Annotated in this window: 46 protein-coding genes (2 of these 46 running past the window's edge); 23 read left to right on the forward strand and 23 right to left on the reverse strand. The window is 66.0% G+C overall.

Going from position 1 to position 57,671, the window contains the following annotated elements:
• Nucleotides 1-459: the 3' end of an endolytic transglycosylase MltG gene (gene mltG, locus AC1MLZ_RS17745; RefSeq protein WP_480959633.1), read on the forward strand. The gene continues 510 nt to the left of window position 1, outside the view; 459 of the gene's 969 nt are visible here — the last part of the coding sequence; its start codon lies off the left edge, out of view; it ends in the stop codon at nucleotides 457-459.
• A 196-nt stretch (nucleotides 460-655) separates the two neighbouring features.
• Here the strand turns inward: mltG and eda are convergent, their stop codons facing one another.
• From eda to AC1MLZ_RS17785, 8 genes are all read right to left on the reverse strand, one after another.
• On the reverse strand, nucleotides 656-1,264 hold the full coding sequence (gene eda, locus AC1MLZ_RS17750) for a bifunctional 4-hydroxy-2-oxoglutarate aldolase/2-dehydro-3-deoxy-phosphogluconate aldolase (RefSeq protein WP_130324238.1): 609 nt from the start codon (nucleotides 1,262-1,264) through the stop codon (nucleotides 656-658).
• On the reverse strand, nucleotides 1,261-2,229 hold the full coding sequence (gene glk / locus AC1MLZ_RS17755; protein ID WP_480959634.1) for a glucokinase: 969 nt from the start codon (nucleotides 2,227-2,229) through the stop codon (nucleotides 1,261-1,263). Before glk ends, eda begins: the two co-directional genes overlap by 4 nt.
• 121 nt (nucleotides 2,230-2,350) lie before the next feature.
• Complete coding sequence (gene edd / locus AC1MLZ_RS17760) at nucleotides 2,351-4,171, reverse strand: phosphogluconate dehydratase (RefSeq protein WP_480959635.1); 1,821 nt, start codon at nucleotides 4,169-4,171, stop codon at nucleotides 2,351-2,353.
• On the reverse strand, nucleotides 4,168-4,872 hold the full coding sequence (gene pgl, locus AC1MLZ_RS17765) for a 6-phosphogluconolactonase (RefSeq protein ID WP_132739130.1): 705 nt from the start codon (nucleotides 4,870-4,872) through the stop codon (nucleotides 4,168-4,170). The genes edd and pgl overlap by 4 nt, the downstream gene beginning before the upstream one ends.
• Nucleotides 4,873-4,975: 103 nt before the next feature.
• The gene (gene zwf, locus AC1MLZ_RS17770; protein ID WP_480959636.1) at nucleotides 4,976-6,439 is read right to left on the reverse strand and encodes a glucose-6-phosphate dehydrogenase; all 1,464 of its coding nucleotides are present in this window, start codon (nucleotides 6,437-6,439) and stop codon (nucleotides 4,976-4,978) included.
• 24 nt (nucleotides 6,440-6,463) lie between these two features.
• A complete protein-coding gene (gene argC / locus AC1MLZ_RS17775) occupies nucleotides 6,464-7,387 on the reverse strand; it encodes an N-acetyl-gamma-glutamyl-phosphate reductase (protein WP_480959637.1) in 924 nt (307 codons plus the stop codon).
• Nucleotides 7,384-7,719, reverse strand: coding sequence for an SH3 domain-containing protein (locus AC1MLZ_RS17780; protein WP_480959638.1), 336 nt, complete (start codon nucleotides 7,717-7,719; stop codon nucleotides 7,384-7,386). Before AC1MLZ_RS17780 ends, argC begins: the two co-directional genes overlap by 4 nt.
• Nucleotides 7,720-7,741: 22 nt before the next feature.
• Nucleotides 7,742-8,086 carry a MarR family transcriptional regulator gene (locus AC1MLZ_RS17785; RefSeq protein ID WP_480961601.1) on the reverse strand — a complete coding sequence of 115 codons (345 nt, stop codon included), beginning with the start codon at nucleotides 8,084-8,086 and terminating at the stop codon, nucleotides 7,742-7,744.
• A gap of 246 nt (nucleotides 8,087-8,332) precedes the next feature.
• Between AC1MLZ_RS17785 and secG the strand changes: the two genes are divergently transcribed.
• The 10 genes from secG (at nucleotide 8,333) to AC1MLZ_RS17835 (ending at nucleotide 19,159) form a co-directional block, all read left to right on the forward strand.
• On the forward strand, nucleotides 8,333-8,731 hold the full coding sequence (gene secG / locus AC1MLZ_RS17790; RefSeq protein ID WP_480959639.1) for a preprotein translocase subunit SecG: 399 nt from the start codon (nucleotides 8,333-8,335) through the stop codon (nucleotides 8,729-8,731).
• An 84-nt stretch (nucleotides 8,732-8,815) separates the two neighbouring features.
• The gene (locus tag AC1MLZ_RS17795) at nucleotides 8,816-10,450 is read left to right on the forward strand and encodes a CTP synthase (protein WP_480959640.1); all 1,635 of its coding nucleotides are present in this window, start codon (nucleotides 8,816-8,818) and stop codon (nucleotides 10,448-10,450) included.
• A 231-nt stretch (nucleotides 10,451-10,681) separates the two neighbouring features.
• Nucleotides 10,682-13,144, forward strand: a complete 2,463-nt coding sequence (locus AC1MLZ_RS17800) for a TonB-dependent receptor (RefSeq protein WP_480959641.1) — start codon at nucleotides 10,682-10,684, stop codon at nucleotides 13,142-13,144.
• Nucleotides 13,145-13,351: 207 nt separating this feature from the next.
• Nucleotides 13,352-13,786: a hypothetical protein gene (locus AC1MLZ_RS17805; RefSeq protein WP_480959642.1), complete on the forward strand. Its 435-nt coding sequence runs from the start codon at nucleotides 13,352-13,354 to the stop codon at nucleotides 13,784-13,786.
• 48 nt (nucleotides 13,787-13,834) lie between these two features.
• A complete protein-coding gene (gene panB, locus AC1MLZ_RS17810; RefSeq protein ID WP_480959643.1) occupies nucleotides 13,835-14,695 on the forward strand; it encodes a 3-methyl-2-oxobutanoate hydroxymethyltransferase in 861 nt (286 codons plus the stop codon).
• A gap of 72 nt (nucleotides 14,696-14,767) precedes the next feature.
• Entirely contained in the window at nucleotides 14,768-15,508 is a 741-nt protein-coding gene (locus AC1MLZ_RS17815; RefSeq protein WP_480959644.1) for a tetratricopeptide repeat protein, read from the forward strand.
• The gene (locus AC1MLZ_RS17820; protein ID WP_480959645.1) at nucleotides 15,505-16,827 is read left to right on the forward strand and encodes an outer membrane protein assembly factor BamB family protein; all 1,323 of its coding nucleotides are present in this window, start codon (nucleotides 15,505-15,507) and stop codon (nucleotides 16,825-16,827) included. The genes AC1MLZ_RS17815 and AC1MLZ_RS17820 overlap by 4 nt, the downstream gene beginning before the upstream one ends.
• A gap of 193 nt (nucleotides 16,828-17,020) precedes the next feature.
• On the forward strand, nucleotides 17,021-18,409 hold the full coding sequence (gene der, locus AC1MLZ_RS17825; protein ID WP_480959646.1) for a ribosome biogenesis GTPase Der: 1,389 nt from the start codon (nucleotides 17,021-17,023) through the stop codon (nucleotides 18,407-18,409).
• Nucleotides 18,410-18,424: 15 nt separating this feature from the next.
• Nucleotides 18,425-18,634, forward strand: a complete 210-nt coding sequence (locus tag AC1MLZ_RS17830; protein WP_480959647.1) for a sulfurtransferase TusA family protein — start codon at nucleotides 18,425-18,427, stop codon at nucleotides 18,632-18,634.
• 105 nt (nucleotides 18,635-18,739) lie between these two features.
• Nucleotides 18,740-19,159, forward strand: a complete 420-nt coding sequence (locus AC1MLZ_RS17835) for an Hpt domain-containing protein (RefSeq protein ID WP_480959648.1) — start codon at nucleotides 18,740-18,742, stop codon at nucleotides 19,157-19,159.
• 134 nt (nucleotides 19,160-19,293) lie between these two features.
• On the opposite strand, the gene bfr is transcribed toward AC1MLZ_RS17835, so the two are convergent.
• From bfr to map, 6 genes are all read right to left on the reverse strand, one after another.
• On the reverse strand, nucleotides 19,294-19,809 hold the full coding sequence (gene bfr / locus AC1MLZ_RS17840) for a bacterioferritin (RefSeq protein ID WP_480959649.1): 516 nt from the start codon (nucleotides 19,807-19,809) through the stop codon (nucleotides 19,294-19,296).
• Between the two features lie 102 nt (nucleotides 19,810-19,911).
• Nucleotides 19,912-20,082 (reverse strand): (2Fe-2S)-binding protein, encoded by a 171-nt coding sequence (locus AC1MLZ_RS17845; protein WP_307084162.1) that lies wholly within the window; start codon nucleotides 20,080-20,082, stop codon nucleotides 19,912-19,914.
• An 81-nt stretch (nucleotides 20,083-20,163) separates the two neighbouring features.
• Complete coding sequence (locus tag AC1MLZ_RS17850) at nucleotides 20,164-21,414, reverse strand: DUF418 domain-containing protein (protein ID WP_480959650.1); 1,251 nt, start codon at nucleotides 21,412-21,414, stop codon at nucleotides 20,164-20,166.
• Nucleotides 21,415-22,279: 865 nt separating this feature from the next.
• On the reverse strand, nucleotides 22,280-24,508 hold the full coding sequence (gene purL, locus AC1MLZ_RS17855; RefSeq protein WP_480959651.1) for a phosphoribosylformylglycinamidine synthase subunit PurL: 2,229 nt from the start codon (nucleotides 24,506-24,508) through the stop codon (nucleotides 22,280-22,282).
• Between the two features lie 171 nt (nucleotides 24,509-24,679).
• A complete protein-coding gene (locus AC1MLZ_RS17860; RefSeq protein WP_480959652.1) occupies nucleotides 24,680-25,348 on the reverse strand; it encodes a GNAT family N-acetyltransferase in 669 nt (222 codons plus the stop codon).
• Nucleotides 25,349-25,364: 16 nt separating this feature from the next.
• Nucleotides 25,365-26,192, reverse strand: a complete 828-nt coding sequence (gene map, locus AC1MLZ_RS17865) for a type I methionyl aminopeptidase (protein WP_480959653.1) — start codon at nucleotides 26,190-26,192, stop codon at nucleotides 25,365-25,367.
• 50 nt (nucleotides 26,193-26,242) lie between these two features.
• Between map and AC1MLZ_RS17870 the strand changes: the two genes are divergently transcribed.
• A complete protein-coding gene (locus AC1MLZ_RS17870) occupies nucleotides 26,243-27,001 on the forward strand; it encodes a competence/damage-inducible protein A (protein ID WP_480959654.1) in 759 nt (252 codons plus the stop codon).
• Nucleotides 27,002-27,140: 139 nt separating this feature from the next.
• Here AC1MLZ_RS17870 and AC1MLZ_RS17875 read toward each other — a convergent pair whose 3' ends face one another.
• Entirely contained in the window at nucleotides 27,141-27,554 is a 414-nt protein-coding gene (locus AC1MLZ_RS17875) for an HIRAN domain-containing protein (RefSeq protein WP_480959655.1), read from the reverse strand.
• Between the two features lie 203 nt (nucleotides 27,555-27,757).
• Between AC1MLZ_RS17875 and AC1MLZ_RS17880 the strand changes: the two genes are divergently transcribed.
• The gene (locus tag AC1MLZ_RS17880) at nucleotides 27,758-29,803 is read left to right on the forward strand and encodes a M13 family metallopeptidase (protein ID WP_480959656.1); all 2,046 of its coding nucleotides are present in this window, start codon (nucleotides 27,758-27,760) and stop codon (nucleotides 29,801-29,803) included.
• A gap of 219 nt (nucleotides 29,804-30,022) precedes the next feature.
• On the opposite strand, the gene AC1MLZ_RS17885 is transcribed toward AC1MLZ_RS17880, so the two are convergent.
• Complete coding sequence (locus tag AC1MLZ_RS17885) at nucleotides 30,023-30,307, reverse strand: hypothetical protein (protein ID WP_480959657.1); 285 nt, start codon at nucleotides 30,305-30,307, stop codon at nucleotides 30,023-30,025.
• 249 nt (nucleotides 30,308-30,556) lie between these two features.
• Here AC1MLZ_RS17885 and AC1MLZ_RS17890 point away from each other — a divergent pair, with 249 nt between their 5' ends.
• Nucleotides 30,557-31,453 (forward strand): DMT family transporter, encoded by an 897-nt coding sequence (locus AC1MLZ_RS17890; protein WP_480959658.1) that lies wholly within the window; start codon nucleotides 30,557-30,559, stop codon nucleotides 31,451-31,453.
• Nucleotides 31,454-31,651: 198 nt separating this feature from the next.
• Here the strand turns inward: AC1MLZ_RS17890 and AC1MLZ_RS17895 are convergent, their stop codons facing one another.
• The gene (locus AC1MLZ_RS17895) at nucleotides 31,652-31,990 is read right to left on the reverse strand and encodes a hypothetical protein (protein ID WP_480959659.1); all 339 of its coding nucleotides are present in this window, start codon (nucleotides 31,988-31,990) and stop codon (nucleotides 31,652-31,654) included.
• A 320-nt stretch (nucleotides 31,991-32,310) separates the two neighbouring features.
• Between AC1MLZ_RS17895 and AC1MLZ_RS17900 the strand changes: the two genes are divergently transcribed.
• Both AC1MLZ_RS17900 and AC1MLZ_RS17905 read left to right on the forward strand, forming a co-directional pair.
• Complete coding sequence (locus AC1MLZ_RS17900) at nucleotides 32,311-34,593, forward strand: TonB-dependent receptor (protein ID WP_480959660.1); 2,283 nt, start codon at nucleotides 32,311-32,313, stop codon at nucleotides 34,591-34,593.
• A gap of 42 nt (nucleotides 34,594-34,635) precedes the next feature.
• Complete coding sequence (locus AC1MLZ_RS17905; protein WP_480959661.1) at nucleotides 34,636-34,779, forward strand: hypothetical protein; 144 nt, start codon at nucleotides 34,636-34,638, stop codon at nucleotides 34,777-34,779.
• 127 nt (nucleotides 34,780-34,906) lie between these two features.
• On the opposite strand, the gene nagE is transcribed toward AC1MLZ_RS17905, so the two are convergent.
• The 6 genes from nagE to AC1MLZ_RS17935 all read right to left on the reverse strand — a co-directional run bounded on the left by nagE (nucleotide 34,907) and on the right by AC1MLZ_RS17935 (nucleotide 43,064).
• A complete protein-coding gene (nagE, locus tag AC1MLZ_RS17910) occupies nucleotides 34,907-36,622 on the reverse strand; it encodes an N-acetylglucosamine-specific PTS transporter subunit IIBC (protein ID WP_480959662.1) in 1,716 nt (571 codons plus the stop codon).
• A complete protein-coding gene (gene ptsP, locus AC1MLZ_RS17915; RefSeq protein ID WP_480959663.1) occupies nucleotides 36,619-39,216 on the reverse strand; it encodes a phosphoenolpyruvate--protein phosphotransferase in 2,598 nt (865 codons plus the stop codon). The genes nagE and ptsP overlap by 4 nt, the downstream gene beginning before the upstream one ends.
• Before the next feature lie 4 nt (nucleotides 39,217-39,220).
• Nucleotides 39,221-40,372, reverse strand: a complete 1,152-nt coding sequence (gene nagA, locus AC1MLZ_RS17920; RefSeq protein WP_480959664.1) for an N-acetylglucosamine-6-phosphate deacetylase — start codon at nucleotides 40,370-40,372, stop codon at nucleotides 39,221-39,223.
• A complete protein-coding gene (locus AC1MLZ_RS17925) occupies nucleotides 40,369-41,376 on the reverse strand; it encodes an SIS domain-containing protein (RefSeq protein ID WP_480961602.1) in 1,008 nt (335 codons plus the stop codon). The genes nagA and AC1MLZ_RS17925 overlap by 4 nt, the downstream gene beginning before the upstream one ends.
• Nucleotides 41,377-41,476: 100 nt before the next feature.
• Nucleotides 41,477-42,214: a GntR family transcriptional regulator gene (locus tag AC1MLZ_RS17930; protein WP_480959665.1), complete on the reverse strand. Its 738-nt coding sequence runs from the start codon at nucleotides 42,212-42,214 to the stop codon at nucleotides 41,477-41,479.
• A gap of 85 nt (nucleotides 42,215-42,299) precedes the next feature.
• Complete coding sequence (locus AC1MLZ_RS17935) at nucleotides 42,300-43,064, reverse strand: copper homeostasis protein CutC (RefSeq protein WP_480959666.1); 765 nt, start codon at nucleotides 43,062-43,064, stop codon at nucleotides 42,300-42,302.
• A gap of 380 nt (nucleotides 43,065-43,444) precedes the next feature.
• On the opposite strand from AC1MLZ_RS17935, the gene AC1MLZ_RS17940 reads away from it, so the two are divergent.
• The 7 genes from AC1MLZ_RS17940 to AC1MLZ_RS17970 all read left to right on the forward strand — a co-directional run.
• Nucleotides 43,445-46,276, forward strand: a complete 2,832-nt coding sequence (locus tag AC1MLZ_RS17940; RefSeq protein WP_480959667.1) for a TonB-dependent receptor — start codon at nucleotides 43,445-43,447, stop codon at nucleotides 46,274-46,276.
• Nucleotides 46,277-46,334: 58 nt separating this feature from the next.
• Nucleotides 46,335-48,521, forward strand: a complete 2,187-nt coding sequence (locus AC1MLZ_RS17945) for a glycoside hydrolase family 2 protein (protein ID WP_480959668.1) — start codon at nucleotides 46,335-46,337, stop codon at nucleotides 48,519-48,521.
• On the forward strand, nucleotides 48,518-50,806 hold the full coding sequence (locus AC1MLZ_RS17950) for a beta-N-acetylhexosaminidase (RefSeq protein ID WP_480959669.1): 2,289 nt from the start codon (nucleotides 48,518-48,520) through the stop codon (nucleotides 50,804-50,806). The genes AC1MLZ_RS17945 and AC1MLZ_RS17950 overlap by 4 nt, the downstream gene beginning before the upstream one ends.
• Entirely contained in the window at nucleotides 50,806-53,415 is a 2,610-nt protein-coding gene (locus AC1MLZ_RS17955; protein WP_480959670.1) for a beta-mannosidase, read from the forward strand. The genes AC1MLZ_RS17950 and AC1MLZ_RS17955 overlap by 1 nt, the downstream gene beginning before the upstream one ends.
• Nucleotides 53,416-53,516: 101 nt before the next feature.
• Complete coding sequence (locus tag AC1MLZ_RS17960; protein ID WP_480959671.1) at nucleotides 53,517-56,102, forward strand: glycoside hydrolase family 3 protein; 2,586 nt, start codon at nucleotides 53,517-53,519, stop codon at nucleotides 56,100-56,102.
• A complete protein-coding gene (locus AC1MLZ_RS17965; RefSeq protein ID WP_480959672.1) occupies nucleotides 56,099-57,532 on the forward strand; it encodes a glycoside hydrolase family 125 protein in 1,434 nt (477 codons plus the stop codon). The genes AC1MLZ_RS17960 and AC1MLZ_RS17965 overlap by 4 nt, the downstream gene beginning before the upstream one ends.
• A protein-coding gene (locus AC1MLZ_RS17970; protein WP_480959673.1) for a GH92 family glycosyl hydrolase crosses the window boundary here: on the forward strand, nucleotides 57,529-57,671 show its beginning. 2,170 nt of this gene lie beyond the right edge of the window; 143 of the gene's 2,313 nt are visible here — the first part of the coding sequence; the start codon lies at nucleotides 57,529-57,531; its stop codon lies beyond the right edge, outside the window. The genes AC1MLZ_RS17965 and AC1MLZ_RS17970 overlap by 4 nt, the downstream gene beginning before the upstream one ends.

Raw genomic sequence — 57,671 nt, forward strand, 5'->3', positions numbered from 1 at the left:
AAGGCTTGGGCGGCGCGCAAACCCGGTATCGCGGTGAGCACGCCCGAACAGGCGATCATCCTCGCCTCGATCGTCGAGAAAGAAACCGGCAAGCCGTCCGAGCGCCGCACCGTCGCCGCGGTCTACGGCAACCGCCTCCGGGGCGGCATACCCCTCCAGGCCGACCCAACCGTGATCTACCCGATCACCAAGGGCCGCCCGCTAGGCCGCCGCATCCTGCGGTCGGAACTGCACGCAAAGAACGGTTACAACACCTATGCGAGCCCCGGCCTGCCGGTCGGACCGATCGCCAACCCGGGCCGCGCCTCGATCGACGCGGTGCTGGACCCGGCCCAGACCAAGGCGCTGTATTTCGTCGCGGACGGCACCGGAGGCCACGTGTTCGCGAATACGCTGGCCGAACACAACGCCAACGTGAAGAAATGGTACGCGATCCGCAAAGCCCGCGGCGAGATGTAATCGTCAGCTTGAATCTCGGTTCGGCGCATTCAGGCCTGGGGCGCCAAAGCCACTCCGTCACCCCGGACTAGTTCCGGGGTCCACGGTTCCGCACAACCAATTCTATCGATTTTGCGGCACCGTGGATGCCGGAACGCGCCCGGCATGACGGGGTGGGTGGAACGGGCCGCCTAACCGGTGGGCCGTCCTCTTCGCGTCATCCCCGCAGAGCGTTCGCCGCCCGAGCCTTGATCTCGATCTCCGCCATCGTGCCGCCGGTCACCCAGCTGCCCCCCACGCAGAGCACCGGCTTGAACGCCAGCCACTCGGGCGCGCTCGCCTCGGTAATTCCGCCGGTCGGGCAGAAGCTGCACTGATAGAACGGTGCCGCGAGAGCCTTAAGCGCCTTCAATCCACCATTCGCCTCGGCCGGAAAGAACTTGAAATGCGTCAGCCCGAGGTCGAGCCCGGTCATGATGTCGGCCGCGTTGGCGATCCCCGGCAGGAACGGAATGCCGCTCTCGATGATCGGCATGGCGAGGCGTTCGGTCAGCCCCGGCGAGACGATGAACTCGGCCCCCGCATCGCGGACCTGTGCAAACTGCTGCGTGTTGACGACGGTGCCCGCACCGACGATCGCGCCCGGCACCTTCTTCATCTCGGCGATGGCCTCAAGCGCGGCGCCCGTGCGCAACGTCACTTCGAGCACGCGCAGACCACCGGCGACGAGCGCCTCGGCAAGCGGGCGGGCGAGCGCCGCGTCTTCGATCACCAGTACCGGGATGACGGCGCTGGTCTGCATGATGTCTGCGATAGTGACGGTCATTGGGTGTGTTCCTGTGCGAAGGCCGCCGCGGCGCCGAACAGGCCGGGCTGGGGATGGGTGATGAGCTTGACGGGCATCGCCGCCATCATGCCCTGGAAGCGACCCTTGGAGACGAACCGCTGGTCGAAGCCCGAGCGGATCAGGCGGTCCTTGATACGGAAGCCGAGCCCGCCCGCGATCACGACCGCCTTGGCGCCCTGTGCAAGCGCGAGATCGCCCGCGACCGCGCCGAGCGCGAGGCAGAACCGGTCGAGCGCAGCCAGCGCGATCGAATCGGTGCCGTCGATCGCCTCGGTCCAGATCGTCTTGTCGTCATGGCTCGGCACCGCGCGACCTTCCAAAGCGGCGAGCGTCTCGTAGATCGCGACGATGCCCGGCCCCGCGACGACCCGCTCGGCCGAGACGCGCGTGAACGTCTTGCGCAACCGCTTCAGCAGAGCGTCCTCGATCCCGTCGAGCGGCGCGAAGTCCATGTGCCCCCCCTCGGTCTCGAGCACCTGATACCCGTTCTTGCGCCGCAGCAACTGCGCGACGCCGAGCCCAGTGCCGGGGCCGCAGATCGTCGTAATGCCTTCGGAGGGCAGCGGCGTATCGGGCCCGCACAGGTGTATGAAGTCGCTGCTCGGCACTTGCGCGACGGCATGGCCGACCGCGCCGAAATCGTTGACGACCACCCACTGGTCGGCCTTCAGGCGCTCGGTGATCAGCGACTTGCGGATGATCCAGGGGTTGTTGGTAAGCCTGATGACGTCGTTCGCGACCGGCGACGCAACCGCGATCGCCAGCGCACGGGGTAGGGGACGGCCGAGCCCCGCCTCGAACGCCTGGTACGCGGTCTGGAGCGAAGCGTGGTCCGCGGTCTTCAGCGTCACCGGTTCGCCAAGCGACACGACGCGGCCGTTCTCGACCTCGGCGATCGCAAAGCGGGCGTGCGTTCCGCCGATATCTGCCGCTACGATTTCCATGCTAGGTTTCCTCTCCCACCCGTCATGCCGGGCTTGTTCCGGCATCCACGGTGCCGCGAATTCTACTGCCGATGCCTATGCGGAACGGTGGACCCCGGAACAAGTCCGGGGTGACGGGGCGTTAAAGCCCAGCCCCAGCCAGCATAGCCGATGCGCCCTTTTCTGCCTCGTCCGCCAGCCCGCGAAACATGCCGAACAACTCGCGGCCCATGCCGCTCACCGGTGGCGGAACCGCGACCATCTCGCGAGTCGCCCACACATCCGCATCGACCAGCGCTTCCAGCCTGCCGTTGACCGCGTCCACCCGGATCATGTCGCCATCGCGGATCAACCCGATCGCGCCATCGAGCAGCGCCTCGGGCGAGCAATGGATCGCGCAAGGCACTTTCCCGCTCGCACCCGACATCCGCCCATCGGTGACCAGCGCCACCTTGAATCCACGATTCTGCAACACCCCAAGCGGAGGGGTCAGCTTGTGCAACTCCGGCATGCCATTGGCCCGCGGCCCCTGGAAACGCACGACCACGACGACGTCCTTCTCCAGTTCGCCACGTTTGAACGCCTCGATCACGTCGAGCTGATCGTCGAACACCATCGCCGGGGCCTCGACGATCCAGCGCTCGCGCTCAACAGCGGACACCTTGATGCACGCACGGCCGATATTGCCCGCGAGGATCCGCATCCCGCCATCCGGCGAGAACGGCGCAGTGGCAGGGCGGAGGATCGTCTCGTCGCCGCTGTCCGGCGTATCGCGCCAGCCGAGTGTGTCGCCTTCGACGACCGCGGTCTTCGCGTACGCCGACAGGTCCTCGCCGCCGATCGTCATGATATCGCCGTGCAACAACCCTTCGCCGAGCAGTTCGCGGATCACATAGGGCATGCCCCCCGCCGCCTCGAACGCGTTCACGTCGGCCGAGCCGTTGGGATACACGCGCGCGATCAGCGGGACCGCGCAGGAAAGACGGTCGAAATCCTCCCAGTCGATGATGATCCCCGCCGCGCGAGCAATCGCCGGCACGTGGAGCAGATGGTTGGTCGAGCCACCGGTCGCGAGCAAACCGACCGCGGCGTTCACGATCGCCTTCTCGTCGACGCAATGCCCGAGCGGCCGATACGAATCGCCCCGCGCGCCGATCCTCGCCAACCGGTGCACCGCTGCCCGCGTCAGTTCCTGGCGTAGCTTGGTGCCCGGATTAACGAACGCCGCGCCCGGCATGTGGAGGCCCATGACCTCCATCATCATCTGGTTGGTGTTCGCCGTGCCGTAGAAGGTGCACGTGCCCTTCGAATGATAGGCACCGATCTCGGCTTCCAGCAGTTCCTCGCGCGCGACCAGTCCCTCCGCAAACTTCTCGCGGACCGCCGCCTTGGCCTTGTTGGGAAGGCCGGTCGGCATCGGACCGCCGGGAATCAGCACCATCGGCAAATGCCCGAACCGCAGCGCGCCCATCAGCAGGCCGGGCACGATCTTGTCGCAGATGCCGAGTAGCGCCGCACCCTCGAATGTCCCGTGCGACAAGGCAATCGCCGTGCTCAACGCGATCGTGTCGCGGCTGAACAGCGACAATTCCATGCCCGGATAGCCCTGCGTCACGCCGTCGCACATCGCCGGTACGCCGCCTGCGACCTGTGCGGTCGCGCCAACCTCGCGAGCCCAAACCTTCATCAGCTCCGGGTATCGATAGTAGACGGCGTGTGCGGAAAGCATGTCGTTATACGCGGTGACGATGCCGATGTTCATGCCGGCATCGGCCTTCATCGCGTCGCGGTCCTCCTCGGTCCCGGCATAGGCGTGTGCGAGATTCGCGCAGCCCAGTCCGGGGCGCCGGACCTGCGCCGCCGCCTCGCGCTCGATCAGCGCGAGGTAGGCGGCGCGGCTGTCGCGAGACCGTTCGATGATCCGGTCGGTAACTGCGGAGACGACGGCGTTCAGCACGGTCACGGCGCCCAGTGCACGTCGACCGGCAGCTCGACCTCGGCCAGCACGCGGCCGATCGGGTAGGACGACGACGGCCCCTGTTCGATCGCCTGCTCGAGAACCTTCTTCTTTGCGTCGCCGGTGATCATGATCATCAGCGCCTTGGACGAAGCGATCGCCGCAGCCGACAACGTCACACGCGCCAGCGGCGCCTCGGGCGGCAGCGGGTCGGGCATCACGCCGAGCGCACGGCGTTCCTTGGGACCGCTCAGCGCCTCGTCGTAATCGGGACCGGGGAAGATCGACGCGGTATGCCCGTCGCCGCCCATGCCGAGCAGGCAGAAGTCGAGCGGCCAGTGCAGGTCCTGCATCAGCGCATCCGCCGAGCGGCCCGCCGCCTTGTAGTCCGACATCGCCTCGGGAACGATCGGCTTTACGCGCGCGCCCTTGGGCAGGAAGATCTTCGCCAGCGCGGTCACGTTCGACAACGGATCGCCGAGCTTCACGATACGCTCGTCGCCTGGGATGATCGTGACCTTCTTCCAGTCGAGCTTCGCCTGGGCGAGCTTCTCATATGCAGCGAACGGCGTCTTGCCGCCTGCCAGCGCGATCACCGCCGAGCCGCGCGCGTCGAGCGCGCTCTCGATGACGAACTGAATATCGCCCGCGACTGCGTTGGCGAGCTCGTCGGAATCCTCGTAATCCCACCATTCGATTTCGGTCATATATCAATCCATTCGTCATGCCGGACTTGTTCCGGCATCCACTTATCCAAATTCACCGCGCTCATGTTGCACGGTGGACCCCGGAACAAGCCCGGGGTGACGGTTAGTCGTCCTGCCAGGTCACCCCGTCACGCTCGGTCAGCGCGATCGCCGCAGACGGACCCCAGCTACCCGAGGCATAGCTTTTGGGCTTCATCCCGTTCGCCTTCCAGCCTTCGCGGATGGCGTCGATCCAGGTCCATTGCGCCTCGACCTCGTCACGGCGCACGAACAGCGTCTGGTCGCCCTCGATCAGGTCGAGCAGCAGCCGCTCATACGCGATCCGCCGACGCGAGCCCGCAAACTCCGCATCCATGCTCAGGTTCAGCGGCACTTCGCGCAGACGGACGCCCTCGCGATCGAGGCCCGGCTCCTTCGCCATCACCAGCAGCTGGATATATTCCTCCGGCTGCAGGCGGATGATCAGCATGTTGGGCTGTAGCAATCCACCACGCCCGGCGAACATCGAATGCGGCACCGCCTTGAACTGGATCGCGATCTCGCTGCGGCGGGTCGCCATGCGCTTGCCGGTGCGCAGGTAGAACGGCACGCCCTGCCAGCGCCAATTGTCGACATGCGCCTTGATCGCGACGAACGTCTCGGTCGTCGAAGGCTGGCCCAGCTCGTCGGAGTAGCTCTTGACGAACTTCCCCTTCACCGCGCCCTCGCCATACTGGCCAGTCACCGTGACGTGCGGCACCTCCTCGGGCTTGATGAGCCGCAACGATCGGAAAACCTTCGACTTCTCGTCGCGGACATCGGTGCCCTCGAAGCGCGCCGGCGGCTCCATCGCGATCAGCGCGAGAAGTTGCAGCATGTGGTTGGCGACCATGTCGCGCAGCGCACCCGCAGTCTCGTAATAGCCCGCGCGTTCCTCCAGCCCGACCGTCTCCGAGATTGTGATCTGGACGTTGTCGATCCCCTGCGCGTTCCAGACGGGCTCGAAGAACGAGTTGCCGAAGCGCAGCGCGAGGATGTTCTGGACGGTTTCCTTGCCGAGATAATGATCGATCCGGTAGGTCCGATCCTCTGGAAAAGCCTTCGCCACCGAGTCGTTGATCTCACGGCTCGTCTCCAGGTCGTAGCCAAGCGGCTTCTCAAGCCCGACCCGCACCGTCTCGCCGGCGAGACCGACCTTGTGCAGCCCCTCGATCGCGGCCTCGAACAGCGATGGCGCGGTCGACAGGTAGATCGCCAGACCTCCCGAGATATCGCCGATCTTGTCCGCCAGCGGCTGGAACGCGGCCGGGTCCGACAGGTCGGTCGCCTGATAGAAAAGCCGGTCGAGGAACGTCCCGAGCGCGCTCTCATCCTTGCGGTCTTCGGGCAGGAACTCGTCGAGCGCCTTCTTGGCGAACTTGCGGTAATCCTCGTCGTCATGCTCATGACGCGCGGCGCCGGTGATCGTCAGTTCCTCGGGCAGCAGACCGTCGGCGTGCAAGCCATAAAGCGACGGCAGCAGCATGCGCTGTGCGAGATCGCCGGTCGCGCCGAACAGGAGCAGCTTGGCTACGGGATTACGGTGCATGAAAGCTCCTGAAACTAGCCGGTTCTAAAAAACCAGGCCGGCGACCGGGTCGACCCCGGCCATGATGTTGAGGTTCTGGACCGCAGCGCCGCCGGCACCCTTGCCCAGATTGTCGAGCGTCGCGACCAGCCGTGCATGGCCGACCGCGTCGTTGCCGCAGACCCGCAGCGTCAGCCGGTCGGTCCCCGCATTCTCCTCGATATCGATCGAGCCGAGATCGCCGGGCGCTACCGAGACCAGCGTCGAGCCGTCGAACGCAGCGCGCAGGACGTCCTCGATCGCCGCGAGACTTGGGCGGCCGGGCAGGGCGTGGAGATGCAGCGGCACCTCGACGACCATGCCGCGATAGGCATTGGCCACTGCGGGCGCGAATATCGGCGCGTGGGTCAGGCCGGCATGCTGCGTCATCTCGGCAATGTGCTTGTGGGCAAGGCCGAGCGCGTAGGCGCGGAAGGCGGTCGTCGCGCCACCGGCCTCGAACTCGGCGATCATCGCCTTGCCGCCGCCCGAATAGCCCGAGGTCGCATTGATGCTCAGCGGCAGGTCGGCGGGGATCAGCCCAGCGGAGACCAGCGGCGCGACGAGCGCGAGGAAGCCGGTAGGATAACAGCCCGGGTTCGCGACCCGAGCGGCGCTCGCAATCTTTTCGGCCTGACCCGGCAGTTCGGGGAAGCCGTAGGTCCAGCCCGTAGCGACGCGGTGCGCGCTCGACGCGTCGATCACGCGGGTACGCGAATTGTCGATCAGGGCCACCGCCTCGCGTGCCGCGTCGTCGGGCAGGCAGAGGATGACGAAATCGGCATCGTTCAAGGCCTCGCGCCGTGCCGCCGGATCCTTGCGGCGATCCTCAGGCAGCAACGAGATCGAGATATCGCTCCGTCCGGCAAGCCGCTCGCGGATTTCGAGGCCGGTCGTGCCGACGGCGCCATCGATGAAGACGCTGGTCATGCCACGACGTCCGCTGGCAGATCGGCCGGCAAATCGAGCGCCGTAGCCTCGACATAGCCGACCAGGCCGCTTGGCCGCGCGACGCCCCATGCGGAAACGCCAGCAATCTCCAACACTTCGAAACTGTCGCCGGGGTTGAGGTCGACCATCGTATCGCTCGCTTCGTCTCGTCCACTGCGCAACAAAGCTGTGCGCGCGACGGCCCGTATCATCGGCACGGCATAGTGTGGAGCGAATACGTATTCGGCCAACCGAATGTCGGCGATATCGCGCCGAACCGCATGCGTGCGCGGGTCCAGATCCACCGAACGGCCCGTCAGCGAGAAACTCATGCGGGCCTTGTCGTCGAATGGCTCAAGCGTGAGCGGGGGTAAGGCCGTTTGAGCCGGCGCCAGCATCGTTGGGGGCGGGGCCGTCGCCGATGAATTGCCCGAACTCTTCAAGAAAATCTGCCCCTTCGGTCGTGCGCGCGACGAAGATGTTGCGCTTGTCGCTGTCGTCGCGTTGCCGGCGCAGATAGCCGAGGGCACCCAATCTGTTCAAGGCGCGCGTGACGACGGGCTTCGATACGTTCAGCGCACGGGCGAGGCCGCGCACCGTATGCGGCCCAGGTTTGAGATAAACCAGCAGGAGCAATGCCATCTGACGATTGGTCAGATCGGGTTCGCCCGAGCGGACATAATCCACCAGAGCGGTCATCCAGGTCGATAAGGTATTGGCTGCCATTGATGCCACAGCGTTGATCCGCCATCTGAATTTATATGCACGATACCCAGTCATGAGCGTCATTACGGGTTCATAACGCTGCCCGGACGCCATGTTTCCGTAGTTTTGCGATTGGCTTGCGATATGCGGAGCCAGCGCCGCGGTCGATCGCCCGGTTGATCGAAACCGCGACGTCGCCTATGTGCGCGCCTTCGCAAAAGTTCCGGGGTTTTCCGCGCAATGTTCGCCTTTCTGCTCGTCATCCACGCGATCATCGCGGCCGCCCTCGTCACGGTGATCCTCATGCAGCGCTCGGAAGGCGGCGGTCTGGGCATGGGCGGCAGTCCCTCGGGGCTGATGTCGGCACGCGGTGCTGCCGATTTCCTGACGCGTGCAACAGGCGTTCTCGGGACGATGTTCGTCTTGTTCTCGATCCTGCTCGCGGTGCTGGCGGCGAATCATCGCACCACCACGATCGACACCTCGCTCGCCCGCACTCCGGCGGCAGCAGCGTCTTCGGTTCCGACTGCTGCACCCAAGGGTGACGCAGCGCCGTTCGCCGGTGGCGGTGAAAACGCCGGCGTTCCCGCTGGTACCACGGCTCCGGCCGATAACGGCGCGGTCCCGCTAGCCAACTAAACACTCCATTCGCCGATTAATGCGCCCCGCGTGATCCGCGGGCGCTTGTCGTTCGTCCCCAACACACGCTACGAGACTCTTCCCATGGCTCGGTACATTTTCATAACCGGGGGCGTGGTTTCGTCGCTCGGTAAAGGTCTCATGGCGGCATCGCTTGCCGCTCTCCTCCAGGCACGCGGGTATACCGTCAGGATTCGGAAGTTCGATCCGTATCTGAACGTCGATCCCGGCACGATGTCGCCGTATCAGCACGGCGAGGTGTACGTCACCGACGACGGCGCCGAGACCGATCTCGACCTTGGCCATTACGAACGCTTCACCGGCGTTCCCTCGCGCCAGTCGGACAATGTCACCTCGGGCCGCATCTATCAGCAGATCATCACGCGCGAGCGTCGCGGTGATTATCTCGGCGCCACGGTGCAGGTCATCCCGCACGTCACCGACGCGATCAAGGCGTTCGCCCGTGCCGAGACCGACGGCATCGATTTCGTGCTCTGCGAGATCGGCGGCACTGTCGGCGATATCGAATCGCTGCCGTTCATCGAAGCGATTCGCCAGCTCAAGAACGAGGAAGGTCGCGGCAACGCGATCAGCATCCACGTCACGCTGGTGCCGTACATCGCCGCCGCCGGCGAACTGAAGACCAAGCCGACCCAGCATTCGGTCCGCGAACTGGCGGCCTTGGGCGTGCAACCCGACGTCCTCGTCTGCCGCTGTGAACACCCGCTGCCGCCGTCGGAGCGCGCCAAGATCGCGCTGTTCTGCAACGTCCCCGCCAGCGCGGTCATCCCAGCGCTCGACGCGAAAAGCATCTACGCGGTGCCGCTCCAGTATCACGGCGAAGGCCTCGACATCGAAGTGCTTCGCGCATTCGGGATCGAACCCGCCGAAGCGCCCGACCTGTCGCGCTGGGCCGAGATCATGGACCGGCTGACCAACCCTCAGGGCGAAGTCACGATCGGCGTGGTCGGCAAATATGTCGGCCTCCAAGACGCGTACAAGTCGCTCAACGAGGCACTGGTCCACGGCGGCATCGCAAATCGCGTGAAGGTCAACGTCCGCTGGATCGACGCCGAGCTGTTCGAGAACGCCGAGAGCGACATCGCCGGCCAGCTCGAACCCTGTGACGCGATCCTCGTCCCCGGCGCGTTCGGTGAGCGTGGCGCAGAGGGCAAGATTGCGTCCGTGAAGTTCGCGCGTGAGCGGAAGATCCCGTATTTCGGCATCTGCTTTGGCATGCAGATGGCCTGCGTCGAGGGCGCACGCCATCTCGCTGGTATCCCCAATGCCTCGTCGACCGAGTTCGGCCCGACCGACGAACCGGTGGTCGGCATGATCACCGAATGGATGGGCCGCGAAGGCCTCGAAACACGTGCCGCGGAAGGCGACATGGGCGGCACGATGCGGCTCGGCGCGTACGACGCGAAGCTCGACGGCAACAGCGTCGTGGCGTCGATCTATGGCGGCACCGACATCTCGGAACGCCATCGTCACCGCTACGAGGTCAACACGGGGTACAAGGAAGCCTTGGAGCAAGGCGGTCTTGTCTTCTCCGGCATGTCCCCGGATGGCACGTTGCCGGAAATTGTCGAACGCCCCGACCACCCTTGGTTCGTCGGTGTCCAGTTCCACCCCGAACTGAAGTCCAAGCCGTTCGATCCGCATCCCCTGTTCGCCAGCTTCATCCAAGCCGCGGTCAAGCAGAGCCGCCTGTTCTGACGGCCTACGTCATGCCGGGCTTGTTCCGGCATCCACCGTTCCGCGCAATCGAGAGACGTGAGTTTGCGGCGCCGTGGACCCCGGAACGAGCCCGGGGTGACGAAGTGGTTGGATGATGCTCCACTCTCGGGAGCACCAAACAAGCCGCGCTTTCCATCACCCAAGACATGCTCGCATTGAATGTCCCCCGGATTAGTAGAGTTTACGCTCGAAGTTCTGGGGGAATCAAGAATGTCGCTTACGCTCGCGCTGCTGCTCGCCGGTCATGCCGTTACGCCGACGGCCGTATCGGACCCAACGCCCCCCGTGGCGAAGCCGATCGCAGACGAGCCGAAAGCCGAACCCGACGCCGATCAGAATAGCGGCGATATCCTGGTCACCGCGCGCCGCCGTGCGGAGAACGTGCAGCAGGTGCCGGTCGCGATCTCGGTGACCAGCGGCAAGACGCTCGAGGCGCAGGGCATCTACAACATCAACCGGCTGACCCAGCTCCAGCCGACGTTGCAATTCTATTCGACCAACCCGCGCAACACTTTCATCAACATTCGCGGCATCGGTGCGCCGTTCGGGCTGACCAACGACGGGTTCGAGCAGGGCGTCGGCATCTATATCGACCAGGTCTATTACAATCGGATCGCGTCGGCGACGCTCGACTTCGTCGATGTCGGGCGGATCGAGACGCTGCGCGGACCGCAGGGAACGCTGTACGGCAAGAACACGACCGCCGGCGCGATCAATATAACGACACGCGCGCCCAGCTTCGATTTCGAGGGCAAGGCGGAGATTTCGCTCGGCAACTACGGCTTCAAGCAGGGCAAGGCCTCGGTATCCGGTCCGATCACCAGCAATCTCGCGGCGCGCATCAGCGTGTCGAACACCGATCGCCGGGGCACGATCTACAATGTCGCCACGAACCAGCACGTCAATTCGCAGGACAATCTCGGCATTCGCGGATCGCTTCTCTGGAAGCCGACCGATACCCTGAACATCACGCTGTCGGGCGATTACAATCTTCAGAACCCGATCTGCTGCGTGCAGACCTATGCGCGGGTCGGCACGACCCAGCGTGCGCTCAACCGGCAATATGCCGCCCTGATCGCCCGGTTTCCGGGGTACCGCGTTCCCAGCACCGATCCGTTCGACCGCGTGACCGATCTCGACGCCGATATCGCTGCGCGCAACGAACATGGCGGTGCGTCGGCGCGTGTCGAATGGGATCTTGGGCCCGGCACGCTGACCTCGGTCACCGCGTGGCGCTATTGGGACTGGGGTCCGAAGAACGATCGCGATTTCACCGGCCTGCCGATCTACACCAGGGTCAACAACCCGACCAAGCAGGACCAGTACACGCAGGAACTCCGCTATAATTACGAGGGCGACCGCCTCAATTTCGTGCTCGGCGGGTTCGCGTTTAACCAGAAGATCCGCACCAGCGGGGTCCAGGAGACGGGGACGGCCGCCAGCGCCTGGCTGCTCGCACCGAGCAGTGCGCTGTCGAACAATCCGGCCGTACTTAACGGCGTCATCGCGACCAACGACATCCGGCTCGACAACACGAGCCTGGCAGCATTCGGCAAGCTGAACTGGAAGCTGACCGATCGCTTCACCGTCTCGCCGGGGATCCGCGTCAACTACGACAAGAAGAGCGGCTATTACGATTCGGTGGTGGTCGGCACCGCCTCGAACGGCACGCGCCAGATCGTCAGCAACGATCCGACCAGCCCGTCCTACACCGATCCTTGGACCGCAGCGCAACGCGGTGTGCAGGCCTCGCAATTCTTCGAAGTGCCCTACAGCGCCTGGAACCTCTCCTACGATCTCAACCTCGCTTACGAGGTCGCACGCGATATCAACGCGTATGCGACCTATGCGAAGTCGTTCAAGACGGGCGGCGTCAACCTGAACGGCGTGCCGAGCCAGGCGAACGGGCTTCCGCAGCTCGACGTTGCCGTTATCGAGCCGGAGAAGGTCGACCACTTCGAACTTGGTCTGAAGACGCAGTTCTGGGATCGCCGCGCGACGTTCAATCTCTCGGCGTTCTGGACCGAGATCAAGGACTTCCAGGCGAGCGTCATCAGCAACGTCAGCGGCAGCAACGTCCTGCGCGGCTACCTCGCCAACGCCGACAAGGTTCGCACGCGGGGCATCGAGGGCGATTTCTCGGTCCGCCCGAGCGACCGGTTCAGCGCGTACGTCAGCGGCGCGTTCACCGATGCCAAGTTCGTGAAGTTCACCAACGCGCCTTGCCCGCCCGAACTCGCCGGCGGCGGTACGGGCACGGCGGTCGGTGCCCCCGCGACGCCCGGCGCGAACAGCCCAGCGAACTGCGACGTCTCGGACAGCAGGCTGCCCGGCGTGTCGAAATGGGCGTTTTCCTGGGGCGGCGAATATAATCTGCCCGCCCAGGTCTTCGGCCGCGATGGGCAGGCCTATGCCGGCTACGACGCGAACTATCGCTCGAAATTCTCGTCCAACGCCTCGCGGTCGATCTACACCGACGTCGATGGCTATTCGATCCAGAACTTCCGCGCAGGATTCCGCACCCAGACGTTCGACATCTTCGGCTGGGTACGTAACGCCTTCGATCAGGACTATTTCGAATCGCTTGCTGTGACGCCGGGCAATACCGGGCTGATCTCCGCGCAATTGGGTGACCCGCAGACTTGGGGCGGTACGATCAAGTTTTCGTTCTGAATGCGCTAACCGCACGTTCATGTGAAAAGTGCATAGTCCATGAGCCGAAGCCGGATGGAGATCGAAGTCGGAAGCTCCCGATCTCTTTCCGGTCCGGCACGTATGTCCGAGTGGATCGGCGCGCGGCTCCGTCATCTTGTCGCTCTCTATTGCCGGAACGTCGCCGTGAGCGCACGCTCGCAGACCTGAAGTTTCAGGGGAGGCGGCATGTTCTTCGTACGACAGGGGCCGTTATGGTTCAGGATGACGACGGGGTTCCTCGTTCTGTGGGGACTCGTCGGATGCTTCATGTGCGTGCAACAGCTCAGGCTCGGCGCCGACGCCATGGGGCAGGCAAGCGCTTATGACCGCGCGCTCCATGCCGCGTTGCCGGACTGGTACGATCCGCTGTTCGCGCTCGCGGTCCTCACTGGCCTGGTCGGCGCGATCCTGCTGTTCATGCGGCGCGCTACCGCCCGTCCGTTCCTGATCGCCTCGCTGGTCGCGACGATCGCGCAGTTCGGCTGGCTGTTCGCCTCGACCGACATCGTCGCGCACAAGGGCGCAAGCGAGACGCTCGGCTTGCCCTTCGTGATCGTCGCGGTCGCCGCATTCACGCTCTGGCTCGTCGGCCATGCGCGACAGAAGGGCTGGGCGGTTTGATGCGCGCGACACTGGGCGAGCACCGACGCGCACGCTACTAGCGTTCCCATGTCCACGACCTACACCCTCGACACCGCGACGAGTCGCGCCAATCCGACCCCTGCGCCGCTCAAGCGACTGACGATCCCCACGATCCGTCGCCAGAAGGGCAAGACACCACTCGTCATGCTCACCGCCTACACCGTGCGAACGGCGCAGTTGCTTGATCCGCACTGCGACATGCTGCTCGTCGGCGACAGCCTGGGGCAGGTGATCTACGGGCTGCCCTCGACCGTCCCCGTCACGCTGGAGATGATGGCGGCGCATGGCGCGGCGGTGGTACGCGGCAGCTATCACGCGGTGGTCGTGATCGACATGCCGTTCGGCAGCTACGAGGCCTCGCCCGAAAAGGCGTTCGAGAGCGCGGCGTGGTTGCTGAAACAGACCGGAGCCGCGGCGGTAAAGCTCGAAGGCGGCACCGCGATGGCGCCTACCGTCAAGTTCCTGACGGAGCGCGGCATCCCGGTGATGGGCCATGTCGGCCTCACCCCGCAGGCGGTCAACGTGCTCGGCGGCTACGGTGCCCGCGGTCGCACGCCAGAGGAAGCCGCCAAGATCGTCGCCGACGCACAGAGCATCGCCGAAGCTGGCGCGTTCTCGCTCGTGATCGAGGGCGTGGTCGAGCCGATCGCGATCGAGATCACCAACACCATCGCCTGTCCGACGATAGGCATCGGTGCATCGGCCCGGTGCGACGGCCAAGTGCTGGTAACCGAGGACATGCTGGGGATGTTCGACCGCACGGCCAAGTTCGTGAAGCGGTTCGCGGACATTGCCGACACGATCTCGTCCGCGACGCAGACCTATGCCGACGACGTCCGATCGCGCGCGTTTCCGGGCGTCGAGCAGGTCTACGCACCCAAGGATTGATCCGCTTCCGTTTCGGTTCCGGCGCGGCTAAGGTCCGCGCCGCCCACCCCCTCACTATTTCCGGAGTATTCCTTGGCCCTCCCGCCGAAAACCGATCAAGCATTCCTGCGTGAGGTCGACGAAGAACTGCGACGCGACCAGCTCGCCGGGTTCTGGACGAACTGGGGCATCTGGGTCGGGGTCGCTATTGTCGCGGCACTCGCCGCACTAGCCGGTTTCCTCTACTGGCAGCATCACAATGGCGAGGCTGCCGGCGTCGAGGGCGAGCAGCTGCAGGCTGCCTACGACTCGCTCGGCGCGAACAACGCCGCAGCTGCCGCGAAGCCGCTCGCCGAACTCGCCAAGTCGAACCGCGACGGCTACCGCGCGCTCGCGCTGTTCACGCAGGCCGACGTCCTTCTTCAGAAGGATGATCTGAAAGGCGCCGCCGCCAAGCTCGGCGCGATTGCGGCGGATACGTCGCTGGCAAAGCCGTTCCGCGATCTCGCGCTGGTCCGCCAGACCTCGGCCGAGTTCGACACGCTGAAGCCGCAGGTCGTCGTCGAGCGCCTCCGCCCGCTGGCGGTGCCCGGTGGCGCATGGCTCGGCAGCGCAGGCGAGATGGTCGCGATCTCCTATCTCCGCATGAACCAGCGCCAGCAGGCGGGCACGCTGTTCGGCCAGATCGCGCGTGATACCGGCGTGCCCGAGACGATCCGTCAACGCGCGGTTCAGATGGCTGGCGTATTGGGTGTGGACGCTGCTGCCAGCACTGGAGCTACTGCCAGGGTGATCACCCCGGCCGCATCTAACGAGGATACCAAGGCGCAATGATGAAGACATATCGGGTGACGGTCGCCGTCGCCGCGCTGGTTGCACTCAGCGGTTGCGGGATTTTCAAGGGTAGCGTGAAGAAGACGCCGACCGTCGGTGACCGTGTGTCTATCCTCGTTTCCGAAAACGAGGTCGAGACCGACAAGACGATCGCCGACGTCCAGGTCCTGCTGCCGGCGCCCGCGGTCAACGACGCCTGGGCCCAGCCGGGCGGCAACCCCGCCAAGTCGATGGGCCAGCTCGCGCTCGGCGAACAGCCCAAGCGCGCGTGGCAGGCTTCGATCAATGGCGGTTCGAATCGAGAGCGGCTCGGCGCTGCGCCGGTAGTCGCCGACAACAAGCTGTTCGTGACCGACGTCACCGCGACCATCCACGCGTTCGCCGCCGACACCGGCGCGGCGCTTTGGAGTGCCGGGATCACCGAAGGCAAGCTCAACAAGACGGTCCGTTTCGGCGGTGGCGTCAGCTATGACGATGGCAAGCTCTATGCCACGGACGGAGTCGGCGATGTCGTTGCGATGAACGCAGCCGACGGCGCGATCCTTTGGCGTGCCAAGCCGGGCGGACCGCTCCGCGGTTCGCCGACGGTCGCCAATGGCGCGGTGTACGTCCTTACGCAGGACAACCAGGTCTTCTCGCTCAACCAGGCCGACGGCAAGGTCCAGTGGGTCCAGTCGGGCACGCTCGAAACGCAGGGCGTGTTCGGCGTCGCGGCACCCGCGGTCAGCCAGGGCACCGTGGTCGCCGGCTTCTCGAGCGGTGAACTCAGCGCATACCGTTACGAGAACGGTCGTATCCTGTGGCAGGACGCGCTGTCGCGCACTTCGGTCACCACGTCGGTATCCAGCCTGTCGGACATCGACGCGGCCCCGGTCATCGACGGCGGTCGCGTCTATGCGGTCGGGCAGGGTGGTCGCATGGTCGCGCTCGAACTGTCGACCGGCCAGCGCCTCTGGGAGCAGAACTTCGCCGGCATCTCGACGCCGTGGATCGCGGGCGAATGGCTGTTCGTCATCACTGACGACGCGCGCCTCGTCTGCCTGTCGCGTTCGAACGGCAAGGCCCGCTGGATCGCCCAGCTGCCGCGCTTCCAGAACGAGAAGAAGCGTAGCAACGCGATCACGTGGTTCGGCCCGATCCTGGCCGGCAACCGGTTGATCCTGACCAACTCGCGCGGCGAGATCAATTTCGTCTCGCCGACCGACGGCACGGTGAGTTCGACGATCGAGACGAAAACGCCGTTCTCGCTGCCCCCGATCGTGGCGAACTCGACGCTCTACACGCTCGACCAGAAGGGCAAGGTCACCGCCTACAGGTGACGTCGACTCCCTCTCCCCGCCGGGGAGAGGGAAGGGGCCCGCCGCGCTTGCGGTGGGAAGGGTGAGGGGAGTGGGGCTCGGGACCCGGCCCAAACTCCCCCTCTCCCCTCCGTCGCCCGCGGCTCCTCCATCCCTCTCCCAGCGGGGCGAGGGACTAGGTGACGCCAGCGCGTTCCCGCGCTAAGGGCCTGCCATGTCCAAACTCCCTGTGGTCGCGATCGTCGGCCGCCCAAATGTCGGCAAGTCGACCCTGTTCAACCGCCTCGTCGGCAAGAAGCTCGCGCTGGTCGACGATCGCCCCGGCGTCACGCGTGACCGCCGCGAAGGCGACGCGTCGCTGATCGGCCTCGAATTCCGCATCATCGACACCGCCGGCTACGAAGATCACGATGCGCAGACGCTCCCAGGCCGGATGCGCCAGCAGACCGAGGCGGCCGTCGCGCAGGCCGACGTCGCGCTGTTCCTGTTCGACGCGCGCGCCGGCATCGTGCCGCTCGACGAAGAGATCGCCCGCTGGCTCCGCACCGCCGACGTCCCCGTCATCCTCGTCGCCAACAAGGCCGAAGGTCGCGCGGGCGAAGACGGCATCCTCGAATCGCTCTCGCTCGGCTTCGGCGACCCGGTCCAGCTCTCGGCCGAGCACGGCGAGGGCATGGGCGACCTGTTCGAAGGCCTGCTCCCGCTGCTCGAAGGCAAGGAAGAGCTGCCCGAGGAACAGCCCGACAACGAGTATGAAGGCCCGCTGAAGCTCGCGATCGTCGGCCGCCCGAACGCGGGCAAGTCGACGCTCGTCAACCGCATCCTCGGCGAAGACCGCATGATCACCGGCCCTGAAGCCGGAATCACGCGCGATTCGATCAGCGTCGACTACGACTGGCACCCGACCGGCGGCGAAGCGCGGAAAGTCCGCCTGATCGACACCGCCGGCATGCGCAAGCGCGCCAAGGTGCAGGATAAGCTCGAGAAGATGTCGGTCGAGGACGCGCTCCACGCAGTCGACTTCGCCGAGGTCGTCGTGCTGCTGCTCGACGCCACGCTGGGCCTCGAGGCGCAGGATCTCCGCATCGCCGACAAGGTTCTCCAGGAGGGCCGTGCGCTCGTCATCGCGCTCAACAAATGGGACGTCGCCGAGAGCGCCTCGTCGCTGTTCAACGGCGTCAAGCGCGCGCTCGAAGACGGCCTGTCCCAGGTCAAGGGCGTCACCGTGATGACCGTGTCCGGGGCGACCGGCAAGGGCATCGACCAGTTGCTGCAGGCCTGTTTCGATACGCGCGACGCCTGGTCCAAGCGGGTCGGCACCGGCGAGCTCAATCGCTGGTTCGAGCGCGCGATCGAGGCGACCCCGCCGCCGGCCCCTGGCGGCAAGCGGATCAAGATGCGCTACGTCACGCAGGTCAAGACGCGTCCGCCCAGCTTCGTCATCTTCGGCACACGCGTCGATCAGCTCCCGGCGAGCTATGAGCGGTACCTCGTCAATTCGATGCGCAAGGACCTCGGCTTCGGCGCAGTCCCCGTCCGCTTGATGTTCCGCGCGCCGAAGAACCCCTACGACGACAATGGCAGGGGCGGCGGCGGCAATTAAGCGGCGGCGTCCGATATGGTCCGCATCGACGCCCGGGGTATGCGCTGCCCCTGGCCGGCGGTGCGGCTAGCCCGCGCCCTGCGTGACGGCGCGCGGAGGGTCGAGGTCCTGGCGGACGATCCGCAGGCGCCGACCGAACTCGCGGCCGTCGCTGCGTCGGCCAATGCGACGATAGAGATCGTTTTGGATGAATTTACCCAAACCTTCGTCATAACTTGCGTCTAATATGACAACACTGTGTTTACCTGGATGGGGTATGATACAGCCCTGACCTTTATGGCGCTATTTGCTTAACGGGAGAAGGCGGCAGTGTCGTTTGAGGGAAGCACCTTGATAAATTGGCCGGCGTTCGTGCAGGCGCGCACCGAGTTGGGTGCAGGATTTGGCCGCATCCTCGGGTATTTTCGCGAGGACGGCGTCAAGTCGGTTGCGGCGATCGAGGCGGCGATGCGCGCCTTGAACGCCGCGGCAATGGTAATCCCGGCGCACACGCTGAAGGGCGAGGCGCGACAGTTCGGCGCCGAGCCGCTCGCCGATCTTGCCGAGGCGATCGAGGTCATCGCGCGCGATTGCGTGGAGATGCAGGATACGCCTGACGAGGCGCTGGAGCATATCGTCCAGTTGCGACCGTTGTTTATCGAGACGTTGACGCTGCTGGAGCGCGAGGCCAATCCGATCGTCGCCCGCAAGCCGGCCGCCGGCGGTGGTTTCGGTCGTCGGGCGATCCCGACCGGGTTCGGCGAAGAGTAATACGCCGCCGAGTGCTACTGGTCGGCGCCTAGTATCAATCACGTCCGTCATCCCAGCAAAAGCTGGGATCCAGAGCCAAGGACGTCGTCGTATGGCTCAGGATCCTGACGTTCGTCAGGATGACGGGGGCCAGCTTAGCCCTTCAGATACGGCGCGGCGCCGGTCTTGGGTGAATCATGCTCCGAGATCGAGTTCAGCTGGATGTAGTTGTGGATACCCATCCGCTCGATCATCTCGAACTGACGTTCCAGCGTGTCGACATGCTCTTCCTCGCTGGCGAGGATGCGGGCGAACAGGTCGCGGCTGATGTAATCCTTGACCTCCTCGCAGTACGAGATCGCCCCCTTCAATTGGACGGTCGCCTCGACTTCGAGCGCCAGATCCGACTTCAGGACCTCCTCGACGGTCTCGCCGATCCGCAGGCGGCCGAGCAGCTGGAAGTTCGGCAGGCCATCGAGGAACAGGATGCGCTCCGACAACCAGTCGGCATGCTTCATCTCGTCGATCGATTCCATCCGCTCGTACTGGGCGAGCTTGTAGACGCCCCAATGCTCGAGCATCCGGTAATGGAGCCAATATTGGTTGACCGCGGTCAGCTCGTTCTTGAGCGCCTCGTTCAGATATTCGATTACTTGGGGGTCGCCGCGCATGGCCATATCTCCGTCACCTCTGACGGACATGTAGCGCCGGCGAGACCGCAACCGCAACCCGAAAAATGGCGGATTTCTGCGGTTTCTTAGCTGTTGCGACGCTTATGCAGCGGCGCGTTCCTCGTCGATAATCGCTCGCGCTATCGATGCGCACTGGCCGCATTTGGGTTTCCGACCCATCGAACGAAAGGCTTGGCAGGGTGTGGTGCAACCGCCGCGTGCGCAGTTGCGAACGTCGGATTCTCGTATGGCATTGCAAACGCAGACGACCATGGGAACTCCCTAGCTGTAAGCTCGGGATACGGATAATGCGAACCACTCGCAAGCCATTTTGCGTCTTATTCGCAAATAGCGTCATCGGCGGGCCGTGAATGCCGAACCGCGCATCGGCTGCCATTCGAACCGGGAGAGACTGCGCCAAAGCCATTCGAGCGGCCCATAGCGGAATCGATCCAGCCACGGCTTCGACCAGAGGAGCATCAGCAGCCAGATTGGCACGACCACCAGATAGAGCTGCGCGCGCGACAAGGCGCCGTACAGCCCGAACCCATAGCCGTAGAACAGCGTCGTGCAGATCACGGTCGTCCCGAGATAGTTGGAGAACGCCATCCTGCCTGCTGCCGAGACGCGGGTCGTCAACCAGCCGCCGGGGCGGGCGAGCAGGATGATCGCCGCGGCGTAACCCATGATCGTGAGGGGGCGGAACGGCGTGGCCAAGGCAAGCCATGACAGCACGACATACCGCGCGTCGAACCCGTGGGCGATGTCGAACGTCGCTATGCCCGCATAGGCGAGCCAACCGATCCCGACTCCGGCAACCGCGATCACGGCATAATGTCGCTGCGACCATTCGCCGGTCAGGAACCCCGATCGCAGCCCGGCCATGCCGAACAGCATGAACCCGAGCGTCTCCGGACCGGTGGCGGTGAGGGACGTGATCGGCCCGACCGCGTGTTTCCAGCGCCATACGACCAGATCACCCCATCCGCCACGTCCGATGGCGAGCTCGCGCGCGATGGAGGTCTTGGAGGGTTGGCCGAATTGATCCGCCAATAGATGCCAGTTCGCGATGACGCGCGCCGTTGCGCCGGGCCGGTGCGCGGAGCCGTAGAGGTCGAAGGCATAGGCGGTGAGGGTGGTCAGTTCGACCGTCTGAAGGGCGATGCAGGCCAACCCGACTCCGACGAGCCAGCGAACCGGCAACCGCACGAACATGTACGCGATCGCGCCGACCAGTGCGTAATGCGCTAGGATGTCGCCCCACCACAGCAGGTACAGGTGCGCGACGCCGAACACGAACAGCCATGCCATTCGGCGCAGGTGGACGGTCGCAGGGTCCTCGCCGTTCGCCTCCGCACGGTCGATCACCAGCAGCATCGACGCCCCGAACAGAAACGAGAACAACCCGCGCATCTTGCCGTCGATGACGATGAAGGTCGTGGTCCAGGCTATGAGGTCGGGCATGTTTGGCCAGCCCATCGAGGCTGGGGTCATGTAGGCGAATTCGGGAAAGCCGAATGCGGCGATGTTGGCGGCTAGGATGCCCATGACGGCGACCCCTCGGATGAGGTCGAGCGTGGCGATTCTGGCGGGGGCGGGGGTCATGCGGGCAGAGTGAAGTATAGGAAGTATAGACGCTCGCGCAGCATTTCGTGGGACCGTCGTGAGGGTTGGACTACGGCATGCTTTCGCTTGGCTGCAACGCGGGAGCGACTGCCTTGGCAGGACCGGACGGACGCGGGCGATGCTCGGTCCAGGCCAGCGTCCGATCGACGCGTCTCGGCAGCACGGTAGGCGAGGAAGGCTTCGATCATGGTCCGACGCTGGCATATCGCGGTGGTGCAGGACAGGTCTGCTGTGCCGGGCTGCCGCGATCGGAATTTTCTGGTGATCCTCACACCGGTAAGTATCCGCCGCCTTCGTACTCGCACCTATACCCGTATCCGTATCCGTAACTCGAGCCAGCCTCGACCTCGCACCACTCGTCACCCCAGCGGAAGCTGGGGTATGCCTGTTGGCGAGTGCTGCGACCCGATTGGGGAGATCCCAGCTTCGCTGGGATGACGGTTGGGGGGCATGGTGATGGATGACTAGCGGCAGGTAATGCGGACGGTAGTGAACGGACCCGCGGCGAGCACGATCGACGGGGAGCCTCGTAGCATCGGCCACCGGGCGGGCCTCTCCGGACGACCATCTTGCCTCCTTGTTCTCCCGCGAAGGCGGGAGCCCAGACTGGGTCCCCGCCTTCGCGGGGACACATGCTGAGTTCCGAAACCAGTTCCTTGCGACAAAAACCCAACCACCCCGGCGAAGGCCGGGGCCCAAATGGGGGACGGTTATGGCGAAGGGCAGCGATTCGTTACTGCGGCCTTCCCAATGGGGCCCCGGCCTTCGCCGGGGTGATTGCTTGACGCCGGGGTGGGTGCTTAACGTCGGGGCGGAGGTCTCAATCGTCCGCCGCCGCAGCGAATCACGCCAGCGCCGCGTCGACCCCCATGAGCTTCGGGAAGAAGCCCTCGTGCGCCGCGCGGAGCGTGTCGAGCGCGATGACGTCGTCGCGGTCCGGTCGTTCGAAGATCAGCCGCTTGCCGCCGGTACGTCCCATCGGTTCCGCCTCGACACCCGCCGCATACGCAGCGCCGAGGAAGTCGAGCAGCGCGTGGTCCTCGACGGTGACGATGTAGACGCCCTGGTCCTCGGCGAAGAACGAGCGCGCGCAGTCGAAGGGCTGCTTCCGGTCGATCATCGCGCCGATGCCGCCGGCGAGTGCCATCTCGGCGATCGTCACCGCCACGCCGCCGTCGGAGACGTCGTGGACCGCGGTCAGCTGGCCGAGCGCAATCGCCTCGCGGATCAGGTCGCCGACGCGGCGCTCGGCGGCAAGATCGACCGGCGGGGGAGGGCCGGCTTCGAGCTGTTCGCGGCCGTGGCATTCGCGCAACCACAGCGACTGGCCGAGATGGCCGCCGCGCGTGCCGACCGCGAGGATGATGTCGCCCGAGCCCTTGAAGGCGATCGTCGCGTTCTTCTGCCAGTCGGCGAGCAGGCCGATCGCGCCGATCGCCGGCGTCGGCAGGATCGCGGAGCCGCCGCCGGTCGCCTTGGATTCATTGTAGAGCGAGACGTTGCCCGACACGATCGGGAAGTCGAGCGCGATGCAGGCGTCGCTCATGCCTTCGAGGCAGCCGACGATCTGGCCCATGATCTCGGGCCGCTGCGGGTTGGCGAAGTTGAGGCAGTTCGTCACCGCCAGCGGCAGCGCGCCGACCGCGGTCAGGTTGCGCCACGCTTCGGCGACCGCCTGCTTGCCGCCCTCTACGGGATCGGCAAAGCAATAGCGCGGCGTGCAGTCGGTGGTCATCGCCAGCGCCTTTTGCGTGCCGTGGACGCGGACGACCGCGGCGTCGCCACCGGGGCGCTGCACCGTGTCCGCGCCGACCATGTGGTCATATTGCTCCCAGATCCAGCGGCGCGAGGCGACGTCGGGCGAGCCCATCAGCGTGAGCAGGTCGGCGGCGATGTCGCTGCTATGCGGCACGTTTTCGAGCGGCGCTGGCTTGGGCGTCGGGACGTGCGGGCGATCGTAGAGCGGCGCTTCGTCTGCGAGCGGCCCGAGCGGGATGTCGCATACGGTCTCGCCCTTGAACGTCAGCACCATGCGGCCGGTATCGGTGACGCGGCCGATGACCGCGAAATCGAGTTCCCACTTCTTGAAAATGGCTTCAGCCTCGGCTTCGCGGCCGGGCTTCAGCACCATGAGCATGCGCTCCTGGCTCTCGCTGAGCATCATTTCATAGGGCGTCATGCCGGTCTCGCGCTGGGGCACGTCGTCCATCTTCAGCTCGATGCCGACACCGCCCTTCGACGCCATCTCGACCGCCGAAGACGTGAGGCCGGCGGCGCCCATGTCCTGGATCGCGACGATGACATCCGTGGCCATGAGTTCGAGGCAGGCTTCGATCAGCAGCTTCTCGGTAAACGGATCGCCGACCTGCACGGTCGGGCGCTTGGCGTCCGAATCCTCGCCGAAATCGGCCGAGGCCATCGTCGCACCGTGGATGCCGTCGCGGCCGGTCTTGCTGCCGACATAGACGATCGGATTGCCGATGCCGGATGCGGCCGAGTAGAAGATCTTGTCCTGGTCGGCGATCCCGACGGTCATCGCGTTGACCAGGATGTTGCCGTCGTACGCGCTGTGGAAATTCACTTCGCCGCCGACGGTCGGGACGCCGACGCAATTGCCGTAGCCGCCGATGCCCTGGACGACGCCGGAGATCAGGTGGCGCATCTTGGGGTGATCGGGGCGGCCGAAGCGGAGCGCGTTCATGTTGGCGATCGGCCGCGCGCCCATCGTGAAGACGTCGCGCAGGATGCCGCCGACGCCGGTCGCAGCGCCCTGGTACGGCTCGATGTAGGAAGGGTGGTTGTGGCTCTCCATCTTGAAGATCGCCGCCTGATTGTCCCCGATGTCGACGACGCCAGCGTTCTCGCCGGGGCCGCAGATGACGCGGGGGCCCTTGGTGGGCAGCTTCATCAGGTGGATCTTGCTGGATTTGTAGCTGCAATGCTCGGACCACATCACCGAGAAGATGCCGAGCTCGACCATGTTCGGCTCACGGCCGATGGCGCGCAGGACGCGCTCATATTCTTCGGGGGACAGGCCGTGGTCGGCGACGATCTGGGGCGTGATCTGAGGCATGGGGCGGGCTTTAGCGGGGTGGCGCCGGACTTGCCAGCGTCGATCCTTCCCGGGACGGGGAGGGAACCGCGCATCGCAGATGAGGCGTGGAGGGGGATCGCCGCGCACGTACCGTCAGTGGAAGCCCCCCTCCACCAGCTGCGCTGGTCCCCCTCCCCGTGCCGGGGAGGATCAAGCGCGGGCGAGGATCGCGATGTGCATTTCGCGGCGTAAGGAGAAGCCGAGCGTTTCGTATAGCGCGGTGGCGCCGCGATTGCTGGCGTAGGCGTGAAGGATCGGGGTGTCGCCCTCTGCCAGGATCGACCGCGCGACGACGCGCATCAGGCCGGCGGCATAGCCGTTGCCGCGGTGATCTGGGTGCGTGCAGACGCCGCTGACCTCGACATAGCCGGGCATCGACAGGCGCCGCCCGGCCATCGCGACAAGGCGACCGTTACGCTTCACCCCGACGAAACCGCCGAGCGTGTTGGTGCGCGGGAAGAACGGGCCGGGCTCGGTCAGCGTCGCAAGCGCGAGCATGGCAGGGGCGTCGGCATCGGTCAGTGTGATGAGTTCGAAGGCGGGATCGCCGGGCGTTATGGTCGACGCGATCATTTGCCAACCGAGCGCGCTTTTGCGAACGGTCAGGCCAGGGGGTAGAGGCTGCTCTTTCGCCTCCATCAACGCGATCTCGCCGCCAGCGGGCACGAGCGCGGCGAGAGCGACAAGACTGTCGGGCGACGTATCCACCGAGGCGGCGAATATGCCGATGTCCGCCGCCATGCGTCTTGCAAGCGGGCCACCGAGGCTCACCGCATTCTGACGCGTCGTGAGTGCCGACCAGACGGGGCGGTCAAGCATGTCCGCCCCGCTCGGGTCAGACATACGGCGGCTGCGTGTAGCCTTTGGGGCTTAGCGTGAAGATGTCGCACCCCGTTTCGGTGATCCCGATCGAATGCTCGAACTGCGCCGACAACGAGCGGTCGCGCGTGACGGCCGTCCAGCCGTCGTCGAGCAGCTTCACGTCGGGGCGGCCGATGTTGATCATCGGTTCGATCGTGAAGATCATGCCGGGGCGCAGCTCGGGGCCAGTGCCGGGCTTGCCGACATGGACGACTTCGGGGGCATCGTGGAACAGGCGTCCGACGCCGTGGCCGCAGAAATCGCGGACCACGCCGTAGCGATGCTTTTCGGCGTGGCGCTGGATCGCGTTGGCGACGTCGCCCATGCGGTTGCCGGGCTTGGCCTGCTCGATGCCGATCATCAGGCATTCGTAGGTGACTTCGACCAGCCGGCGCGCCTTGATGGGGACGTCGCCGATCAGGTACATCCGGCTCGTGTCGCCGTGCCAGCCGTCGAGCAACGGCGTCACGTCGACGTTGACGATATCGCCCGATTTCAGCGTCTTCTCGCTCGGAATGCCGTGGCACACGACATGGTTGATCGAGATGCAGACGCTGTGCGTATAGCCGCGATAGCCGAGCGTCGCGGGCACGCCGCCGCCCGCGACGATGAAGTCGTAGATCAGCCGGTCGATCTCGGCGGTGGTCACGCCCGGCACCATGTGCGGCACGATCATGTCGAGCGTCTCGGCAGCGAGTTGGCCCGCCTTCATCATGCCTGCGAATGCGGCGGGGCCGTGCAGCTTGATGGCGCCGGTACGCGCGTCGGGCTGGTCCGAGGTGACGGTTACATATTCGGTCATGTCATAGATATAGCGTGGCGGGCGGGCTTTTGCGAGGCTATGCGAGGGGCATGACAGAGGAACGCATCTGGACGGCCGCGCTGACGATCATCGGCGACGAGATCCTGTCGGGCCGCACGCAGGACAAGAACGTCGCGCAGATCGCGGCCTGGCTCAACGTGCAGGGCATCCGCCTCGCCGAGGTGCGCGTGGTCGCCGACAAGACCGAGGCGATCGTCGAGGCCGTCAACATCCTCCGCGCGCGCAACGATTACCTGTTCACGACCGGCGGCATCGGGCCGACTCACGACGACATCACGGTGGATGCGATCGCCGAGGCGCTGGGCGTTGCGGTCGAGCATCATCCGCGCGCGATGGCGGTGCTGGAGGAATATTACGCAACCCGCGGCGGGCTGACCGAAGCGCGCGCGCGAATGGCGCGGGTGCCGGTCGGGGCGGACCTGATCGACAACAAGGTGTCGGGCGCGCCGGGGATCAAGATCGGCAACATCTTTATCATGGCGGGCGTGCCGCACATTACGGCCGGGATGCTCGATGCGCTGACGGGGACGCTGGAGGGCGGGCGCCCGGTGGTGTCGAAGACGATCGGCTGCTGGGTCGCGGAGAGCGAGGTCGCCGACATCCTGCGCGACGCCGAGAAGACGCACGAAGGCGTTGCGATCGGCAGCTATCCGTTCTTCCGCGACGGGAAGACGGGCGCGAACTTCGTGGTGCGGAGTTCGGACGAGGCGCTGGTCGATCGCTGCCTCGCCGATCTCACGCGCGATCTTGAGGCGACAGGTCGCATCGTCACCGCTCAGGGTATCTAGGCTTTTTAATTATCCTCCCCCGCTAGGGGGAGGTGGCGCGTAGCGACGGAGGGGGAGGACACGGAACAAGCGTAATCGGTTACCGCCCCCTCCGTCTGGCAAGAGCCAGCCACCTCCCCTGGCGGGGAGGATCAGGAGTTCATGCGCCCCATTCGGGGCCGTCGGGATCGGGATAGAAAACGTCGGGATCGTACGGTGCGGCGCGTGAGGATGGCGCGGGCTCGCCCGGTTCCGGCACTGTCGGCGCATCCCCACCGAAGCGGATGCGGACATAGCCCATGCTGCCGGCGAGCGCCTGGAAGACGACGGCGTATTCCTCCTGCTGCATGCGCCGGCCGATGAAGGGCGCGCGCTCTGCCGACAGATAGCCCATCTGCACGCCGCGCAGGCTGAACACCGCGACCGCATTGGCGTCATGCGGGTTCTTCGGTTCGCGGCGGAGCTCCACCGGTTCGCCGGGCGCGCAGAGCAACAGCTCCATGCGCCGGTTGCTCTTGCTCTTGTCCGCATTGGGAAAGTCGATGCCGACCACGCTGAGCGTCAATTCGTCCATGCCGCATACTAGGCTTTGATCGCGGTGATCGAAAGCCGACCCTCCTGCAAACGACGGTATAGCCAGCCCGCGCGGTGTTCGATGCGTCGGAAACGAACGCATATTGTTCGGCATTCGCCCTCGAACCGTAAGATCGAACTGGATTTTTCGAATCCGACCTGTTCCAATCCCGGTTCGCACCGCCCTTCGATCATGGAGTTCCAATGCCGTCATATCCTCTCTCGCGGTTGTTGCTGGGCGCGGCGGCGCTGACGCTGTCGACGCCGGCGTTCGCACAGGCCGCCGCTCCGACCGGAACCCGCTACGGCAGTTTCGGGATCGATCTCACCGCCGCCGACAAGTCGGTGAAGCCGGGTGACGATTTCTGGACCTATGCGAACGGCAGCTGGAACAAGCGGACCGAGATCGCCGCGGATCGCACCTCGGCCGGCGGCAGCGTCATTCTCGCGGATCAGGCCGAGCAGCAGGTCCGTACGATCCTAGACGATGCCGCGCGCGATCCGGCGGCGGTCGGCCCCGGCGCCAAGCAGTTCGGCGATCTCTATGCGAGCTTCATGGACGAGGCGGCGATCGAGCGCGCGGGTGCTGCACCGTTGAAGCCGTATTTCGCGAAGATCGACGCCGCAACCGACAAGCAGAAGCTGCAAGTCCTGTTCGCGACGGTCGGCTACGCCGCCCCGATCGAGGTCGGCCAGCTGCCCGATCCCGCCGATCCGAAGCGGTATGCGGTTGCCGCGGGGCAAGGGTCGCTCGGGATGGGCGGGCGCGACTATTATCTCGAACAGGGCGCGAAGTACGACACCTTCCGCACCGCGTACCGCGCGTATGTCGAGAAGATCCTGACGCTGTCGGGCATACCGGATGCGTCGGCGAAGGCCGACCGGATCGTCGCGCTCGAAACCGCGATGGCGAAGGTTCAATGGTCGCCGGTCCAGTCGCGCGATCTGAAGGCGATGCTCAAGCCGATGGATGCCGCCGGTCGCAAGGCGCTCGCGCCGGAGTTCGACTGGACGCTGCTGATGTCGACCGCGGGCTATGGCGATTTCCCGATCGTCTACATGACCAATTCGACCGCGCTGACCGAACTCGGCAAGCTGTACGCGGCCACGCCCGTCTCGACGTGGCAGGACTGGATGAAGTTCCGCCTCGCCTCGTCCAGCGCGAACGTGCTCCCGAAGGCGTTCGACCAGGCGAATTTCGACTTCTTCGGCAAGACCCTCGCCGATCAGCCGCAGCAGCGCGCGCGGTGGAAGCGCGCCATCGCGGTGGTCAACGGCACGATGGGCGAGGCGGTCGGCGAGGTGTACGTAAAGCGCCATTATCCGCCGGAAAGCGAAGCGAAGATGGGCGAACTGATCGCCAATCTGCGCGCCGCGTACAAGGAGCGGATCGGCGCGAACGGCTGGATGGATCCGGCGACCAAGACGCAGGCACTGGCGAAGCTCGCCGCGTTCGATCCGCGGATCGGCCACCCGGTGAAGTATATCGACTACGCGTCGCTGAAGGTCGTGCGCGGCGATCCGCTCGGCAATGCGATCCGTTCGGGCGAGTTCGAGCACCGGCTCGAGCTGTCGCGGCTCGGCAAGCCGGTCGATCGCACGCTCTGGGGCATGACGCCGCAGACGGTGAACGCCTATTATGATCCACTCAACAACCAGATCACCTTCCCGGCGGCGATCCTGCAGCCGCCCTATTTTGATCCGAAGGCCGATGCCGCGGTGAACTACGGCGCGATCGGCGCGATCATCGGCCATGAGATGGGCCACGGGTTCGACGATCAGGGCAGCCAGTTCAGCGCATCCGGCAAGTTCGAGAATTGGTGGACGCCGGAGGCTCGCACCGCCTTCACGCAGCGTACGGCGGCGCTGTCGAAGCAATATGACGCGTACGAGCCGATCCCCGGCGTGCACGTGAAGGGTGCGCTGACGCTCGGCGAGAATATCGGCGATCTCGGCGGTGTCGAGACGGCCTATGCCGCGTATCAGAAATATCAGGCGGTGCACGGCAAGGCGCCGGTGATCGATGGGCTGACTGGCGACCAGCGCTTCTTCCTGTCCTATGCGCAGGCGTGGCAGGCGAAGTTGCGCGAGGGCGCGGCGCGCGCGCGGCTGTTGACCGATCCGCACTCGCCGCCGTTCTACCGGGTCAATGGCATCGTCCGTAACGTCGACGCCTGGTACACCGCGTTCGACGTGAAGCCCGGCGCCGCGCTGTATCTGGCACCGGCGGAGCGCGTGCATATCTGGTGATGCCCGGCGGTATCGACCGCTGGCTGATGGTTCGCCCGAGACTGCTTGTACAGAAAGCAGCCTCGGGCGAACCGACGGTCCGAGGCGCTGTGGCATGACAACGATGCTACCGGTCATGCGAATGGACTGGAGCGATGTCACCAATCCCCGGTGCATTGCGTTGCCGAAGTTCTGTGGCGTGGCTATCGTCCACTGCGCCGCCTTGTACCGGCCGGCCTGCTACCCTGCGGTGTCGGGCAACGGCAGATGGTCTGCGATCGCAGCGATCGCCTTTCCGGTGAACGTCGTGCCGATAGCGCCTGCGATCTGGATAGGGTGTTCGGTCGTCAGCGTGGCGGCCGCTTGATGCCGTGCATCCAGCCCGAGCCAATCGCGCAAGGCACGTTCGAGGCTGGCCACTTCGGGGACGTCCGTATCGCCACGAGGGACGTTCTTCAGCGACGCGCTCATCCGCCAATTGATGTGCGGGGTCATCGATCCGTCACCCCAAGTCGCTTCCGTCATATCGGTTTATCCTTCGCATTTCCCTTCTAGAAGCGAGCGGCGGCAGGGATGTTCCCTGCCGTGACGATCGTCCTGACCGTCCGCTTCCCGTATGCGCCGCTGAAGCACCTCAAATCATAGTGGTCGTGCCGTGCTGCAAATACCTGCCGGGCCGATTCAATCGACTCGAAATACGACTGGGCCAAGGGGCGCCTCCGACACCGCGCATTCGCGCTCGCCATCGGCGGCGAGGTCGGGCAACGCGGTCGCATGAACAGGCTCGCTTTTCTCGCGCTCGCTGCCGCCGGTGTTTTCTGGGGTCTAGGTTTTCCGCTCGGCAAACTGGCGCTGCGCGAAGTCGAGCCAGCGCACATGGTGCTGCTCCGTTTCATGGTGGCCAGCATCATCGCACTTCCCTTCGCGGTGGCGACTCCAGAGGCACGGGCACTGTTCCGCTCGCCGCCGGTGCTGTGGGCGGGCGCGCTCTACGGCCTTGCCTTCATCGTCCAGTATGAGGGGCTGGCGGGCGTCACCGTCACGCTCGCCGCGCTGCTGGTCGGTGCGATGCCCGCGTTGATCGCGGTGGCGGCGCATCTGACGGGCGAACGCGTCAGCCGGGCGTCCTGGACCGGAGTTGGCGCCGCGACGATCGGCGCTGCGCTGATCGCGGGGAAGCCGGGCGGGGCTGGTACGGGGATCGGCATCGCCTTGTCGCTGCTGTCGCTGCTGATCTTTCTCGGGTGGCTGCTGATCCTCAAGCGCGTGCCGCTCACGCGGTCGGCGATGGCCGTGCCCGCCGTCACGCTGGTCGTGGCGACCGCCGCCGTGCTGCCGATCGCACTGGTGTTGCACGGCCTCCCGCCGCTCGCGCTCAGCCCGATCGCCTGGAGCGGGATCGTCGGCCAGGGGGTGTTCTCGACCTTTGTCGCCACGGCGGCATGGCAATACGGCGCCACCCGGGTCGACAGCGCGAGTGCGGGCGTGTTCATCAATATCGAGCCCATGATCGGTGCGGTGCTGGGCATTGGCCTGTTCGGCGATCCGGCAGGGTGGCCATTGGTGCTTGGCGGCGTGCTGATCGTTGCGGGCAGCCTGTTCGTCGTGCGCGGCGAGCGCGCCGAAGCCAGCCATGTCGCCGACGCCCTGCACGGCCTGTCACCCGACTAGAGGCTGCCATTCGGCCAACGCCGATGGACGAGCGTGGATCGTGATTCGAAGCCGGCTCGGCATCGGCCCATCCATATCCTCATCGTGGCACTGGGCTGGTGGCACCGTCATCGTGGCGTTGGTCGCCCGATAGGGGTCCGTGCCGGGGAGTATGGACGGCGCGTCGTCGGCTCGGCTTGCACGCTCCGGTGAGATGGATCAGCGTTGTTTCTTCGCTGTCGTCGCCGTGAATTCGGGGTCCTTGTTCGCCACCCAGTCGACGAATTTCCGGATGACGGGATTGGCGAGCAGGCCCTCTACATCCATCCCATGGCGTTGCAGTTCGGAGTTCGTGAAATTTACCGTCAGCGTCTGTTGGCAGATCGGATGCATGGGTACGACATCGCGACCACCCCGGCTTTTTGGCACGGGATGGTGCCAGACGATCGTCTGGCCTGTGGGCCGGCTGCACAACCAGCACGGCACTGTCGGTGCCGGAGCGTCCTCCACGGCATCTGCGTCCCCATAGGGCCCATGTTTCGAATGTTTGCGGGCCATGCGTCTACCTGAATTCCTGAATTTGCAATGCCACCCTTAGCGAGGTGGGATTACTACGCCAGCGTCTCGCGCCCTCGTATAGATCGCTCCATGCGCAAAATATCCTTGGCGACCTGCCTGGGTGTTTGGTCCGCCCTCGGTATCATCGAGGTCACTGAGCAGCGTGGCCACTGCAGCAAAGATGTCGCGGTCGTCGACAAAAGCGCAGCATCGCCCTGCGTACCTATTGTCGCATGTTACAGGCGTGTTACCGACTTCGGACGGATTCGGGTCACACGGGTCGGTCGAGACGGATGTCTGTATCCTTGGGGGGATCATCCATGAATCGCGTGTCCTTGCGTCCGTCCGTCTTTGCCCGTCTGCTTGCCAGCGCTCCGCTGCTCCTCGGCACTCCTCTGTTCGTCTTCGCAGCGCCAGCCGTCGCGCAGGAGCAGGCACAGCCTTCGGTATCCGACGACCAGGGGCTCGGCGACATCGTCGTAACCGCCACCCGGCGCCGGGAATCGTCAAAGGACGTTCCGCTGGCAGTGACCGCGATCAGCGGCGAAAAGCTCGACGTGCTGAACGCAAGTGGCCTCGACATCCGCTTTCTCGCCGGCCGCACGCCCAGCCTCCAGGTCGAATCGTCGTTTGGACGCACCTTCCCGCGTTTCTACATTCGCGGGCTCGGCAACACCGATTTCGATCCCAACGCCGCGCAGCCGGTGTCGGTCGTGTATGACGACGTCGCGCTGGAAAGCCCGATGCTCAAGTCGTTCCCGATTTTTGACGTGCAAAGCGTCCAGGTCCTCCGCGGACCTCAGGGTACGTTGTTCGGCCGCAACACGCCGGCCGGCGTCGTGAAGATCGATTCCGCCAAGCCGGATGCCGACCGGGCCTCGGGTTATGCGACCGGATCCTGGGCGACCTACAATACGATCAACGGCGAGGCGGCGATCAACCTGCCGATCGGTAGCGGCTTTGCGTTCCGCGCGTCCGGCATCATCCAGTCGCGCGACGATTGGGTGGAGAACGATTCCGCGACGGGCAATGCCGACCGCAAGCTGGAGGGCTATCGCGACGTCGCCGGCCGCTTCCAGCTCGGCTATGCCAGCAGCGATTTCAACGCGTTGCTGAACGTCCACGTCCGCGATCTCACCGGTTCGCCGCGCATCTTCCGCGCGGGGCTGTTCAAGCCGGGCACCAACGACTTCAACACCGGTTTCGACCCGAAGCATGCTACGCTCGACGGCTATACCAGCCAGAGCCTGACGCAGTGGGGCACGAACCTGCGACTCGATTATCACCTCGACGGCATCGGCACCTTCTATTCGGTCACCGCCTACGAACAGGCCAAGGTCGAGAGCACCGGCGATGTCGACGGCGGCAACAACTACACGTTCCTCGGCGGCACGATCGGCGCGATCGGCGTCGGGCTGTTCCCGTCGAATACCGGTGGCATCACCAAGCCGAAGGAGTTCAGTCAGGAACTGCGCTACGCCAGCGAGGACATGAACGGCATCCGGCTCCAGGGTGGGCTGTATTATTTCCACCAGACGCTGCGCTACAACCAGTACGACTATGCGTTCGGCGGCACCGGTTCGCGCGATACCGACCTGACGCAGGACATCTTCCACGACAATCGCAACGAGAATTACGGTGGTTTCGCTTCGATCGAAGCCAAGCCGACCGAGTTGCTGACGTTGCGCGCAGGCGTTCGGTATTCGCACGATTACCGCAACGACCTCGTCACCGCGCCGATCCCCGGCACGGGGATCAGCGACACGCTGCCGGCACGTGCGGTCGTCCGTGCGTCGAACGTAACCTGGGACGCGAGTGCCACCTACGAACTGACGCCCGCTATCAACGTCTATACGCGGCTGGCGACGGGCTATCAGGGGCCGGCGATCCAGGACCGCGTGACCTTCGGCAGCGTCCAGAGCACCGCGCCGAAGCAGACCACGTTCTCGGGCGAGAGCGGCTTCAAGGGCACGCTGCTCGACCGGAAAGTGAACTTCTCGCTCGACGCCTATTGGTACAGCACCAAGGACCTGCAGATCACCGCGGTCGGCGGCAGCAGCAACTCGGCACGGCTGATCAGCGCCAACAAGGCGATCGGCTACGGCGTCGAGGGCGAGTTCGAGGCGCGGCCGGTCCGCGACCTGACGCTGACCGCGAGCGGCAGCTATAACTTCACCGAAATCCGCGATCCCGGCATCGGCGTCGGCGTGTGCGCGACCTGCACCGTGCTCGATCCAATCGTGAACGGGTTCGCGATGATCGACGGCAACGACCTTCCACAGGCACCGCGCTGGATCGCGAACTGGACCGCGCGCTATGCGATTCCGCTCGGCAACGGTGGCGAGATCTATGCCTATACCGACTGGGTATACCGTAGCAGCGTCAACTTCTTCCTGTACGATTCGGTCGAATTCCGCGGCAAGTCGTCGCTCGAAGGCGGCCTGAAGGCGGCGTATAAATCACCACAGGGCTATGAGGTCGGGGCGTTCGTCCGCAACATCACGAACCAGTATCGCAGCATCAGCGCGATCGATTTCAACAATCTCACGGGCATGATCAACGAACCGCGGATCATCGGCGGGCAGTTCAAGGTGGCGTTCTGAACAGCAACTAGCGGTTCACCCGGACTTGGCGGCCGCCTCGCCATGCGGTTTGCGGAACGGTCGCGCGACGATTGGGTAGAGGTCTTTGCCGGTACGGATGCTTGTGTGACGCCGGTTTCGTCGTTCACCGAAGCGCCGCACGACCCCCGTAATCAGGCTCGTAGCACGTTTGCCGCGCCCGCCTGACCGATGCAACCGATGCCCGCACCGCGCTTTTCGGTAACCCCGGCCACCCCGACGACGTCCCGCGAGCAGGCTGGCCCGCACGCGTGTCTCGTTGGCCGAGATCCGGGTCGGCGGATACCTCCGGGTCTTATGACCGAGGGTGCTCGACGATGGCTGCATCCGTCACCATCAGCAGATGCAGCAGACCGGGGGCAGGGCGCGCGATGGCCTGGATCCCGAGTGCCTCGAGCGCTGACGTCGAGATCTGGTCGGCGTCCTCGAGGCGAATGCGCAACCGGGTGCCGTGCATCGTCGCAGCGTGTAGGTTGGCTGCGCCGCCGAGCGCCGCCAGCGTCGCCGGCGTCAACGCGATATCGGGCGTGATCGCGGGGCCTGTCGTGGTTGTCGCCACGGTGGCGGGAGCACCGGCGGCGATCGCGTCGCGAATCTCGACCGCTACCGAGTCGGCGATCGGCCCGAGCACGATCTGGAGCGCGTTGGCCGAAGGGCGGATCAGGCCGCGGGCGCCGAGTGCCTTCAGGCGTGCCTCGTCGACGCGCGTCTGATCCGCGACGATCAGCCGCAACCGTGTCGTGCACGCGCCGACGCTGGTGAGGTTGGCGGCGCCACCCAGCGCTGCGGCAAAGGCTGCCCCGCGTTCGCTCCTGGCGACGGGTGCTACCGCGACAGGCGCGTCGCGCTCACGGCCCGGCGTGGGGAGGTCGAGGCGCTTGATGACGGTACGGAACAGGACGTAATAGATCGCCGCATAGGCGAAGCCGACCGGGAGCAGCAGAAGCGGCTTGGTCGCCTTGCCGTAGTTCAGCACGTAATCGAACAGCCCTGCGGAAAAGCCGAAGCCCAATTTCACGCCGAGCGCATCCATCAGCACCATCGACACGCCGGTCAGCACCGCGTGGATCGCGTACAGCACGGGCGCGAGGAACATGAAGCTGAACTCAATCGGCTCGGTCACGCCGGTCAGCGCGGACGTGAGCGCGAGGCTCAGCAACATCCCGCCGACCGCCTTGCGTCGCTCGGGCAGCGCGGCGTGGTACATCGCCAGGCACGCGGCAGGCAGGCCGAACATCATCACCGGGAAGAACCCGGCCATGAACACGCCTGCGGTCGGATCGCCGGCGAAGAAGCGGCGGAGATCGCCCGTGGTGCCTTGGTAATCGCCCGCGACGAACCAGACGATGTTGTTGAGCAGATGGTGAAGCCCGGTGACCAGCAGCAGGCGGTTGAGTAGCCCGAATGCGAACAGGCCGAACCCGCCCGCGCCGCTGATCCCGTAGCTGAGGCCGTCGATGCCCGTGCTCAGCGCGCCGAAGCCGAGGCCGACGACCAGCCCGAGCGCGAGCCCCGCCACGCCGCTGACGATCGGCACGAACCGGCGGCCGCCGAAGAAGGCGAGATATTCGGGCAGCGCGATCGCCGAGAAGCGGTTGTAGAAACTGCCGCCGATCAGGCCGGAAATGATGCCGATCGGCACGTCGAGCCGGGCGATCGCCTTAGCCTTCCACGCCGCAGCGGCGAGTGCGATCGTGTCGCCGGTCAGGCCTTTCAGCGCGTCGGCGGGGACGGTCATCAGGGCTTGCGCGCCCTGCGTGGTGACGAGGTAGCAGACCACGCCCGCGAGACACGCGGCGCCGTTGCCGTCGCGAGCGAAGCCGGTGGCAACGCCGATCGCGAAGAGCAGGCCGAGATGCGAGAAGATCGCATCGCCCGCCGCGCTGAGCACCGCAATGTCGAGCAGATCGGGTTGGCCGAGGCGCAGCAACAGGCCGGCGACGGGAAGCACCGCGATCGGCAGCATGAGCGCGCGGCCGAGTGGCTGTAGGGCTTCGAGCACGGACTTCATGGGCGGAAACTCCGGGCGAGCGTTCGCACGTCCGCGGCTGAAATACAGTTCATCGCCGCCGCGGCATGCGCGCGGCAGGCGTCGATCGTGAGCGTCGCGACCAGCGCCTTGATCTCGGGCACGAGTGCGGGTGCGGACGAGAGTTCGGTGACGCCGAGGCCGATCAGGATCGGTACGGCGAGCGGATCGGAGGCGAGACCGCCGCACACGCCGGTCCATTTGCCGTGGACCGCGCCGCCCTCGCAGGTCCGCGCGATCAGGCGCAGCACGGCGGGGTGGAGCCCGTCGAGGTCGCTTGCTACCGCCGGATTGCCGCGGTCCATCGCGAGTGCGTATTGCGTCAGGTCGTTGGTGCCGATCGACAGGAAGTCGGCCTCGCTGGCGAGCAGGTCGGCGGTGACTGCGGCGGCGGGAGTCTCGATCATGATGCCGAGCGCGACATGTTCGGTGTGGCCGGTGGCGGCGGCAGCGGCGTCGAGTGCGGTGCGGACGGCGCGGAGTTCGCCGAGGCTCGCGATCATCGGCACCATGATGCGGCACTGGCCGGCAGGACGGACCGCGAGGATCGCGCGCAACTGTGCGTCGAGCATCTCGGGGTGGGCGAGACCGACGCGGATGCCGCGCAGGCCCAGCGCCGGGTTCTCCTCCGCGGCGATCGGGAGGTAGGGCGCGGGCTTGTCGCCACCGATGTCGAGCAGGCGGACGATCAGCGGGCGACCGTCGAGCGTGTCGGCAATGCGCTGGTAATCGGCGGTCTGCTCCTCGACGCTGGGGGCGCTGTCACGTTCGAGGAACAGGAATTCGGTGCGGAGGAGGCCGCAGCCTTCCGCGCCGTTGCGGACGGCGACCTCGGCATCGTCAGCCGAGCCGAGATTGGCGAATGCCTCGATCCGGACGCCGTCCTGCGTGCGGCATTCGCGCGCGGCGTTGGCGAGCGCGGCGCGGCGCCGTTCGGTTTGGGCGTCGTACGCGGTTTGCGCGGTCGCCAGCGTCTCGGCATCGGGCGCGACGTGGAGCAGGCCTGCGCCGGCGTCCAGGATCAGCGGCGTACCCGCGGTGATCTCGGCGAGCGCTGGGCCGACCGCGACGAGCGCCGGCAACCCCATCGTCGCGGCGAGGATCGCGACGTGCGAGGTCGGCCCGCCGCGCTCGACGCAGAAGCCGACGATCGATGCTGTTTCGAGGCCGAGCAGATGCGAGGGGAGCAGGTCGTCCGCCAGCAATATCGTGCCGGGCGGGAAGCTCAGGCGTTCGTCGAGGTCTTCGCCGGCGAGTGCGCGCAGCACCTGGCGTTCGAGATCGAGCATGTCGTCGGCGCGCTCGGCCAGACGGGCGTCACCGGTCGCGTGCAGCGCGTCGGCCTGTGCGCGGATCGCGGTGCGCCAGGCGTAGGCGGCGCTGTCGCCTTGCGCGATCGCGGCATGCGCGGCGGCGGTCAGGGTCGGGTCGTCGAGCAGCGCGGTGTGCGCGGTGAGGATCGCGCGTTCGGCGCCGGTCGCGGTCGCCGATTTGGTGGCGAGGCGCGTGGTGACGGTGGCGAGCGCCGCATCGAGCGCAGCGCGTTCGGTGGTCGCTTCGGCCCCTTCGCGGGTCACGGCGATCTCGGCGAGACGGAAGAGCCCTGCCTGACCGATTGCGATGCCGGGGGAGGCGGTGACACCGGGGAGGCGGCCGTCGGCGGGTAGAGTCAGAACCTTCGCGCTCGCAACTCCCCGTTCCCCCGCGAAGGCGGGGGCCCAGGACCCAGCAGCGCCATCGTTCGTGGTTCCTGCGCCCCCGCCTTCGCGGGGGAACACGGGCGCGGTTGGGGCAGATCCCGCTTTCTCGCCCATGCCGCCGAGGATCAGGTCGCCGATCGCCGCGAGCGCGTCGACTGCGTCTGGGCCCGTGGCCGAGATCGTGATCTCGTCGCCGAGTTTTATCCCCAGCGCCATCAGCGCGACGGGGCTGCGTACGTTACCTTCGCGCCGATCTGCCTCGACGGGGGCGTCCTTGGAAATCTTGACCTCGGACACGAACTTCCGCGCGCTCTCGCCGATCCGCGCGGCGGGACGGGCGTGGATGCCGTGGACCAGCGGCACGACGATCGTGCGGCGGACGGTGTCGCCTTCGACCACGGCGACGTCGGCTGAATCGCGTGGTTCGAGCGTCATCATCGCCCCGCCGACGCCGACCAGTCGGTCGGTCTCGCGGCGGACGATGGTGAAGCGCTCGGGATTGGTGACGATCACCGGCGTGATCACCGCCCGCGCCTCGCAGACCAGCAGGTCGAGATCGAACCTGATCAGCGGATCGAGCCGCTGCACCGTCGCGCCCTCCGTCACGCAAGGCGTGAACCCGCGCCCACCGAGCGCCACCGTATCGAGCCCGATATGCATCAGGATATCGGCGCCCTCGGGGGTACGCAGCGTGATCGCGTGGCCGCTGGCATGGACGCTCAGCACGACCGCGTCGCACGGTGCGTGCAGGCAATCGCCGGTCGGATCGACGGCGATCCCGTCGCCCATCATCCGTTCGGCAAAGACCGGGTCGGGGACCGCCTCGAGTGGCGATGCCCAGCCCTGGAGGGGCGACGTCAGGATGATAGGCTTCATGGCGTTACGTCCTGCCTGCGACCAGTTGGCCGCCGATCCATGTGCCCGCGGGCCGCAGGTCGGCGGTGAGGGCGACCCAGTCGGCGCGCAAGCCGGGGGCGAGCGCGCCGCGTTCATGGCCGAGGCCGAGGAAGGCGGCGGGGTTGGTCGCTGCCATCGCCGCTGCGGCGGGCACATCGGCATGCGTCCGCGCGACGAAATTGCGGACGGCACCGGCCATGTCGAGGTCGGAGCCTGCGAGTGTCCCATCCTCGCCGAAGCATTTGCCGTCCTCGACATGGATCAGGCGGCCTTGCAGGCGGAAATCCTTGTCGACCGCCCCGACCGACGGCATCGCGTCGCTGACCAGCATCAGGCGATCGTGGGGCCGGGCGTTGAGCGCCAGGCGGAGCGCCGCGTCATGGACGTGGAGACCATCGGCGATCAGCCCGCAATAGACATGGCGATCGTCGAGAGCGGCACCGACCACGCCCGGCGCACGGTGGAGCAGCGGCGACATCGCGTTGAACAGGTGCGTGATGCCGGTCAGGCCAGCGCCGACCGCGCCGATGATCGTCTCGTAATCCGCGTCGGTATGGCCGGCGCTGACGATCACGCCGCCCGCAACCAGCCGTGCGATCGACGCTGCGTCGGTCAGTTCGGGCGCGAGCGTTACCATCACGCGGCCCCTGCGGGGGCGGATCAGCAACTCGATCATCGCATCGTCGAGCAGCCGGAACTTCGTCGGATCGTGGATGCCCTTGCGCGACGGGTTGATCCAGGGTCCTTCGATGTGCGCGCCGACCACGCCGGGTACCCCCGCCAGGATCGCGGCGTCCATGGCGTCGAGAGTCGCCTCGATCACGTCGGGCGTGTCGCTGATCAGCGTCGGCATGAACGCGGTCGTGCCGTACGGCGCATGCGCGGCACCGATCGCTGCGATACCCTCGACGGTGGGTTGGTCGTTCAGCAGAACGCCGCCGCCGCCGTTCACCTGCGTATCGACGAAGCCGGGGACCAGCCAGCCGCCCCGGAGGTCTATCGCGTCGGATGTCACGCGCTCGGATGCGGCGATCGAGACGATCCGGTCCCCGTCGATCGTGATGGTCGCGCCGTTCAGCAGTGTGTCGGCGGCGACGATCGTGCCGTTTACGAAATCCATCTTCAGCGAACTCATACCGTCTTCGTGACCTTGCTGAGGTGGAGCGGCGCGTCGGGGTCGAGCCCGCGGCGCAGCGAAAGGGCGTTGGCCATCCGGTAGAAGCTCTGGATCATGAGGATCGGTTCGATCGCCGGATGCGCGGTGAACGCGACCGGATCGGTTTCGCCGTTCGCCTTCGCATCCGCGAGGCAGACGACCGCGCCGCGTGCGCTGAACTCGGCGGCGGCCTCGCGCACGCCGTCGCCGGCCGCATCGGACGTGGCGAACGCGATCACCGGGAAGCCGTCGTTGACGATCGCCATCGGTCCGTGGCGCACCTCGGCGGCGCTGAACGCCTCGGCATGCAGAGCGCATGTTTCCTTGAGCTTCAACGCGGCTTCCTGCGCGATTCCGTAACCATAGCCGCGACCGATCACGAACAGGTTGTTGGCGTCGGCGAGCGCATCGACCATCGACGTCCAGTTCGCGCCGAACGCGAGCGTCAGCATATCGGGCAACGTATCGACCGCCTTGGCCAGCGCATCGTTCTGCGACCAGGCCGCGGTCAGGCCTGCGAACGCCGCGAGCGCGCAGATATAGGATTTGGTCGCCGCGACCGAACGTTCCGGTCCCGCCTTCAGCGCGATCATCGTGTCGGCCATCTCCGCGAGCGGCGAACTCTCGTCGTTGACGAATGCGACGACGTGCGCGCCTGCGCTCCGATAGGCACTGACGGTCGCGAGAAGATCGGGACTCCGACCGCTCTGCGAGACCGCGATGACCAGCGCGGTGCCCGGCGCCATCGGTGCCGCATAGACCGACGATACCGATGGCGCAGCGGACGCTACCGGAACGCCGAGCAGAGTCTCGATCAGGTATTTGCCATAGGTCGCCGCGTGATCCGACGATCCGCGCGCGCACGTCACGACTACGGCTGGCGGTGCGTTGCGCAACCGCTCGCCGAGCGTCGCCAGCGCATCGCGGTTTGCGGCCAGCAACCGTGCGACCGCATCGGCGGCGTCGGCGGCTTCGCTGAACATCAGCGTCGGCGTTTCATCCCGCGTCGCGGACACGTCTTCGCTTCGGTCTTGTATCGTCTCGGTCACGGTAAGCCCCCCGGCCGGCGCCCGTGCGCCGGCGTCAGATGTCGTTCAGTTCGGCGACGAGGTCGTACGCGTCGCCACGGTAATAGGATTGCGTGAATTCGGCCGCCCGGCCGTCGCGCAGGAAGCCGCGGCGTTCGATGAACAGGCCGGCATGGCCTGCATCGACGCCGAGCATCTTGGCGTGCTCAGGGCTGAAATGAACGGCGCGCAGGCGTTGGAGTGCGCGCACCTGGCGATTGCCCGCCGCCTCGAGCGCTTCGTACAGCGAGTCCTGCACGGCGTCGATCGAGGGCAGGCAATAGCCCGCGATCGTGGTGTACTCGAGCGCCATCGGCACGTCGTCGGCGTAGCGGATGCGCTGGAACCGGAACACCGCAGAGCCCGGCGACAGTCCCAGCGACAGTGATTCCTCGGGCGTCACCATGCCGATCGTACGGCTGACCCAAACGCTGCTCGGCGTACGCCCGCGTGAAATCATGTCCTCCGAAAAGGACGACAGCTTGGAGAAGTTCTTCTCGACGCGGGTCGCAACGAACGTGCCGGCGCCTCTCCGGCGCGTGAGCAGGCCTTCTTCGACCAGCCCGCCGATCGCCTTGCGCACGGTGATCCGCGAGACATCATATTCTACGGCAAGATCGCGCTCGGCAGGCAGCGCATCGTCCTTCGCCAGCACGTTGCGGTTGATCGCGTCACGGATCAGCTGCTGGAGCTGAACGTACAATGGCGCGGGGTTGCCGTCCCGGAACCTGCCAATGCTCGCTGAAAAGGACATGAGGGCGACTTTCGATGATGCCGGCACGAACTTCGAAGAAATCCGAGCGGGCAGAGAAGTGGGATACGTTATGTATTGGTATTGTTCAAGCCGCTTGACGGTCGAACGCCGTTAGAACCGCTTTCAACTCCCGCACGCGCCGCACATCGGTGTGCCGATGGCCGGCCGCGACGAAGCCGAAAAGGCGTTCGCGTGCCTCGTCGTCAGATCCCGCTGCGTCTTTGTTGCTCCCGCAGGAGGCATGAAGTTCGCGTAGTCCGACCTTGAGAAAGAGCGCTGCGTTGCTCGCGTCTATGCCGCTGCCAGCAAGGACGAGAATCCGACCCTCGGCGTGCCGGTGAAGCATTTCGAGTGTCGCGAGGCCGTCGAGCGCGTGCGGCTCGCCGCCTGAGGTCAGGACGCGGTCGAAGCCCAGTTCGATGGCTGTGTCGAGTGCGGCAGGTAGATCAGGAGACAGGTCGAAAGCGCGGTGAAGCGTTAGGGAAAGTCGGGCTTTGCGCTTTGCTCCCTGCGCTTCGGCATGTCGCACGAGATCCGCTAACAGGGGTTCGTCGAGTGTACGGTTCTCAGTGCTGGCACCGATGGCAATCCCTGCGAGTCCGGCTTCGGCTGCGGCGGTTATGTCCGCGGCCAGTTGCTCGCGTTCCCTCGCATTGTAGCGAAAACCTCCTGCGCGTGGGCGAACCAGCATGTGGACCGGTATGGGAGCGGTCCGCGCGGCCGCGATCAGCGACGGGGGCGGGGTAAGACCGCCCAATGCCAGCGCGGCGCAAAGTTCGATACGATCGGCGCCGCCCGTTATGGCAGCATCGAGTCCGCCGATATCGTCCACGCAGATTTCAAGGGTCATCGTGTCGCCTTCGACTGGTCGTAATAATATTACGTCTGGCCGATCGCTACTTATCGTTCAACGGCAAAAGCGCACGTGCCAAGCAAGAAAAACAATTCGGTTAAATGGCTGATCGGTTGGAACAAAGCGTCCCAAATCCAGTGGGCTTGCAGGCAAGATATTGAACTGCGGCAATTTTTTGAGCGCTGTCCGCGTGGTGCCGATCCGTCATTGAACTGTAATTTCCTGATAGATTCCGTGATCGAATTGGTTATACATTACCGATACCACGCGACGGTGACGGGTACCAAAGCAGTACCAAGTGGTTGGACGGTCGATGGGTGCGGATTGCGGTCCGGATCGGGGTGGCGCTGCGGCGTCAATGGGAAGGGGATTTGACGATGGTTTTTCGTAAGCAGGTCTTGCTGGCATCGAGCGCAGCAGTATTCGGTCTGGCGGCACCGTTTTCCGCTTGGGCGGCGGATGCGCAAACCGCGCCCGTGCCGTCCGCGGCTCCCGCAGGCAGCGATACGCAAGTCTCATCCGCACCAGTCGCGGCCGCACCCGGCGTAACCGGCGAAGGCGATGGCCAGGACATCGTCGTCACCGGTATCCGCGGCAGCCTGCGCAGCGCGATTGCGGTCAAGCGCAACGCCAACGCCGTCGTCGACGTGATCTCGGCCGAGGACATCGGCAAGTTCCCCGATCGCAACGTGGCTGAGTCCCTCTCGCATATTCCCGGCGTCAGCATCGATCGTCGCTTCGGCGAAGGCGAGAAGGTCGCGATCCTCGGTACCGACCCTGCGCTCAACCGCATGCTGCTCGACGGTCACGCGCTCGCCTCGGCCGACTGGGGTGGCAACGACAACGATCCGTCGAGCCGTACCTTCAACTATTCGCTGCTCGCGCCCGAACTGGTCGATCGCCTCGAGGTCTACAAGTCGCCCGAGCCGCGCATCGAGGAGGGCAGCCTCGGCGGTACGGTGATCGTCCGCACGCGTCGTCCGCTCGAGCTCAAGGCCAACGCGATCTTCGCGTCGGGCGGCTATTCGTACAACGACCGCGCCGACAAGGGTAACGTCCGCGGTTCGGGCCTGTATAGCTGGAAGAACAAGGACGAGACGTTCGGCGTGCTGATCGCCGGCACCTACGACAAGCAGAGCATGACCCGTTCGGGCGTCGAGTTCTTCGGGTACGACAATGTCGCGCCGAATGCTGACGGCACGCGCAGCAGCCCGTTCGTCAACCGCGCACAGGACGGAACGCTGAGCCTGAAGAACCCTGGCGCGACCATCACCGGCGGCACCATCGCCGACCTGTACAATGCAGCGTCGCCGTTCGGCATCAACTACGCGTATTTCCAGCAGACTCGTGAGCGCAAGAGCGTGTCGGGGACGGTGCAGTACCGCCCTTCGTCCGATCTGACCTTAACGCTCAACGGCCTGCACATCGACGGCAACTACAACAACTACAGCCAGTCGATGTACACGATCCCCGGCGCGTGGACCGGCGACGTGCTGCAGTCGGCGACGATCAGCAACGGCGTCGTCACCGGTGCGTCGTTCGGCGCCGCGAACGGCCAGAGCGCACAGCTCGACACGCTGGTGCGCAAGACCAAGCTCAAGACCGACAACCTCAACTTCTTCGCCGATTACGAGGGTGATGGCGGTAGCAAGGTGTCGTTCGCGGGTGGCTGGAGCAAGGCGACCGGCGGGCGTAACCCGGAATATCTGTTCAACGTCCAGACCCGGCTGCCCTACAGCTATGCGTTCACGGACACGACTGCGACCGTGAACTTCGTCGGCGACCAGACCAACCCGGCCAACTATTTCACCAACCCGAACAACAATCCCGCGCAGATCGAAGGCCGTCCGGTCGTCATCAACGGGACGCAGCTGAACGCCGCGCAGATCGGTGGGCAGGACTTTAGCGTCACCACCGACCGCGACATCTTCGGTGGCTACGACGCGACCATCCCGGTCCAGTTCGGGCCGTTCACGGAGATCCTGCTCGGCAGCCGCGTGACCGACCACGTCAACAAGATCGACGCGCGGGGCATCAACACGTATCTGACCAGCTCGCAGACGATCGCCCAGCTCGGCGTTCCTGCGACGATCACGCCGGGCGGTGCCTTCGAGGGCAGCGGCGGCCTCGGCAACGCCACCAGCTATCTGAACCTGCCCGAGCAGTCGGTGATCGATATCCTCGAAGGTGCGATCAACAGCCCGCTGGTGACCAAGGTCGGCGCATCGACCAAGGTCAAGGAGACGGTCATCGCCTCCTATGCACAGGCCAATTTCGACCAGGGCGGTTTCCGCGGCAACATCGGTGGCCGTCTGGTCTACACCCGCGACGTCTCGAACTTCGCGACGACGCCGAGCGGGGTCGTAAACCCTCAGCCGGTGCCGACGCGGACCTCGACCGATTACATGAAGTTCCTGCCGAGCCTGAACGTCGCCTATTCGGTGACGCCGCAGGTGATCATCCGCGGCGCAGTGGCAAAAGTGATTTCGCGACCACGCTATCAGGATCTGGCCGCGGCGACCTCGCTCAACGACACGACGCTGGATGGCGGCGGCGGCAACCCGAACCTCAAGCCGTATGAATCGACCAACTACGAACTGACCGCCGAGTGGTATCCGCGCGCGGGCACGCTGCTCGCGGTCGAGCTGTTCCGTCGCGACATCAAGAACTACATCATCAGCTCGCGCCAGAACGTCGATTATTTCAACGCGCTGCAGAACCGGATCATGACGTACAACGTCAGCCAGCCGATCAACGGCGCCAAGGCCAAGGTCAACGGCGCGCTCGTCTCGGGCCAGGCCGAAATCTGGGGCGGGTTTGGTCTCCAGGCGAACTATTCGTACCAGGACAGCAGCACGTCCTCGATCGACGTGACCGGCGCCGAGCTCAACCTGCCCTATCTGTCGAAGCATACGGTCAACATCATTCCGTATTTCGAGAGCGGCCCGTTCCAGGCACGCTTGAGCTACAACTACCGTACCGCCTATTTCCGGACGATCGGGCGCCTCGGCTCGCGTGAGATGGTGGCACCGTACAACCAGCTCGACTTCTCGGCCGGGTTCAACATCACGCCGGCAATCACGCTGTCGGTCAACGCGCAGAACCTGCTCGACGCGACCTATCTCCAATATAACGGGACGCGCGATCGCCCGACCGCGTTCTACAAGAACGGTCGCACGTTTGCGGCATCGGTATCGTTCCGGATGTGACGTCTGGGCGCGTCGGAAACGGCGCGCCTCCCTCCTCGACGGAAGTACGACGGCACGCATGATATCGGGATGTATCAGGGCAAGGTTGCAGCGGATCGGGCATTACGGTGTCGGGTTCGCCTCGGCCGTCCTGATGCCGATGCTGATATTCGTGCCGCTGCCCGCCGCGGCGGAGCGGATCGACCTCGATTCGGGCTGGAGCTTCTGGCTGGCGAAGGACGCGCCGGCTGAGGCGGCGTGGCTGGAGGCCGATCCGGCGAGGGCGGAGAGCGTTGCGGTTCCGCATAGCTGGCCATTGTCGCGCGGGGCTGGGTCGGAGGGCGTCGGTTGGTATGCACGGACGCTGGTGGTGCCCGAGGCGATCGTCGTCAAGCATCTCGAACTGCATTTCGACGCGGTGTTCTACGCCGCGCGGGTGTGGGTGAACGGGACGCTCGTCGGCACTCATGAAGGCGGGCATACCGCGTTCGATATCGACGTTTCGAAAGTGTTGAAGCCGGGCGCGAACCGCATCGTCGTCGCTGCCGACGACCGTCCGGGGTTCGTGACGATCCCGGGGTACGCGATGCGTCTCCAGGCCTCGGGGAACGTCTGGTACGACTGGTGGCACAGCGGCGGGATCACGCGCGACGTGTCGCTGCGGATTGCCGAAGGGGGGCTGATCCGCCGCCAGCGTATCCGCCAGGTCCTGCGCGCCGACAGCGCGACGGTTACGAGCAGCGTCGCGATCGAGAATGTCGACGCCAGGCCGCATACCTATTCCCTCACGTCCGTCGCGGTCGATCCCGACGGCCGCGAGGTCGCGCGCAGTGTGAAGAGCGTAACGGTGGCCGCGTCGTCGGCCGCTATGCCCGATGCCGCACTGACGATCGCCAAGCCACAGCGGTGGCAGATCGGCGCGGGAAAACTGTACCGCATCGTCGCCGAACTGCGCGACGAGAAGGGCGTGGTGCTCGACCGGCGCGAGGACACCGTCGGGTTGCGCACGCTCGCGCTCCGCGACCGGAAACTGTACGTCAACGGTGTCGCAGTGCGGCTGACCGGGGTTACCCGGCACGAGGATTCGCCGTGGGAAGGCGCTGCCGAAACGCGCGGCACGATCCTGCACGACATGCGCGATCTGAATGCGCTGCATGTCACGCTGACGCGGCCCGTGCATTACCCGCAGCCGCAGAGCGTGTTCGACGCGGCGGATCGCGCGGGGATGCTGCTGATCCCCGAAATCCCGATCTGGCAGATGACGGCGGCACAACTCGGAGATCCGCGCCTGCTGGTCCGCGCCAAGGCGATGATGGCGGAGATGATCGCCGAGAGCGGCAATCATCCGAGCGTGCTCGCGTGGAGCGTCATGAACGAGAGCGAGGCCGCGACGCCGCAAGGGCTCGCGTTCGTGCGCGCGATGAAGGCGCATATCAACGCGATCGATCCCGACCGCTTCGTGACCTTCGCGGACTCGGAGATCGCGGTGCATCCGGTACGCGTGCCCGCGCTGGTCGAGGCCGACTTCGTGATGGCCAACGCCTATTTCGGCAGCTGGAGCGGGGCGTCGAGCGGGGTCGGCCCGTGGCTCGACGCGTTCGACAAGGCCTATCCCGACCGGATGCTGGTAATCTCCGAATTCGGCTGGCCGGGGCCGTTCTCGCACGATTCCGCGAGTGCCGATGTCGCGCGTACCGACAACCTCAAGGACCAGCTCGCGGCGTTTGCGACGCGGCCCTGGGTCGGCGGCGCGATCTTCTGGAGCTATGCGGATTACCGCTCGAACAAGAACCTCTTCGCGGGGCTTGCCGACGGCTATGTCGATCACGGTCTGGTCGACGCGGATCGCCAGCGCCGCCCGAGTTATTTCGCCTGGGAAGCCGCCAACCGCGCGGTGTCCGCGCGCGTCGACCTGACGATGGCGGGCGAGACGCCGACCGGCTTCACCGCCACGGTCACGGGCGCCGCCAAGGCTGCATTGCCGTCCTATCCGCTGGTCGGCGCGCGGCTGCGCTGGCGTGCGATGGGCGGCGACCGCGTGGTGCTCGGCGAGGGCGAACAGGCGCTTCCGGTCATCGCACCCGGCGGCATCGCAACGGTGTCGGCAACCTGGACCGGCCGACTTACGCCGGTCACCGTGACCGTCGATATCCTCACCGCCGAGGGCGCCCGCGCAGGCGGCGTCGTCCGCGATTACGAACCGTTCAAGGCTGGCTCTGCCGCGTTTCCGCCAGCCCCCGCGCAATTACCGAAGGACCCATCATGATCCGTCTCCGCCCTTTGGTGCTCGCACTGCTTATGACCTCGACCGCGGCGGTGGCCGAAGGGCCCAGGCTGATCCCGAGGCCTGCCTCGATCGAGACCCGGACTGGCACGCTGACGATCGGCGAGGGTGCAGGGGTCGTCGCGACCGATGCGGGGGCGACGACTGCGGCCAAGCTGCTCGTCCAGCAGGTCAAGGTCGTGCGCGGGCTCTCGCTCACGAGCGACGCGGGCACCGGCCCGATCCGCTTCGTGCGCGACGCGAGCGTAGCGGGTGACGAGGCCTACACGCTGAGCGTCGATACAAAGGGCGTGACGATCGCGGCGAGCGGCGATGCCGGCCTTGTTCACGGCGCGATGACGCTGGCGCAGCTGCTCAGCCCCGATGCGGCGTTCGGCAAGCCCGTGACGCTGGCGGCGATGACGATCCGCGATGCGCCGCGCTTCAAATGGCGCGGGCTGATGATCGATCCGGCCCGGCATTTCGTGCCGATGCCGACGCTGTACGCTATGGTCGATCAACTCGCCGCGCAGAAGATGAACGTGTTGCATCTCCACCTGACGGACGATCAGGGCTGGCGCGTCGAGATCAAGCGCTATCCCGATCTGACGCGGATCGGCGCGTGGCGCACGCCGCCGTCTGCGGGCGGTGCGCCGGGCGAGAAGGTCGGCGGGTTCTATACGCAGGCCGAGCTGAAGGCGCTGGTCGCGTATGCGCAGGAGCGCGCGATCACGATCATGCCCGAGATCGACCTGCCCGGCCACGCGCAGGCGGCGGTCGCGTCGTATCCGGCCGAAGTCGGCGTGCTCGGCGATCGTCCCCCCGTTGGGCACGACTGGGGCGTGAACCCGTGGCTGTTCAGCCCCGAGGATCGCAGCATGACCTTCATCAAGCACGTGCTCGACGAGCTGATGGACGTGTTTCCGTCGCAGTTCATCCATCTCGGCGGTGACGAGGCGGTGAAGGACCAGTGGGAACGCTCGCCCGCGGTGCAGGCGAAGATGAAGGCGCTCGGGCTGAAGACCGAGATGGAGATGCAGAGCTGGATGATCGACCAGCTCGGCGAGTATCTGGCGAAGCACGGCCGGCGCCTGATCGGCTGGGACGAGATCCTCGAAGGCGGGCTGCCGCCGTCCGCATCGGTGATGTCGTGGCGCGGCGAGAAGGGGGCCGTGGACGCAGCGAACCAGGGGCATGACGTCGTGCTGAGCCCCGCGCCGATCCTGTATCTCGACAGCTTGCAAAGCACGCGGAGCGACGAGCCGCCGGGCCGCATCTCGAACGGCGACGCGATCGTGACGCTCGCCCGGCTCTATGCGTACGAACCCGAGCCCGCGGGCCTCGCGCCCGACAAGGCGAAACACGTGCTGGGGGCGCAGATCAATGCGTTCAGCGAATATCTGGTGACGCCGCAGCAGGTCCAGCACGCGACCTTCCCGCGGCTGTCGGCGCTCGCCGAACGCACCTGGTCATCGAAGGAGACGCGGGATTTCGCAAGCTTCGTCGACCGCCTGGAGCCGCAGATGGGACGCTATCAACGCGCCGGTATCGCGGTTGCGGACAGTGCGTTCGCAGTCGATTTCACCTTGCAGGGCACCCGCGGCGATGCGCTGCGCAGCAACAAGGTGTCGGTGAAGCTCGCGACCCAGACGGGCTATGGCACGATCCGCTACACGCTCGACGGCAAGGTCCCGACTGCGCGGTCGAAGGCGTATGCCACGCCGCTGTCGGTCAAGCCGGGAATAGTCGTTCGCGCCGCGGCCTTCACCACCGATGGTCGCCCGACCGCGACGCCGCGGCTGTTCGAGACGAGCCGCGCGTCGCTACTGCACCGATCGAGTTCGGAACTGGTCGCGTGCCCCAACGGGGCGATCGGCCTGCGCGTGCCGCTGACATCGGAGGCGACGGCGAACACGCCGGTGTTCAACGTCAACATCTTCGATCCGTGCACGATGTATCCGGCCGCACCGCTCGACGTCGCGCGGAGCTTTACCGTCGATGTCGCGCGGCTGCCGCGGCATTACGGGCTCGCGCATGACGAGAAGGCGTTGCAGCGGCATTATGCGGTGACGGCGTATGGCGAGCTGGTGATGAGGACCGGCGGTTGCACCGGCACGATCGCCGCGACGTTCCCGCTGCCGGACCCCGCGAACAGCCCGACCCGCATGACGTTCCGCGGTATCTTGCCGGCGGGGACGGGGGATGCGGACGTGTGCCTGCAATTCACGTCGTCGATGGAATCGCCGTTCTACGCGGTCGAGGCGATGCAGCTGGCGGAGAAGAACTGATGCGCTGGTCGGTTCTGCTGCTGCTTGCCAGCGTCGCCACCCCCGTCTGGGCCGCACCACGCACCAGCGTCGTGCTCGACAGCGGCTGGTCGATGCGGATCGATCCGGCCGACACCGCTGCGGCCAAGGCCCATCCCAAGGCGGCACGCTGGCTCCGCGCGACCGTGCCGGGCAGTGCGCAGACCGACCTGATGGCCGCGAAGATCGTGCCCGATCCGTACAAGGGCCTGAACGAGGCGAAGATCCAGTGGGTCGGGCTGACCGACTGGCAATATCGCACGACCCTGCGCATGACCGCCGCGCAGCTAGCGCGCGACCATATCGACCTCGTGTTCGACGGGCTGGACACGTTTGCCGAGGTGCGGCTGAACGGGACGAAGCTGTTCGCCGCGGACAACGCGCATCGGCGCTGGCGCGTGCCGGTCAAGGCGGTGCTCAAGCCCGGCGCGAACGAGTTACTCGTCACGTTCCGATCGCCGATCCGCACGTTGCAGCCGATGGTGCTGAAGACCGCGCATCCGCTGCCCGGCGAATATGATTCGATCTATGGCGACGAGCCGATGGGCAAGCAGACCTCGCCCTATATCCGCAAGCCGAAATACCAGTACGGCTGGGATTGGGGTCCCCGGATTGTCACGCAGGGCATATGGCGGCCGGCGCGGATCGAGGCGTGGGACGACGCGCGGATCGAGGCGTTTCGCGTGACGCAGGAAGGGCTGACCAAGACCGAGGCGCGGCTGTCGGCCGAACTCGACCTGGTCGCGGGCGAGGAGCGTCCCGTCACGGTGCAGATCGCGGTGACCGGGCCAGACGGTCAGGTGACACAGGCGGCACGCACCGTCACCGTAGCGGCGGGCGCAAGCCACGTCGCGGTGCCGGTGAGCATCGCCAATCCGCAGCGCTGGTTCCCCGCGGGCTATGGCGCGCAACCGCTCTATACGGTCAAGGCCACGCTGACCGACGGTACCGCGACGATCGACACCGCACAGCGCCGCACCGGCCTGCGTACCGTCGAACTGCGTCGCGAGAAGGATGCGCAGGGGCGTGGGTTTGCATTCGTCGTCAACGGCATCGCGGTGTTCGCCAAGGGCGCGAACCTGATCCCGTTCGACATGTTCCCCGCGCGCGTGCCCGAGAGCCAGATCCGCACGGTGATGGCCGGCGCGCGCGATGCCAACATGAACATGATCCGCGTGTGGGGCGGCGGCTATTATCTCGACGACGCGTTCTACGACATCGCCGACCAGATGGGGTTGATGGTGTGGCAGGACTTCATGTTTGGCGGGTCCGTCACGCCCCCCGACCGCGACTTCCGCGAGACCGTCCGGATCGAGGCGGAGGAACAGGTCGACCGGCTCCAGGCGCATCCCTCGATCGTGATGTGGGCGGGCAACAACGAAGTGCTCAGCGGCTGGGCGAACTGGTCCGACCGGATCGCGTACAAGAAGGCGGTCGGCGCGGACGAGCAGGAGCGGATCGGCGTCGGCATGGCGGTGATCTTCGACCGCGTGCTGCGCGACGCGGCCGAGCGCCGCGATCCGGATGCGGTGTACTGGCCGGGCTCGCCGAGCAGCAATTACGAGGACAAGCCCGACATCGATAGCGATGGCGACCGGCATTACTGGGACGTCTGGGGCGGCAAGAAACCGGTCGAGGCCTATCTCGACAGTTGCCCGCGATTCATGTCCGAATACGGCCTGCAGTCGATGCCCGAGATGAAGACGATCCGGACGTTCGCGACCGACGCCGACTTCTCGCCGACCTCGCCGGTGATGAAGGCGCACCAGAAATTCCTCAAGGGCGAGGGCAACGACCGGCTGCTGTTCTACATCCGCGAGAAATACCGCGAGCCGCGCGACTTCGCGGAGTTCGTGTATCTCAGCCAGGTGATGCAGGCCGAGGGGATCGAACTCGCCGCGCTGCATCACCGTGCGTGCCGGCCGGTGACGATGGGATCGCTGTTCTGGCAGATCAACGACGTCTGGCCGGGCGCATCATGGGCCAGCATCGATTATTACGGCCGCTGGAAGGCGCTGCAATTCCGCGCGCGGCATTTCTATGCGCCGCTGGCGATCGCCGCCGAGCGCAAGGACGGCGCGACCAGGGTAAGCCTGATCTCCGACGCGACGGTGCCGACCGAGGCGAAATGGCGCGTGCGGACGCTCGATGTCGACGGCAAGGTCGTCGCGACACGCGAGGAGGCTGCGACGTTGGCGCCCTTGTCCGCGACGGCGGTGGCGACGCTGCCCGATGCGACGCTGTTCGCGGGTGGCGATCCGACGCGGACAATTGCCGTGGCGGAGTTGCTCGTTGATGGCCGCGTGACATCGCGCGCGCTGGTGTCGGCAGCGCCCAAGACGATGACGCTACCCGATCCGGAACTGACCGCGACGTGGGAGGGCGATCGACTGACGCTGACCGCGACCAGGCTGGCGCGCGCGGTGTGGATAGATTTCGGCAAGGTCGAGGCGACGCCATCGGACAATGCGTTCGATCTGCTGCCGGGGGAGAGTGTTACGGTGACTGTTGCTTCGAAGGCGTCCCCGGCGGCGCTGCGGCGTGCACTATCGGTCCGGACTCTGGCCGGTGTCGCGGCGGTGAAGTCGTGATGCGCGACCACGCCACCACCCTGCCGTCATCCCAGCGAACGCTGGGATCCAGAGTTACGGACACCGCCGCTCGTGGCTCTGGCTCCTGGGTCGAGCCCAGGATGACGGATGGGGGGAGGGGGCGCCTCTCGACCAGGTTTGCCCGGCTCGCCTTCGTGCCCGGCCTGTTGCTCGCGTCGTCGGCGCTCGCGCAGACGGTCGATCCGGCGGTCCGCAGCATGACGCTCGACGAGAAGGCGGCGCAGTTGCAGAGCGTTGCGTCGGCAATCCCGCGGCTGAATTTGCCCGCCTATGATTACTGGAACGAAGGGCTGCACGGGCTCGCGCGCAACGGCGTGGCGACGGTGTTCCCGCAGGCGATAGGCCTCGCCGCAACATGGGACGAAGCGCTGCTCAGGCGCGTCGGCGACGTCGTGTCGACCGAGGCGCGGGCGAAGTCGAACGCGCTGCCGGCGGGCGACCGGACGCGCTATCAGGGCCTGACGATCTGGTCGCCGAACATCAATATCTTCCGCGATCCGCGCTGGGGGCGTGGGCAGGAGACGTATGGCGAGGACCCGTATCTGACGGGGCGGCTTGGCGTCGCGTTCATCAACGGGTTGCAGGGCCCGGACCTCGCGCATCCGAAGGTGATCGCCACGCCGAAGCATCTGGCCGCGCATAGCGGGCCCGAGGCGGGGCGCGACGGGTTCGACGTCGATATCTCGCCGCATGACCGCGAGGCGACGTTCCTCCCGGCGTTCCGGCTGGCGCTGACCGAGGGCAAGGCGCTGTCGACGATGTGCGCGTATAATTCGATCCACGGCGTCCCCGTGTGCGCGTCGGAGCCGTTGCTGACCGAGACGGTGCGGAAACAATGGGGCTTCAAGGGGCTGATCGTGTCCGACTGCGATGCGGTCGGCAACATCGCGAACTATCATTATTACCGGCCGGATGCCGCGAGCGGGTCGGCGGCGGCGATTTCCGCAGGCATGGATTTCAACTGCGGGAAGACCTACGCGGCGCTTGGCGATGCGGTGCGCCGCGGACTGGTGCCCGAGGCGACGCTCGACACGAGCCTGACGCGGACCTTCGCGGTACGGCGGATGCTCGGCGGCGCGTTCGGCGCGAAGAGCCCTTGGGACACGATCAAGCCGACCGAGTTCGACACGCCCGCACACCGTGCGCTGGCGCTGGAGGCGGCGCGGAAAGCGATGGTGCTCGTCCAGAACAACGGCGTGCTGCCGCTGAAACCGTCGGCGAAGATCGCGGTGATCGGGCCGAATGCGGACAGCGTCGACGTGCTGGAGGCGAATTATCACGGCACCGCCGCCGCGCCGGTGACACCGTTGGCGGCGCTGCGGACGGCGTTTGGCGGCGTTCGCTATGCGCAAGGATCGAGCATCGCCGAGGGCGTGCCCGTGCCGGTGCCCGACACCGCGCTGTCCTTGCGCGGAGAGTATTTCCGGGGGAGCGACTTCACAGGCACGCCGGTCGTGCGCGCCGACCGCCTGATCGACTTCGACTGGGATCGCACCGCGCCCGCACCGGGGATCGATCCGGCGTCGTTCTCGGTACGCTGGACGGGGACGATCACCGCGCCGGCCGCGGGCGAGTACGTATTCCGGCTCGACGTGCCGCGCTGTTTCGACTGCAAGGGGCATGATCCGGCGCGGTTGTGGATCGACGGCAAGCCCGTCGCCGACGACGATGGCAGCGGCAAGAATGTCGAAGCGTCGGTGACGCTGACCGCGGGCGCTCACGCGATCCGCGTCGAACTCGCGCATAGCGGCGAGGATCAGGGGCTGCGGCTGACCTGGACCGCGCCCGCCGATGCGCAGGTCGCGGAGGCGGTTGCGGCTACGAAGGATGCCGACGCGATCGTTGCGTTCGTCGGGCTGTCGCCCGCGGTCGAGGGCGAGGCGTTGCAGATCGAGGTGGCCGGGTTCTCTGGCGGCGATCGGACCGATATCGGGCTGCCTGCCGCGCAGGTGCGGTTGCTCGAAGCGGCCAAGGCGACCGGCAAGCCGCTGGTCGTCGTGCTGATGACCGGCAGCGCAGTCGCGATGACCTGGGCGAAGGCACATGCCGACGCGATCCTGGTCGGCTGGTATCCGGGGCAGGCTGGCGGGCAGGCGATCGCCGATACGCTGACGGGCAGGAGCAATCCGGGCGGGCGACTGCCGGTGACCTTCTATGCGAAGACGCGCGATCTGCCCGCGTTCATCGACTACAACATGCGTGAGCGGACCTATCGCTACTTCACCGGCACGCCGCTCTGGGGCTTCGGCCACGGTCTGAGCTATACGCAGTTCGCCTATGCTGCACCCAAACTCGTGCGCAGCAGAATCGCGGCGGGCGAGAGCGTCACGGTCGAGATTCCGGTGCGCAATGCCGGAAAGGTCGCGGGCGACGAGGTGGTGCAGGTGTATCTGGTGCCGCCCGAGCCAGCGGTGAAGCCGCGCTTCAACGACCCCGTGCTGCAACGCCAGCTCGTCGGTTTCAGGCGCGAGACAGTGAAGCCGGGTCAGACCGCCCGAGTGGCGTTCACGATCGATCCGCGCGGCATGAGCAGCGTCGATGCGGCGGGCAATCGACGTGTCGTGCCGGGAGAATATCGGCTGCACATCGGCGGCGGCCAGCCCGGCGACGGGCCGGGTGTCGATACCGTCTTCACCGTGACGGGAAGCAAGGATTTGCCGAAATGATCGATCGTCGGATGCTCATTGCGGGCGCCGCGGCGCTCGGCCTCGCCGGACCGCTGCGGGCAGCCGCACCCTCGTTCGTCAGCAAGCGCCCGAAGCTTGGCGATCGTCGCTACACCAGCCGCGCGGTCGAGGCGGAGATCGCGCGCGTGTCTGCCAGGATCGCCGATCCCGAACTCGCCTGGATGTTCGCGAATTGCTATCCCAACACACTCGACACGACGGTGTTCATGGGCGCGGTCGACGGCAAGCCCGATGCGTTCGTGATCACCGGCGACATCGACTGCATGTGGCTGCGCGACAGTTCGGCGCAGGTCCATCCGTACCTCCCGCTGGCCAAGCGCGATCCGGCGTTGCGGACGCTGTTCCGCGGGCTGATCGCGCGGCAGGCGCGGTGCATCCTGATCGATCCCTACGCCAACGCGTTCATGCACGACCCCTCGGCGAAGACCAATCTGAGCTGGTCGCTGACCGACGACACGGTGATGAAACCGGGCGTCGGCGAGCGCAAATGGGAGGTGGATTCGCTCTGCTACCCGATGTGGATCGCGCACGCCTATTGGCAGGCGACCGGCGACACCGCGCCGTTCGATGCGCTGTGGGCCGACGGCGCGCGCGCGTCGATCCGGACGTTCCGCGAACAGCAGCGCAAGGACGGGCCGGGGCCGTATCGCTTCCGCCGGTCGTCGCCGATCGTCGGCGAGAGCATGGCGCTCGACGGCTATGGGCCGCCGTCGCGACCGGTCGGGCTGATCCATTGCGGGTTCCGGCCTTCGGACGATGCGTGCGTTCTCCCGTTCCTGATCCCGTCGAACATCTTCGCGGTCCGTGCGCTGCGCCAGTTGGCGGAACTCGCGACGCGCGCCCGGCCCGACGCTGCGCTGGCGGCGGATGCGACCGCGCTGGCCGACGAGGTCGAGGCGGCGTTGCGGCTGCACGGCCTGACCAAAAGCGCGAACGGCCAGCCGGTATGGGCGTATGAGGTCGATGGCTATGGCAATGCGATTTTCATGGACGACGCCAATGTGCCGAGCCTGTCGGGGCTCGCCTATCTCGGTGCAGTGAAGACCAACGATCCGCTCTGGCGGCGCACCGCCGCGCGCGCCTGGAGCAAGGACAACGCGTATTTCTTCACCGGCAAGGCGGCGGAGGGTATCGGGAGTCCGCATACCGGCCTGCGCGAGATCTGGCCGATGTCGATCGTGATGCACGCGCTGAACGCGCTCGAGACTGGCGACGACGCGACCGTCGCGCGGTCGCTGGCCGCGCTGAAAGCGACGCATGGCGGCACCGGGTTCATGCATGAATCCTTCAATCAGGACGACGGCGCGAAGTTCACGCGCTCGTGGTTCGCCTGGGCCAACGGGCTGTTCGGCGAACTGATCGTCGACATCGCCGCCAAACGCCCCGCACTTCTCGGAGTCCGCGCATGACCATCTCCCGCCGTATGCTCCTCGCCGGGAGCGGTGCGCTCGCACTGACCGCGCGCGCCACCTTCGCCGCCACGCCGCGCACGACTACGGCACCCGATCTGTTCGTCGGCACCGGTGGTCACGGCCACACCTATCCGGG

This window comes from Sphingomonas sp. PEI4 (genome assembly GCF_056679955.1).

Bases quoted from the DNA above. Each gene is read 5' to 3' on its own strand.
- AC1MLZ_RS17890 (WP_480959658.1), top strand. From the start codon at position 30,557: ATGAACAGGCTCGCTTTTCTCGCGCTCGCTGCCGCCGGTGTTTTCTGG.
- AC1MLZ_RS17960 (WP_480959671.1), top strand. From the start codon at position 53,517: ATGACGGATGGGGGGAGGGGGCGCCTCTCGACCAGGTTTGCCCGGCTC.
- argC (WP_480959637.1), bottom strand. From the start codon at position 7,387: ATGACCAGCGTCTTCATCGATGGCGCCGTCGGCACGACCGGCCTCGAA.
- zwf (WP_480959636.1), bottom strand. From the start codon at position 6,439: ATGCACCGTAATCCCGTAGCCAAGCTGCTCCTGTTCGGCGCGACCGGC.
- bfr (WP_480959649.1), bottom strand. From the start codon at position 19,809: ATGCGCGGCGACCCCCAAGTAATCGAATATCTGAACGAGGCGCTCAAG.
- AC1MLZ_RS17905 (WP_480959661.1), top strand. From the start codon at position 34,636: ATGCGGTTTGCGGAACGGTCGCGCGACGATTGGGTAGAGGTCTTTGCC.
- AC1MLZ_RS17955 (WP_480959670.1), top strand. From the start codon at position 50,806: ATGCGCTGGTCGGTTCTGCTGCTGCTTGCCAGCGTCGCCACCCCCGTC.
- AC1MLZ_RS17805 (WP_480959642.1), top strand. From the start codon at position 13,352: ATGTTCTTCGTACGACAGGGGCCGTTATGGTTCAGGATGACGACGGGG.
- panB (WP_480959643.1), top strand. From the start codon at position 13,835: ATGTCCACGACCTACACCCTCGACACCGCGACGAGTCGCGCCAATCCG.
- purL (WP_480959651.1), bottom strand. From the start codon at position 24,508: ATGCCTCAGATCACGCCCCAGATCGTCGCCGACCACGGCCTGTCCCCC.
- AC1MLZ_RS17845 (WP_307084162.1), bottom strand. From the start codon at position 20,082: ATGGTCGTCTGCGTTTGCAATGCCATACGAGAATCCGACGTTCGCAAC.
- AC1MLZ_RS17940 (WP_480959667.1), top strand. From the start codon at position 43,445: ATGGTTTTTCGTAAGCAGGTCTTGCTGGCATCGAGCGCAGCAGTATTC.
- AC1MLZ_RS17895 (WP_480959659.1), bottom strand. From the start codon at position 31,990: ATGGCCCGCAAACATTCGAAACATGGGCCCTATGGGGACGCAGATGCC.
- AC1MLZ_RS17780 (WP_480959638.1), bottom strand. From the start codon at position 7,719: ATGAGTTTCTCGCTGACGGGCCGTTCGGTGGATCTGGACCCGCGCACG.
- secG (WP_480959639.1), top strand. From the start codon at position 8,333: ATGTTCGCCTTTCTGCTCGTCATCCACGCGATCATCGCGGCCGCCCTC.
- AC1MLZ_RS17900 (WP_480959660.1), top strand. From the start codon at position 32,311: ATGAATCGCGTGTCCTTGCGTCCGTCCGTCTTTGCCCGTCTGCTTGCC.
- der (WP_480959646.1), top strand. From the start codon at position 17,021: ATGTCCAAACTCCCTGTGGTCGCGATCGTCGGCCGCCCAAATGTCGGC.
- nagE (WP_480959662.1), bottom strand. From the start codon at position 36,622: ATGAAGTCCGTGCTCGAAGCCCTACAGCCACTCGGCCGCGCGCTCATG.
- AC1MLZ_RS17965 (WP_480959672.1), top strand. From the start codon at position 56,099: ATGATCGATCGTCGGATGCTCATTGCGGGCGCCGCGGCGCTCGGCCTC.
- AC1MLZ_RS17860 (WP_480959652.1), bottom strand. From the start codon at position 25,348: ATGCTTGACCGCCCCGTCTGGTCGGCACTCACGACGCGTCAGAATGCG.
- map (WP_480959653.1), bottom strand. From the start codon at position 26,192: ATGACCGAATATGTAACCGTCACCTCGGACCAGCCCGACGCGCGTACC.
- eda (WP_130324238.1), bottom strand. From the start codon at position 1,264: ATGACCGTCACTATCGCAGACATCATGCAGACCAGCGCCGTCATCCCG.
- AC1MLZ_RS17950 (WP_480959669.1), top strand. From the start codon at position 48,518: ATGATCCGTCTCCGCCCTTTGGTGCTCGCACTGCTTATGACCTCGACC.
- AC1MLZ_RS17925 (WP_480961602.1), bottom strand. From the start codon at position 41,376: ATGTTCAGCGAAGCCGCCGACGCCGCCGATGCGGTCGCACGGTTGCTG.
- AC1MLZ_RS17785 (WP_480961601.1), bottom strand. From the start codon at position 8,086: ATGACCGCTCTGGTGGATTATGTCCGCTCGGGCGAACCCGATCTGACC.
- AC1MLZ_RS17850 (WP_480959650.1), bottom strand. From the start codon at position 21,414: ATGACCCCCGCCCCCGCCAGAATCGCCACGCTCGACCTCATCCGAGGG.
- AC1MLZ_RS17830 (WP_480959647.1), top strand. From the start codon at position 18,425: ATGGTCCGCATCGACGCCCGGGGTATGCGCTGCCCCTGGCCGGCGGTG.
- AC1MLZ_RS17870 (WP_480959654.1), top strand. From the start codon at position 26,243: ATGACAGAGGAACGCATCTGGACGGCCGCGCTGACGATCATCGGCGAC.
- AC1MLZ_RS17800 (WP_480959641.1), top strand. From the start codon at position 10,682: ATGTCGCTTACGCTCGCGCTGCTGCTCGCCGGTCATGCCGTTACGCCG.
- AC1MLZ_RS17885 (WP_480959657.1), bottom strand. From the start codon at position 30,307: ATGACGGAAGCGACTTGGGGTGACGGATCGATGACCCCGCACATCAAT.
- AC1MLZ_RS17930 (WP_480959665.1), bottom strand. From the start codon at position 42,214: ATGTCCTTTTCAGCGAGCATTGGCAGGTTCCGGGACGGCAACCCCGCG.
- pgl (WP_132739130.1), bottom strand. From the start codon at position 4,872: ATGACCGAAATCGAATGGTGGGATTACGAGGATTCCGACGAGCTCGCC.
- AC1MLZ_RS17795 (WP_480959640.1), top strand. From the start codon at position 8,816: ATGGCTCGGTACATTTTCATAACCGGGGGCGTGGTTTCGTCGCTCGGT.
- AC1MLZ_RS17935 (WP_480959666.1), bottom strand. From the start codon at position 43,064: ATGACCCTTGAAATCTGCGTGGACGATATCGGCGGACTCGATGCTGCC.
- AC1MLZ_RS17880 (WP_480959656.1), top strand. From the start codon at position 27,758: ATGCCGTCATATCCTCTCTCGCGGTTGTTGCTGGGCGCGGCGGCGCTG.
- AC1MLZ_RS17875 (WP_480959655.1), bottom strand. From the start codon at position 27,554: ATGGACGAATTGACGCTCAGCGTGGTCGGCATCGACTTTCCCAATGCG.
- glk (WP_480959634.1), bottom strand. From the start codon at position 2,229: ATGGAAATCGTAGCGGCAGATATCGGCGGAACGCACGCCCGCTTTGCG.
- AC1MLZ_RS17945 (WP_480959668.1), top strand. From the start codon at position 46,335: ATGATATCGGGATGTATCAGGGCAAGGTTGCAGCGGATCGGGCATTAC.
- AC1MLZ_RS17820 (WP_480959645.1), top strand. From the start codon at position 15,505: ATGATGAAGACATATCGGGTGACGGTCGCCGTCGCCGCGCTGGTTGCA.
- nagA (WP_480959664.1), bottom strand. From the start codon at position 40,372: ATGAGTTCGCTGAAGATGGATTTCGTAAACGGCACGATCGTCGCCGCC.
- ptsP (WP_480959663.1), bottom strand. From the start codon at position 39,216: ATGAAGCCTATCATCCTGACGTCGCCCCTCCAGGGCTGGGCATCGCCA.